The sequence below is a fragment of the Streptomyces sp. CB01201 genome (assembly GCF_002803085.1).
Taxonomy (GTDB): Bacteria; Actinomycetota; Actinomycetes; order Streptomycetales; family Streptomycetaceae; genus Streptomyces; species Streptomyces hundungensis.
In genome coordinates this window covers 110,968-167,135 of record NZ_NNBJ01000009.1, presented here as the reverse complement: position 1 = coordinate 167,135, position 56,168 = coordinate 110,968, and the positions used below count along the sequence as shown (strand labels likewise).

Annotated in this window: 50 protein-coding genes and 1 riboswitch (2 of these 51 only partly in view); of the genes, 23 read left to right on the top strand and 27 right to left on the bottom strand. The window is 70.3% G+C overall.

The window, feature by feature from the left end; all coding sequences use genetic code 11:
* A protein-coding gene (locus CG740_RS20000; RefSeq protein ID WP_159030355.1) for a MarR family winged helix-turn-helix transcriptional regulator crosses the window boundary here: on the bottom strand, positions 1–384 show its 5' portion. The gene continues 51 nt to the left of window position 1, outside the view; the window shows 384 of its 435 coding nt (coding positions 1–384); it begins with the start codon at positions 382–384; the stop codon falls past the left edge of the window.
* Between the two features lie 477 nt (positions 385–861).
* Between CG740_RS20000 and CG740_RS19995 the strand changes: the two genes are divergently transcribed.
* From CG740_RS19995 to CG740_RS19985, 3 genes are read left to right on the top strand one after another with little or no spacing between them, the layout of a single operon-like run.
* Positions 862–2,457, top strand: a complete 1,596-nt coding sequence (locus CG740_RS19995) for a PP2C family protein-serine/threonine phosphatase (protein WP_199846517.1) — start codon at positions 862–864, stop codon at positions 2,455–2,457.
* Entirely contained in the window at positions 2,454–3,548 is a 1,095-nt protein-coding gene (locus tag CG740_RS19990; protein WP_100576548.1) for a cobalamin B12-binding domain-containing protein, read from the top strand. The genes CG740_RS19995 and CG740_RS19990 overlap by 4 nt, the downstream gene beginning before the upstream one ends.
* Complete coding sequence (locus CG740_RS19985; RefSeq protein ID WP_100576547.1) at positions 3,545–3,976, top strand: STAS domain-containing protein; 432 nt, start codon at positions 3,545–3,547, stop codon at positions 3,974–3,976. Before CG740_RS19990 ends, CG740_RS19985 begins: the two co-directional genes overlap by 4 nt.
* Before the next feature lie 71 nt (positions 3,977–4,047).
* Here the strand turns inward: CG740_RS19985 and CG740_RS19980 are convergent, their stop codons facing one another.
* Positions 4,048–4,317, bottom strand: a complete 270-nt coding sequence (locus CG740_RS19980; protein ID WP_234376380.1) for an STAS domain-containing protein — start codon at positions 4,315–4,317, stop codon at positions 4,048–4,050.
* A 259-nt stretch (positions 4,318–4,576) separates the two neighbouring features.
* On the opposite strand from CG740_RS19980, the gene CG740_RS19975 reads away from it, so the two are divergent.
* Both CG740_RS19975 and CG740_RS19970 read left to right on the top strand, forming a co-directional pair.
* On the top strand, positions 4,577–4,963 hold the full coding sequence (locus tag CG740_RS19975; RefSeq protein WP_159030354.1) for a hypothetical protein: 387 nt from the start codon (positions 4,577–4,579) through the stop codon (positions 4,961–4,963).
* A gap of 249 nt (positions 4,964–5,212) precedes the next feature.
* Positions 5,213–5,839 carry a hypothetical protein gene (locus CG740_RS19970; RefSeq protein WP_234376379.1) on the top strand — a complete coding sequence of 209 codons (627 nt, stop codon included), beginning with the start codon at positions 5,213–5,215 and terminating at the stop codon, positions 5,837–5,839.
* Positions 5,840–5,855: 16 nt separating this feature from the next.
* Here CG740_RS19970 and CG740_RS19965 read toward each other — a convergent pair whose 3' ends face one another.
* A complete protein-coding gene (locus CG740_RS19965; RefSeq protein WP_100576545.1) occupies positions 5,856–6,422 on the bottom strand; it encodes a VOC family protein in 567 nt (188 codons plus the stop codon).
* 539 nt (positions 6,423–6,961) lie between these two features.
* Between CG740_RS19965 and CG740_RS19960 the strand changes: the two genes are divergently transcribed.
* The 4 genes from CG740_RS19960 to CG740_RS19950 all read left to right on the top strand — a co-directional run bounded on the left by CG740_RS19960 (position 6,962) and on the right by CG740_RS19950 (position 12,388).
* A complete protein-coding gene (locus CG740_RS19960) occupies positions 6,962–10,342 on the top strand; it encodes an RHS repeat-associated core domain-containing protein (RefSeq protein WP_100576666.1) in 3,381 nt (1,126 codons plus the stop codon).
* 16 nt (positions 10,343–10,358) lie between these two features.
* Complete coding sequence (locus CG740_RS41555) at positions 10,359–10,487, top strand: hypothetical protein (protein WP_267895415.1); 129 nt, start codon at positions 10,359–10,361, stop codon at positions 10,485–10,487.
* A gap of 76 nt (positions 10,488–10,563) precedes the next feature.
* Positions 10,564–10,755, top strand: a complete 192-nt coding sequence (locus tag CG740_RS19955) for a hypothetical protein (protein ID WP_100576544.1) — start codon at positions 10,564–10,566, stop codon at positions 10,753–10,755.
* A gap of 202 nt (positions 10,756–10,957) precedes the next feature.
* Positions 10,958–12,388 carry a carotenoid oxygenase family protein gene (locus CG740_RS19950; protein ID WP_100576543.1) on the top strand — a complete coding sequence of 477 codons (1,431 nt, stop codon included), beginning with the start codon at positions 10,958–10,960 and terminating at the stop codon, positions 12,386–12,388.
* 80 nt (positions 12,389–12,468) lie between these two features.
* Here CG740_RS19950 and CG740_RS19945 read toward each other — a convergent pair whose 3' ends face one another.
* Complete coding sequence (locus tag CG740_RS19945) at positions 12,469–13,101, bottom strand: hypothetical protein (protein ID WP_100576542.1); 633 nt, start codon at positions 13,099–13,101, stop codon at positions 12,469–12,471.
* 184 nt (positions 13,102–13,285) lie between these two features.
* Here CG740_RS19945 and CG740_RS19940 point away from each other — a divergent pair, with 184 nt between their 5' ends.
* The 3 genes from CG740_RS19940 (at position 13,286) to CG740_RS19930 (ending at position 16,985) form a co-directional block, all read left to right on the top strand.
* On the top strand, positions 13,286–13,912 hold the full coding sequence (locus CG740_RS19940; RefSeq protein WP_100576541.1) for a hypothetical protein: 627 nt from the start codon (positions 13,286–13,288) through the stop codon (positions 13,910–13,912).
* An 81-nt stretch (positions 13,913–13,993) separates the two neighbouring features.
* Positions 13,994–16,213 carry an FUSC family protein gene (locus tag CG740_RS19935; protein WP_100576540.1) on the top strand — a complete coding sequence of 740 codons (2,220 nt, stop codon included), beginning with the start codon at positions 13,994–13,996 and terminating at the stop codon, positions 16,211–16,213.
* 514 nt (positions 16,214–16,727) lie between these two features.
* Positions 16,728–16,985, top strand: a complete 258-nt coding sequence (locus CG740_RS19930; protein ID WP_159030353.1) for a peptidase inhibitor family I36 protein — start codon at positions 16,728–16,730, stop codon at positions 16,983–16,985.
* 88 nt (positions 16,986–17,073) lie between these two features.
* On the opposite strand, the gene CG740_RS41060 is transcribed toward CG740_RS19930, so the two are convergent.
* The 3 genes from CG740_RS41060 to CG740_RS39745 all read right to left on the bottom strand — a co-directional run bounded on the left by CG740_RS41060 (position 17,074) and on the right by CG740_RS39745 (position 19,513).
* The gene (locus CG740_RS41060) at positions 17,074–17,286 is read right to left on the bottom strand and encodes a hypothetical protein (protein WP_234376378.1); all 213 of its coding nucleotides are present in this window, start codon (positions 17,284–17,286) and stop codon (positions 17,074–17,076) included.
* A gap of 683 nt (positions 17,287–17,969) precedes the next feature.
* Positions 17,970–18,197: a hypothetical protein gene (locus tag CG740_RS39750; protein WP_159030352.1), complete on the bottom strand. Its 228-nt coding sequence runs from the start codon at positions 18,195–18,197 to the stop codon at positions 17,970–17,972.
* Between the two features lie 806 nt (positions 18,198–19,003).
* Entirely contained in the window at positions 19,004–19,513 is a 510-nt protein-coding gene (locus CG740_RS39745; protein ID WP_159030351.1) for an RICIN domain-containing protein, read from the bottom strand.
* Between the two features lie 747 nt (positions 19,514–20,260).
* Here CG740_RS39745 and CG740_RS19915 point away from each other — a divergent pair.
* The gene (locus CG740_RS19915; protein ID WP_100576537.1) at positions 20,261–20,821 is read left to right on the top strand and encodes an RDD family protein; all 561 of its coding nucleotides are present in this window, start codon (positions 20,261–20,263) and stop codon (positions 20,819–20,821) included.
* 749 nt (positions 20,822–21,570) lie between these two features.
* The gene (locus CG740_RS19910; RefSeq protein WP_100576536.1) at positions 21,571–22,479 is read left to right on the top strand and encodes an immunity 49 family protein; all 909 of its coding nucleotides are present in this window, start codon (positions 21,571–21,573) and stop codon (positions 22,477–22,479) included.
* Between the two features lie 429 nt (positions 22,480–22,908).
* Here CG740_RS19910 and CG740_RS19905 read toward each other — a convergent pair whose 3' ends face one another.
* The 8 genes from CG740_RS19905 to CG740_RS19870 all read right to left on the bottom strand — a co-directional run bounded on the left by CG740_RS19905 (position 22,909) and on the right by CG740_RS19870 (position 32,013).
* Positions 22,909–23,352 carry a MarR family transcriptional regulator gene (locus tag CG740_RS19905; RefSeq protein WP_100576535.1) on the bottom strand — a complete coding sequence of 148 codons (444 nt, stop codon included), beginning with the start codon at positions 23,350–23,352 and terminating at the stop codon, positions 22,909–22,911.
* A complete protein-coding gene (locus CG740_RS19900) occupies positions 23,349–23,843 on the bottom strand; it encodes a MarR family winged helix-turn-helix transcriptional regulator (protein WP_100576534.1) in 495 nt (164 codons plus the stop codon). Before CG740_RS19900 ends, CG740_RS19905 begins: the two co-directional genes overlap by 4 nt.
* A 152-nt stretch (positions 23,844–23,995) precedes the next feature.
* Positions 23,996–24,478 (bottom strand): DUF4430 domain-containing protein, encoded by a 483-nt coding sequence (locus CG740_RS19895; RefSeq protein WP_100576533.1) that lies wholly within the window; start codon positions 24,476–24,478, stop codon positions 23,996–23,998.
* A gap of 103 nt (positions 24,479–24,581) precedes the next feature.
* The gene (locus CG740_RS19890; protein WP_100576532.1) at positions 24,582–25,427 is read right to left on the bottom strand and encodes an ECF transporter S component; all 846 of its coding nucleotides are present in this window, start codon (positions 25,425–25,427) and stop codon (positions 24,582–24,584) included.
* The gene (locus CG740_RS19885; protein ID WP_100576531.1) at positions 25,424–27,103 is read right to left on the bottom strand and encodes an ABC transporter ATP-binding protein; all 1,680 of its coding nucleotides are present in this window, start codon (positions 27,101–27,103) and stop codon (positions 25,424–25,426) included. The genes CG740_RS19890 and CG740_RS19885 overlap by 4 nt, the downstream gene beginning before the upstream one ends.
* Positions 27,100–28,281, bottom strand: coding sequence for an energy-coupling factor transporter transmembrane component T (locus CG740_RS19880; RefSeq protein WP_100576530.1), 1,182 nt, complete (start codon positions 28,279–28,281; stop codon positions 27,100–27,102). The genes CG740_RS19885 and CG740_RS19880 overlap by 4 nt, the downstream gene beginning before the upstream one ends.
* Positions 28,282–28,300: 19 nt before the next feature.
* Complete coding sequence (locus CG740_RS19875) at positions 28,301–29,212, bottom strand: LPXTG cell wall anchor domain-containing protein (protein ID WP_100576529.1); 912 nt, start codon at positions 29,210–29,212, stop codon at positions 28,301–28,303.
* The gene (locus CG740_RS19870; RefSeq protein ID WP_100576528.1) at positions 29,209–32,013 is read right to left on the bottom strand and encodes a prenyltransferase/squalene oxidase repeat-containing protein; all 2,805 of its coding nucleotides are present in this window, start codon (positions 32,011–32,013) and stop codon (positions 29,209–29,211) included. The genes CG740_RS19875 and CG740_RS19870 overlap by 4 nt, the downstream gene beginning before the upstream one ends.
* A 264-nt stretch (positions 32,014–32,277) precedes the next feature.
* Positions 32,278–32,406: riboswitch (cobalamin riboswitch) on the top strand.
* A 118-nt stretch (positions 32,407–32,524) separates the two neighbouring features.
* Between CG740_RS19870 and CG740_RS19865 the strand changes: the two genes are divergently transcribed.
* On the top strand, positions 32,525–33,934 hold the full coding sequence (locus CG740_RS19865) for a terpene cyclase/mutase family protein (RefSeq protein WP_100576527.1): 1,410 nt from the start codon (positions 32,525–32,527) through the stop codon (positions 33,932–33,934).
* Between the two features lie 88 nt (positions 33,935–34,022).
* On the opposite strand, the gene CG740_RS19860 is transcribed toward CG740_RS19865, so the two are convergent.
* Positions 34,023–34,601, bottom strand: a complete 579-nt coding sequence (locus CG740_RS19860) for a TetR/AcrR family transcriptional regulator (protein WP_100576526.1) — start codon at positions 34,599–34,601, stop codon at positions 34,023–34,025.
* 325 nt (positions 34,602–34,926) lie between these two features.
* Here CG740_RS19860 and CG740_RS19855 point away from each other — a divergent pair, with 325 nt between their 5' ends.
* The 4 genes from CG740_RS19855 to CG740_RS19840 are packed head-to-tail and all read left to right on the top strand — an operon-like array spanning position 34,927 to position 39,788.
* The gene (locus tag CG740_RS19855) at positions 34,927–35,484 is read left to right on the top strand and encodes a (2Fe-2S)-binding protein (protein WP_100576525.1); all 558 of its coding nucleotides are present in this window, start codon (positions 34,927–34,929) and stop codon (positions 35,482–35,484) included.
* The gene (locus tag CG740_RS19850; protein ID WP_100576524.1) at positions 35,481–36,491 is read left to right on the top strand and encodes an FAD binding domain-containing protein; all 1,011 of its coding nucleotides are present in this window, start codon (positions 35,481–35,483) and stop codon (positions 36,489–36,491) included. Before CG740_RS19855 ends, CG740_RS19850 begins: the two co-directional genes overlap by 4 nt.
* Positions 36,488–38,662: a xanthine dehydrogenase family protein molybdopterin-binding subunit gene (locus CG740_RS19845; protein WP_100576523.1), complete on the top strand. Its 2,175-nt coding sequence runs from the start codon at positions 36,488–36,490 to the stop codon at positions 38,660–38,662. Before CG740_RS19850 ends, CG740_RS19845 begins: the two co-directional genes overlap by 4 nt.
* Positions 38,655–39,788, top strand: a complete 1,134-nt coding sequence (locus CG740_RS19840; RefSeq protein ID WP_100576522.1) for an XdhC family protein — start codon at positions 38,655–38,657, stop codon at positions 39,786–39,788. The genes CG740_RS19845 and CG740_RS19840 overlap by 8 nt, the downstream gene beginning before the upstream one ends.
* A 114-nt stretch (positions 39,789–39,902) precedes the next feature.
* On the opposite strand, the gene CG740_RS19835 is transcribed toward CG740_RS19840, so the two are convergent.
* The 3 genes from CG740_RS19835 to CG740_RS19825 all read right to left on the bottom strand — a co-directional run bounded on the left by CG740_RS19835 (position 39,903) and on the right by CG740_RS19825 (position 42,561).
* The gene (locus CG740_RS19835; RefSeq protein WP_100576521.1) at positions 39,903–40,784 is read right to left on the bottom strand and encodes an alpha/beta fold hydrolase; all 882 of its coding nucleotides are present in this window, start codon (positions 40,782–40,784) and stop codon (positions 39,903–39,905) included.
* A gap of 278 nt (positions 40,785–41,062) precedes the next feature.
* Complete coding sequence (locus CG740_RS19830) at positions 41,063–41,374, bottom strand: hypothetical protein (RefSeq protein WP_100576520.1); 312 nt, start codon at positions 41,372–41,374, stop codon at positions 41,063–41,065.
* A 263-nt stretch (positions 41,375–41,637) separates the two neighbouring features.
* Positions 41,638–42,561: an SDR family NAD(P)-dependent oxidoreductase gene (locus CG740_RS19825; RefSeq protein ID WP_234376377.1), complete on the bottom strand. Its 924-nt coding sequence runs from the start codon at positions 42,559–42,561 to the stop codon at positions 41,638–41,640.
* Between the two features lie 50 nt (positions 42,562–42,611).
* Here CG740_RS19825 and CG740_RS19820 point away from each other — a divergent pair, with 50 nt between their 5' ends.
* The gene (locus tag CG740_RS19820; protein WP_100576519.1) at positions 42,612–43,301 is read left to right on the top strand and encodes a TetR/AcrR family transcriptional regulator; all 690 of its coding nucleotides are present in this window, start codon (positions 42,612–42,614) and stop codon (positions 43,299–43,301) included.
* 95 nt (positions 43,302–43,396) lie between these two features.
* Here the strand turns inward: CG740_RS19820 and CG740_RS19815 are convergent, their stop codons facing one another.
* Both CG740_RS19815 and CG740_RS39740 read right to left on the bottom strand, forming a co-directional pair.
* Entirely contained in the window at positions 43,397–44,359 is a 963-nt protein-coding gene (locus tag CG740_RS19815) for a quinone oxidoreductase family protein (protein ID WP_100576518.1), read from the bottom strand.
* Positions 44,360–44,522: 163 nt separating this feature from the next.
* Positions 44,523–44,660 carry a hypothetical protein gene (locus CG740_RS39740; protein WP_159030350.1) on the bottom strand — a complete coding sequence of 46 codons (138 nt, stop codon included), beginning with the start codon at positions 44,658–44,660 and terminating at the stop codon, positions 44,523–44,525.
* 1,366 nt (positions 44,661–46,026) lie between these two features.
* On the opposite strand from CG740_RS39740, the gene CG740_RS41055 reads away from it, so the two are divergent.
* The gene (locus CG740_RS41055) at positions 46,027–47,082 is read left to right on the top strand and encodes a collagen-like protein (protein WP_159030349.1); all 1,056 of its coding nucleotides are present in this window, start codon (positions 46,027–46,029) and stop codon (positions 47,080–47,082) included.
* Between the two features lie 195 nt (positions 47,083–47,277).
* Here the strand turns inward: CG740_RS41055 and CG740_RS19805 are convergent, their stop codons facing one another.
* The 4 genes from CG740_RS19805 to CG740_RS19790 form a co-directional block, all read right to left on the bottom strand.
* Complete coding sequence (locus CG740_RS19805; RefSeq protein ID WP_100576516.1) at positions 47,278–47,913, bottom strand: TetR/AcrR family transcriptional regulator; 636 nt, start codon at positions 47,911–47,913, stop codon at positions 47,278–47,280.
* Positions 47,914–48,117: 204 nt separating this feature from the next.
* Complete coding sequence (locus CG740_RS19800) at positions 48,118–48,522, bottom strand: malectin domain-containing carbohydrate-binding protein (protein WP_267895414.1); 405 nt, start codon at positions 48,520–48,522, stop codon at positions 48,118–48,120.
* The gene (locus CG740_RS19795) at positions 48,519–49,730 is read right to left on the bottom strand and encodes a cation:proton antiporter (RefSeq protein ID WP_100576514.1); all 1,212 of its coding nucleotides are present in this window, start codon (positions 49,728–49,730) and stop codon (positions 48,519–48,521) included. Before CG740_RS19795 ends, CG740_RS19800 begins: the two co-directional genes overlap by 4 nt.
* 548 nt (positions 49,731–50,278) lie before the next feature.
* Positions 50,279–51,193: an NmrA family NAD(P)-binding protein gene (locus tag CG740_RS19790; RefSeq protein ID WP_100576513.1), complete on the bottom strand. Its 915-nt coding sequence runs from the start codon at positions 51,191–51,193 to the stop codon at positions 50,279–50,281.
* Between the two features lie 99 nt (positions 51,194–51,292).
* On the opposite strand from CG740_RS19790, the gene CG740_RS19785 reads away from it, so the two are divergent.
* Both CG740_RS19785 and CG740_RS19780 read left to right on the top strand, forming a co-directional pair.
* A complete protein-coding gene (locus tag CG740_RS19785) occupies positions 51,293–51,907 on the top strand; it encodes a TetR/AcrR family transcriptional regulator (protein ID WP_100576512.1) in 615 nt (204 codons plus the stop codon).
* Positions 51,908–52,366: 459 nt separating this feature from the next.
* The gene (locus tag CG740_RS19780; RefSeq protein ID WP_100576511.1) at positions 52,367–52,561 is read left to right on the top strand and encodes a hypothetical protein; all 195 of its coding nucleotides are present in this window, start codon (positions 52,367–52,369) and stop codon (positions 52,559–52,561) included.
* Between the two features lie 235 nt (positions 52,562–52,796).
* Here CG740_RS19780 and CG740_RS19770 read toward each other — a convergent pair whose 3' ends face one another.
* Complete coding sequence (locus CG740_RS19770; protein WP_100576510.1) at positions 52,797–54,101, bottom strand: lanthionine synthetase C family protein; 1,305 nt, start codon at positions 54,099–54,101, stop codon at positions 52,797–52,799.
* Positions 54,098–56,168, bottom strand: partial view of a lantibiotic dehydratase gene (locus CG740_RS19765; RefSeq protein WP_234376398.1) — the 3' portion only. The gene runs 1,091 nt beyond the window's last position; 2,071 of the gene's 3,162 nt are visible here — the last part of the coding sequence; its start codon lies beyond the right edge, outside the window; it ends in the stop codon at positions 54,098–54,100. The genes CG740_RS19770 and CG740_RS19765 overlap by 4 nt, the downstream gene beginning before the upstream one ends.

The following is a 56,168-nucleotide window of genomic DNA, read 5'->3' as shown; positions in this document are numbered from 1 at the left end:
AAGGCCCGCCAGGAGTGCCTCGCCCTGGTCTGCGGGCACCTCTCCAAGAACCCGGCCGATCGCGTCGATACGACGCTCGGACAACGTGTCCAGCATCCGCAGGCCGTGCGAAGTGAGCCTCAGTTCGATCGCCCGACGATTGGCCGAGGTACGACGGCGGTCGAGGAGGCCCGCCGCTTCCAGCCGGTCGCACAGTCTGCTGGCCGCGGGAGGCGTGGCACTGATCCGTTCGGCCAGGCCCGTGAGGTTGATACCGGGGGACCGGCGGACGATCAGCAGAGCTTCCAGCTGAAGGGTGGAGAGCCGCGGGACCGCGTCCTGTGCGACGGCGGTCCAGGTGACGATCAAAGCCTCGGCGGCCTCGGACACTTGGCGGGCGAGCACACGCGCAGAATCGTCACGCGAAGATCCCGCGCGGTCCATGTGGCCGCCTCTCCCACAGTGCTGGTGTACATCCCCTTCAGATCCCACCGTCTCGCCAGGGCCCGAACGGTCTCCACCTAATATGCCCCCGCTGGCGAATCTATGCCTGTCCATGCCATCTCGCGCCTACCGACGGGCCTGGAGACGCACCCTGACTGCCCCGTGGAGTTCCCAGGGGGATGGACACACGTCGAGTCAGACCGAGTCAGACCTCGGGGTGGGTACATCGCCTGCACATGTGTGCGGGTGGCGGGGAGAGGATGGAGCGGGTTGCCAGGAGGATGCCGGATGCGGGATCGTTGCCCGAAGACAATGATTCCTCTCGCGTTGGTGAGGTGAGGGATTCGCCCAGCGGGTCCTCGATATTTGGTCTCCACTGAAGCGCAGACCGCCACGGACACGGAGCCGGGCTTTCCATGGAGCCGTGCTCCCTATCCCGTGGTGGTCGCCGACCCGACGGGCGTCGTGGTGCAGCGCAACGACGCGGCGCAGGCCCTTCTCCCCGCAGCACGGCCCGGGGCACGTCTGGCTGACGCGGTTCCGCGTTGGCTGAGCGCCGCCCACCGGTCGATCCGTCTGCCGGGCCCGCGCGCGGCGAACGAGGCCGCGGACGAGTCGGGCGTACCGCTGTCCGGTGTGATCGCGGAACGCCGGTTCGAGGCTCACCCCAGCGTGCGGGACGACGGCACGGTGGCCTGGTGGCTGGTGGACGACACCGATCGTCAGCTCGCCCGTGAAGCCCTGCACATGGAGCGGGAGCGGACCGCGTTCCTCGCGAAGGCGTCCAGCATTCTGCTTTCCTCCCTCAACCTGGGGCGCTGCATGGACGTGACCGCGCAGATGGCCGCCGAGAACCTCGCGGACGCGGCCCTGGCCATCGCACCGGTCCGGGGCCGCCGACTGCCGGTGGTGACCTGTCTGCGCGGCGGCGCTCCCTCGGCGTCGCAGGAGGCAGTCGACCCCGACGAGGTCCCCGGTCTCGGAGAGGCTCTGCGCGGATTCCCGCCGGTGCCGTCCCGTTGGATCGATCCTTCGACGGCGCCCGAATGGATGATTCCCGAAGGCTTCGGCCCCATCGGGGCGATAGTGATCACTCCACTTCCCGGGCACGGCGTTCCGGCCGGTGCGCTGGTACTGCTCCGCAAGGAGGGCAGCGGCGCGTTCACCGAACAGGAAGAGATCTTCGCCCGGCTCTTCGCGGCCCGCTCCGGAGCGGCGATGTCGGCGGCTCGCCTGCACGCGGAGCAGACGGAGATCACCGAGGTGCTGATGCGGGAGCTGCTGCCGCCGGCGCTGCATCAGATCTCCGGGGTGGACTTCGCCGGCAGCTACCGGCCTTCGGCGGACCACGAACGGGTCGGCGGCGACTTCTACGACGTGCATCCCGCCACCGTCGAGGGCGAGCCGTCCCTGGTGACGCTGGGCGATGTGTGCGGAAAGGGCCTGGAGGCCGCCGTCCTCACGGGCAAGATCCGCAACACCCTGCACGCACTGCTGCCCCTGGCCGACGACCACCAGCGGATGCTGAGCCTTCTGAACACCGCCCTGCTGAGCTCTCACCACACCCGGTTCGCCACGCTGGTCCTGGCGTCCGCCGTCCGCGAGGGCAACGAGGTGCTCGTGCGGCTGACCAGTGCGGGCCATCCGACTCCGGTGATCATCCGCGCGAACGGCACCGTCGAGGCGGCCGACACCCACGGCACTCTGGTGGGAGCCTTGCCGGACGTCCGCTCCAGCACCGCGACCGTCACGCTCGCACCTGGAGAGTCCTGCGTCCTCTACACCGACGGAATCACCGAAGCCCGGGGCGGTCCACTGGGCGACAGCCAGTTCGGTGAGGAACGCCTCAAGCGGGCCCTGGCCGGATGCGTGGGGATGCCGGCCGAGGGCATCGTGGAGCACGTCCAGATGCTGGCCTCCCAGTGGCTCGCCGGGCGCCGTCACGACGACATGGCCGTCGTCGCGATCTCCGCCCCGCGCACCCACCACCTGAGCGCGGTGAACGGCCACACCCGGGGCAGGTACACCGCATGAGCACGAGCACTCCGCCCCGTCTGCCGGACGGGGCTCACCTGCCGGAACTGGCGGAGCGAGTGTGGAGCGCCGTGGCCGACGGAGACGAGTACTCGGCCACCGAGATCGTTCTGCACGCCCTCGACCGCGGCATCGACCCGGAGTCCGTTCTGCTGGACGTCATCGCCGCGGTCCAGGGCAGAGTCGGTGAGGAATGGGCCGCCAACCGCATCACCGTCGCGCAGGAACACGCCGCGACCTCCATCAACGAACGCGCCGTCGTAGCCCTCGCACTGCACCCGGCAGCGCGCACCGCCCCCAGCCGGGGACGCATCACGGTGGCGTGCGTGGACGGCGAATGGCATGCGCTGCCCGCCCGCCTGGTCGCCGAGGTACTGAAACTGCGGGGCTGGCAGGTCGACTATCTGGGAGCCCAGGTCCCCGCCCCGCACCTCATCGCACACCTGCACACCACGAAGGCCGACGCGGTGGCCCTCTCCAGCTCGATCGCGACCCGGCTGCCCACCGCACACGCGGCGATCACGGCTTGTCAGGCGGTCGGAGTTCCGGTCCTGGTCGGCGGAGCCGCGTTCGGCCCCGACGGCCAGTACGCCAGGCTGCTCGGCGCCCAGGCGTGGGCGCCCGACGCCCGCGGGGCTGCCGACCGGCTCGCCGAAGGACCGCTGCCGCGCCCTCGGGCCGACCACCAGCAGATGGACGACCTGCCGCACCTGGCCGACCAGGAATACACGATGGTCGCGCGCAACAGCGCCGGCCTTGTGAGAGCGGTGTTCGGTGCCCTGGCGGACGAGTTCCCCGCGATGCGCGCCTACGACGACATGCAGCGGGAGCGCACGGCGGAAGACCTCGCGCACATCGTCGAGTTCCTCGCCACTGCCCTCTACCTCGACGACGAAGCACTCTTCTCCTGGTTCATCACCTGGACGGCCCGCATCCTCACCGCGCGAGGAGTACCCGCCCAGTCCCTCCCGCCGGCCCTCAACCTCCTCGCCCGTGAACTCAGGGACTTCCCGCGGGCAGTTCGCATCCTTCAGCGGGGCGTCGACGCCCTCACCACCGACCACTCCACTGCCAACGGAACGCCCGCATGACAACCCTGCCTCCCGGCCTTCGCCTGGTCACCATCGACGCCGAGAACACGGTCCGCATAGAGATCATCGGAGATCTCGACTACCAGACGGCCGACGTCCTCCTCGACGAGGTAACCGCCCAACTGGGCGCCCGCCCGGACCTCAAGGACGTACACCTGCACTTCCAGGAGATCGGGACCGTGGACTCCATGGGTCTGTCCGTCCTCCTGATGATCCACCGGCACACCACGGCAGCCGGGACCCGCCTGCATCTGAACGACCGTCCCCCGAATCTGGACAGGCTTCTCGACATCACCGGGACGCTGGAATATTTCGAGTCCACACCTCCCGACGGCACTGCTTTCTTCCACTCGAACAGCACGACGGCCTCGTCGATCGCGGACACCGGGCAGTCGAGCCGCCCCGGAGGACGTGACACGACGACCTGAGCCTCCGCTCGGCTGCGGTGCGGGCAGGCCGCGCCGGCTCGTCGAGAGCGCCGCATCCCGTCCGCGGCGACTCAGTCTTCCGGCGTGACGTTGTGGAAGGTGAAGTAGCTGTGCGTGCCGGTGATGGTGAAGAGGCGTTCGAGGACGGGTTGCAACGGGCCGCGCAGGATGAGCGCGGTGTTGCGGTGGCGCAGGTGACGCTGGGCATTCATGAGCACGTGGAGGAGTGAGGAGTCGGCCCAGACCAGGTCGCGCAGATCCAGGGTCACGGTCGTGTGGTCGGCGCCATCGAGGAGCGCGCTGGTGAGAGGGCCGGTGGTGGTCCACTCGATCTCTCCCACGACCGTCAGCTCGGCCGAGCCGTCTTCGTGAACGCGTCGGTTGACGCATGGTGTTGGCGCCGCCCGCGACGGATGAGGAGGCTCCAACGGGATGTTGTGAGGTGTAGTCACCTGGTGTGCCTTCGTGCTGTCGTGCCTTCGGTTCGGCGATGCGGAGAGAGCTGGGTTCACTCGTTCGTGTGATGAGCGCTAGTGGGTGGCGTCGGAGGCCGTGGGCGGGGCAGCGGAAAAGTGTGAGCATCCCACCGGGGAGGGCGCCATGTCCGTGGTACGGACCGTGAACGGTTGGAGCGGTGTCCCGTCGAGTCCCCGGGAGGCCCGCGAGGGTGCCGCACGCCTGATGACGATCGAGGACTCCCGCTCTGTCATCAGCGCAGAAGTCTGGTGCGACGCACTGCTGTGCACCTCCGAACTCGTCGCGCACGCACAGCAGTTCAGCTCCGCGATCGCCGACTGCCGGGTCACCCTCGACCGAGGCGCACTCGATATGCAGATCGTCTGCCGCGACGCGCATGCGGGAGCGTTCGGATGGGGAATGTCGTCGGGCTGGGGCTGGATGATCGTCGAACGCATCGCCACATCGCTCACCGTCATACTTCTGCCGGACGGCCTCATCTGGGCCCGCCTGTTGATCCGGCTGCACTGACCCCTCCACAGGAGAAGGTGCCTCCACACCTCTGCCGCGTTCATGTCCCGCTGCTACCCGTTCTGACCGCGGCTAGCGTCCCTCGTTCGGGCGAAAGGGAGGATCAGCGCATTGTCGGAACCCGGCGCAGGGATCCGAAGAGCAACAGGCCGCCTGTGCAAGTGGACGTGGTTCGGTAAAAGGTGCGTAGGTGCGCGCAAAGCCGCAGCATGGTAAGAGCCTCTGCATCTCTGGCTCTGGGAGCACTCCATGGCCGATACGCGAGAACGCTCGGATACATCGGACAGGACACTGCCGTCCGCCCTGCGAGGCAGAGGTGTTGTCCTGAGCTTCGCGCCGTGGATCATCTTCGATGTCATCGCGGGACCCAGTACCTGGAAGCTCGGCGCGTTCGCCGCCTTCGTCGCGGCCGTCGTGTTCAGTCTTCCCGACTTCCAGCACCGGAAGGTCAAGCTGCTCGACGCGGCCGGCATTCTGTTCTTCGGCGTCATCGCCCTGCTCGGTTGCTTCCTGGACCGGCACGACCTCATCTGGCTGGAGACCTATTCCCAGGTACTGTCCAGCGGCGTTCTGGCCTTGATCGCACTGGTTTCCCTGGTGACGGTTCCGTTCACCGAGCAGTACGCGCGCGAGTCCGCTCCACGAGAGTTCTGGAACACACCGGGCTTCCGACGGGCCAACCGCATCATCACAGCGGTGTGGACCGCGGTGTTCGTGGCCACCGCGGTCCTGGGCCTCGTGGCCCTTCACACCGAGGGCATGGGGGACTGGTTCAACTGGGTCATACCCGTGATCCTGCTTGTCCTGGCCGTCAAATTCACGAAGTGGTACCCGGCTCATATCCGAGCTCAGGCGCACTCGGTCCGTCAGCGCTGAATTCCCGCTGGAACTGTCAGCGCCAGCGGTTGTTACTGGTGTGGTCACCGGCGAGCCAGCGAGCGAGGTCGGCGTGTGCGGTGACGCGCTGCTCGGCGTCGATCCTCGCCACGTCGGGGTGGTCAACGGCGAACTCCAGGATCAGCCCGTTGGGGTCCGTGATGTACAGCGAGACGCAGAAGCCGTGGTCGATCAGGTGGGGGTTCGCCTCCGGGAGGCCGGCCGCGTCGATGCGCTCGCGGATGGCTTGCTGGGTGTCGGCCTCGACCTTGAAGGCTATGTGGCGCAGGGGAGTTGTGTTGATGCCGGTCCTGAATTCCTCCTGGTCCCGGGGGTCGGCGAACTGGAAGAAGGCGAGCGCGCTGCCGTCGGCCAGGCCGTAGAGGGCGTGACTGTAGGCGCGCTCCACGCCTGCCATCTTCTCGCGCTCGGTCCACGTGGCCACCAGGGGAAGCCCGATCACGTCCTCGTAGAAGCGCCGGTTGGCTTCCTGGTCGTCGGTGATCCAGGCGTGGTGATGGAGCCGGAGGGGCAGGGCCTGGGCCTGCGCCTGGGGCCGGGTCTGCGTCTGTGTCTGCGTCATGTCGAGTCATCTCCGTTGTCCGGATGGGGTGTTGGGGCGATCGCCGGGGAGCCGGTTGGCGACGCCATGAACAGCATGCCGTCAGATTAGGTTGAACGTTAAATCATTTTGGGCCATGTTTGCGAGCGGTCGCCGGCGTCGGCGGATCGCATCGTCGGCCGGACAGGTTGAGGGTGTCGCGCATCCGGCTCGCTCGCCGCATTGGCTCGGCCCGCGCGCGGAGGCGGCTTGTCGGCCCTGGCGTTTTGCGTGCCGACCGGTAGGGATGCATTTCAGCCAACGTGACTGGCCTGGGTGGTGAAGGGCGGGGTGGAAGCGGTCGCGACCCGTGAGGAATTGGCGTCCGGTGTCCGTTTCTCTGACGGCGGTTCCCAGGAAGGGGAGGGGCCGATTCCTGAGCGAATGCGGATCCGCTTTCGGGGAAGCGGCCGCGTTCTTGTGTGGATCCTGTGGGAACGTGTGTGCCTCCGGTGGCCGTTGGGGCTGCTGGGCTTTGACTTCCTAACGGGGGGAAGACTGTGCGTTCGCGTACGTTCGGCATGCCCTATCGGCATGCGCGTCTCACGGCGAGAAACTCTCTGATCGCCTCTGTCGTGGTGCTGGGTCTGGGTGCGTCCGCTCTGCCAGCGTTCGCCGCGGGACCGGCTCCCGCGCAGGGCTCGGTATGGGGGCAGGGCAAGGCCCGGGCGGTGATGCCCGCGGTGAAGGTGGGCCAGAACAAGCCGCCCCGGAACCAGCGCAAGGTGGTACCGAGCGCGGAACGGCGCCAGTGGGAGGCCGGGCAGAAGTCCCGTCTCGCAGGCCGGAAGCCGGGTGCCGCTGTGGCGCCGTCGGTGAAGGTGTACGTGCCCAGAGGGCAGGGTGATGTGCCGTGGCACCAGATATCCGACTTCCGCATCACCGACTCTCTGGTGGGGCGGATCGACTACTCGACCGGCAACATGATGCTGGCCGCCACGGACTTCGACATCGTCGGTGTCGGCGACTCGCTCCAGCTCACCCGGACCTACAACTCCTTCGACGCTCCCTTCGGAGGCGTCTCCGCCCAGTGGTGGACCGGGTACGAGCGCAACCTGGACCTGATGTTCACCAACGAGGTGATCTGGTACGACTCCTCCGGGGCCACGGTCAGCTTCACGAAGAACGCCGACGGCACGCTCAAGACGCCGGACGGCTACGGCAAGGACCTCAAGAAGAACAGCGACGGCACCTACACCCTCACCGATCGCAAGTCCGGCTCCAAGGACACCTACAGCGCTCAAGGTGAGCTGACGAAGGTCACCGACCGCAACAACGGCACGATCTCGGTCACCGCGCACAAGGACGCCGACGGCTGGATGGCCGGCTACAAGCTCACCGAGGACCGCTCCGGGCGCACCGTCGATCTCGTCAAGTCGAGCGCCACGCTGTGGACCGCCACGGACAACAGCGGCCGGAGCGTGAAGTACGACATCGACTCCGCGGGTCATCTCGTGCGGTCCTGGGACACCGCGGGCAAGGCGACGTCGTACGGCTACGACGAGGACGGACGCCTGACGAAGGTGACGACGCCCGAGTCCCGCACGACGGAGTTCACCTACGACTCGGAAGACCGCGTCACCTCGATGCGCCGCTCCACCGAACTCGGGGGTTCGGGTACCGACGCCCCGACGTACACCTACTCCTACGACGCCGCGTACCCCTCGGACGCCGGTACCACCACGGTCACCGATCCGCTCCTGAACGCGACGAAGCACGAGCACAACGCGGATGGCGAGGTCACCAAGGTCACCGACGCGCTGGGCCACGGGCGCTCGAAGTCGTACAAGGCCCATCTGACGCAGACCGCGACCGATGCGATGGGAGTGGGCACCGGCAGCGGCAATGTGACCACCTACGGCTGGGACACCCGGGGCAATCCGACCTCCGCGAAGCTGCCCACGGGTGCCACCTCGTCGGTGGCGGGCTGGTCGACGAAGGCCGGCCGGGACGTGCCGGCCTCGGCCACTTCTGCCGACGGCGACAAGACGGACTACGGGTACGACACGGCGGGGAACACGGTCTCGGTGGCGCAGAGCGGCACCGGCGGCGGCTCGGCCACCATCGACTACAACCCGGCGACCGCTACCTGCGGCGGCTTTCAGGGTCAACGGTGCAAGGCCACAACGAAGTTGAGCGGCACGCAGAACTCGGTGACGTCGTTCCACTACGACACCCGGGGCAACCTGGACTCGGTGACACCGCCCACCCAGATCGGCAAGGTGACCTACCACTACGACGTGCTGGGACGGGTCACCGACTCCAAGGACGGCCGCGGCGTCACCACGCTCTACACCTACGACAACCGGGACCGGGTCACCAAGGTCGACACCGGCAGCTACGACTCCGTCGCGTACGTCTACGACGGTGACGGCAACCTGACCTCGCGCACGGACCGGACCGGCACCCAGACCTACCAGTTCGACCCGCTGTCCCGCGAGACGATCCGCACCCTCCAGGACGGTTCGCAGACGGTCCTGGCCTACACGGCCAACGGCAACGTCGACACCTACACCGACCCGTCGGGCGTGCTCGACTACACCTGGGACAAGGCCAACCGGCTGACCGAGCTGAAGGACCAGTCGGGCCGCAAAACCGTGTACGGGTACAACAACAACGACACCCGCACCAGCACCACCTACCCGGGCAACACGGTCCAGAGCGTGGACGTGGACAAATCCGGCCGCCCCACCACCATCAAGACCACCTCGCCCAAGGGCACCCTCACCAACCTCACCTACACCTACGGCTACGGGACCGGCGGCGCGAGCGACGGCACGAAGATCCGCACCGCCACGGATGTGCTGGCCGGGCTGAAGACGTCGTACACCTACGACGTCGCGGGCCGCTTCTCCTACGCCAAGGAGGAGAAGGGCAGCACCCTCAACTCCTCCTGGCAGTACTGCTACGACCTCGCCGGCAACCTCACCTCCCAGGGCGTCGACCCCGGCTGCCCCCGCGGCACCACCTACACGGTGAACGACGCGCAGCAGATCACCGGCAAGAACGGCTCCACCGCCAACTGGTCCTACGACAAGGCCGGCAACGAGACCGCCGGCGCCTCCACCCCCGAAGGCACCCGCACCGCCGAGAAGTGGTCCGACTACTCCCAGCTGACCTCCCTCGCCGTGGGCGGCACCACCTATGCCGGCCAGTACGCCTCGACCGACCAGTCCGAACGCACCAAGCTCGGCCAAACCACCTTCCACAACGGCCCGTTGGGCCTCTCCGCGGAAACCACCGCCGGTGTCGACACCGGATTCAACCGTGAGCCCGGGGGCACCCTGAACTCCATGACCACCGGGGGCAAGGCCTACTACTACCTGACCGACGCACTCGGTTCGGTGATCGGCCTCGCCGACGAGAGCGGCACCAAGGCCAACACCTACACCTACAGCCCCCGCGGTGTCGCCCGCACCACCACCCAGGCCGTCCCGCAGCCCTACCGGTTCGCCGGCGGCCACCAGGACCCCACCGGCCTCTACCACCTCGGCGCCCGCTACTACGACCCCAACACCGGCCGCTTCACCCAGCCCGACCCCTCCGGCCAGGAGAAGAACCCCTACCTCTACGCCGAGGGCGACCCCGTCAACCGCATCGACCCGCGCGGGCTGCTCTCCCTGGACCTCGGCATCGAGGCCTGCGACCTGCTGTGCCTGGGCGGCGGAGTCAGCATCAACGAGGACGGCAGTGTTCACCCCTACCTCTCGGTGGGCGGCGGAACGCCCGGCGTGAGCGCCGACGCCAGTCTCGCGTCGGGCAGTGCGGACACCGGCCTGACCGGCGAGGTGGCCTGCGGGTTCGGCCCCGCGGAGCTCTCCGTCGCCACGGACGGCTCGGAGGGCGTGGGCACCGGCGGCAGCAGCGGCAAGTGCTCGGCGAGCGCCAAGTACACGTTCTGAACAGGAGAGTGACACGATGAACGACTTGGTGACGCTGGCTCAGAACCGGCCGGACGGGCCGTCCTGGCTGCCCTACGCCTTCGTGGCGGTGGCGGTACTCGTCGGAATCTTCCTCGTCGTCCGTCTCATGAACAAACGCCGCTAGCCGTATGAGGGGCGGCCCCGACGCCGGGGCCGCCCCTCTCGCGCCCTCCCCGCCCCGACCATGGAACGGTGTGCCGATGCACATACTCGTAGGGATCGTCCTGCTGGCTTTCGGCCTCGCCTTCGCGGTGTTCGCCCCCGCCCTGTCCGCCTCCGGCGGCACCCGCGCGGGCCGCGCCTTCGCCCCGTCCAACACGGTCGCCTTCCGCGTGGTCGGCGGTCTTGTCGCACTGGCCGGACTGCTGTACGCGTGCGGGGTCATCGGCTGACGAGGCGAGGAGCCCCCCGGTATCTCAGTAGAGAAAAAGTCTCGTACTGGCCGACGCGTTCCTGTGGCGCTTTCAAAGGGCGGAGTTACGCTGAAAGCAGCTGCAAGGCCGGGGATTCCTCCGATCCGGCGTGAGCGCCCCAAGGGAGCGCACGGTCTCGCAGGACCCGGTGACGGCCCCTAAAAGCTCCTCGGGAGGGCCTGTGAGTCCTCAAGCGCAGTCCCGTTTCGATCCGACCCGCGTTCCGCATCTGCTCGGGTCGTTCGCGCCGGTCACGGAGGAGGTTGATGTCGTCGACCTTGCGGTCACCGGCGAAATACCCCCGTCACTGCGCGGTCTGTACGTACGCAACGGCCTCAACCCCCGGTTCACCCCGATCGGCTCCTACCTCTACCCCATCGACGGGGACGGCATGCTGCACGGCGTCTGGCTCTCCGAGGGGCGGGCCCGGTACCGCAACCGCTTCGTGCGCACTCCGGGGCTGATGGCCGAGGAACGCGCCGGCCGCGCCCTGTGGGGCGGTCTGGAATCGTTCATTCTCCCAGGCCCCGATGCCGTCGGGCCGGAACTCGCGAACGATTTCAAGGATCTCCCGGACATCAACGTGGTGAGCCATGCCGGCCGTCTCCTGGCGCTGGCGGAATCGGCGTGTCCGTTCCGGATGGACGATGGTCTGGAGACCGTCGGCCGAGAGGACTTCGGGGGAGCCCTCCCCGTGGGCATCACGGCGCATCCGAAGATCGATCCCGTCACCGGCGAGATGGTGGTGTTCTGCTACCTGCTGGAGGCGCCGTACCTGACGTGGTCGGTCATCGATCCCACCGGTGCAGTGGTCCGGAAGCCTACTCCCGTCGAGGGCGTGGACGAGCCGATGATGATCCACGACATGGCGCTGACCCGCCGCTTCGTGGTGCTGGTGCTCTCCCCGGTGTTCATCGATCTGGCCGCCGCGATGTCCGGGGGGTCCTTCATCTCCTGGCGTCCGGAGCGAGGTACGCGCGTCGCGCTGATCCCGCGCGACGGGGGCCGTGTGCGATGGGCATCGGACGAGGCGTTCTGGCTCTGGCACACGGTCAACGCCTACGACGACGGGCCAGAGGGGGATGGCGACGTCGTCCTGGAGTACGTTCAGTGGAGCCGTCTGACGGTGGGCGGCGACCCCGCGTCGTTCTCGGCGGATCCGGTGCGGTGCAATCTGGTGCGGGCCCGCATCGATCCGGTCGCGGGAAGCATGGTCCGTGCCGAACTGGACGACTGCCGGGTCGAGTTGCCCCGGGTGGACGACCGCCGCATCGGGCGGCGCCATCGATTCGTGGCGCTGGCGGCCGAAACCGGGGACGTGGACCTGCTGCCGGGTGAGTACAACGCCTTGCGCTGGTACGACACCCAGACCGATACGACGCGCTTCTGGTCCGCCGGAGATCTCTCCGTGGGTGAGCCCGTCTTCGCCCCCGAGCCCGGTGATCGCTCGGACGAACGCGGATATTGGCTGACCTTCGCCACGGACCGCACGGACGGCACGAGTTGGTTCCTGATCATCCCGGCCGAGGACCCCGAAGCCGGCCCTGTGGCACGGGTCCGCATACCGGTCCGTGTTCCCCTGGGCCTGCACGGCTCGTGGCTGCCGAGCTGAACGCACGTCGCTGTCCGTTGTGAATCCATCACCCCGGCGACCCGGGGCAGTTGGCCGGGCGCAGCACGGGCCGCCGCGCGTCAGCGGTGGTCGGCGTACGCGACGAGTCCGCCGATGTTCAGGCCGACTGCGCATCCGCTGCGGAATGCTTCGTGGCGCATGCCCGGGGTGTGCTGGGCGTTGGTCATCGCATACGGTGCGCGGATCCCCAGTTCCACGCCGCACAGGCACACGACGTATCCGTGGCGCCGGGCGGCGGCCGTCCACTCGGGGTCGTGCGGGACCCAGGTCCGGGAGTAGATCTCACCGTCGGGCGTGCGCAGTTCCAGCCGGGAGTAGGAGTACCCGAAGTGCTGCTCCAGTTTGGGCTGTTCATCGGGTATCTCGTGCAGCGTCCATCCGGGGATCCAGCGCAGTTGCGAGAGGTCGGGCGGCAGGCGCCTCATGCCGAACAGGATGGCGCCTTCGATCTGCGGTTCCTCGGGCACCTCGTCGGCCGAGGCTCCCCTCGGCGCGATGTACCCGAAGGAGCCCACGCCCACGGCCTGCCTGAACTCGAACAGGGCTGCGGGCATGTGACGTGCGTGACCGAGGGCGACCACGCCTTCCGCGGTCTCCCGATTCATCGGCACGCGCTCAAGCCGCAGTGCGGGGTCGTCACAGAACAGGATCCGTCCGAGGTCGTCGATCTGGTCGAACTGGTAACGGCTCATTTCCGTTGACCTTCCGGTTGGTTGCCGTCCGCGTCCACGTGGCGGATGCCTTGATGCCCAGTCAGCCTATTGAAGGATCGTTGAACAATCCATACCTTGGGGCGTGTGCACCACCAGGCCGACGGTTTCGTCGAAAGCAGGGGTGACAGTGAGCACGAAGAGCGCGGAACAAGAGCGGACAGGCGTGACTTGGCGGGTACCGGCGGCCGCCGCAAGCACCGGCGCAGCACTGGCGCTGTGGGCGGCCGAGCGCACGGCCGCCATGGCGCACGCCCCCTGGATCGACGAGCTGTGCGCCCTGGCGCTTGTCCTCGGCTGCGTGTTCCTGGGCATCTGCCAGCGCGTCCACATCAGGTGGCTGTTGTGTGCGGTGTGCCTCCTGGGCATGCTGTTCCTCCAGAACAAGGAGCTGGACCAGCAGGTACTGCATCAGCACGGGCGTACCGAACACGTCAGAGTCCGACAGATTCAGTGGTCCGCCGGCGACGGCATGGGCGACAGCGACCACCTCTACACGGTCACCGTCCTCGACGGCCCTCCGCTGAATCCGATCGAGGAGAGCGGGTTCATGGGCTGGAAGTGGGCGGTAGGCGGCACTTACACGGTGACCGTCGATCCGCAGGGCCGCGCCCCCCTCGGGCGGGGATTCAAGCCCGGACCTCCGGCGGTCCAGCGGTTGCTCCACATCCCGCTCGGCCTCGGCCTGGCCTTCGTCCTGTGGCGGCCCGCGGACCTGCTCCTGCGGCGGCTCTGCGCCGGGACGGCGAGGCGCACTCGCTCGACGGGCCCACAGCAGGCACGGTCGGCCTGAACGACGTCGACGTCGCGGTCGAGACGGCGGCGGGAGCGGCGACGACATGCCCGATGTCGCACGGCGGGGGATTCTGGAGGGATGAGGGGTTTCCCGGTCCTCCGGATGCCGGAGGACTACGCCGCCTCGGGGCGGCGGGCCGTACGCGTGACGCTGGCCGCCGCAGCCGGGTTCTACCTGTTCCGCTACGGCCTCGGCCAACCGGTCGCGGCGACCTACGCCCTGTTCTCCGCCGTGGCCGTGGGCGGTCTCTCGCACATTCCCGGCTCCGGGCGACAGCGCGCGGCCACAGTGACCCGAGCCCTGCCGGTGTGCTGGCTGCTCGTGGCCATCGGTACCTACCTGTCCGTACGGACCTGGTGCGCCGTGGTCGGCATGCTGCTGATCGGCTTCGCCCTGGCCTTCGCCGCCGTCGGTGGACCGCGCCCGGCCGGTGCGGCGCCGGGGCTGCAACTGCTCTACATTCTGCCGTCCTTCCCCCCTTACGACCCCGGTTCGCTGGCCGAGCGGCTGATCGGTACGACGACCGGGCTGATGCTGTTCGTCCTCGTCGAAACGCTGGTCCTGGGGGAACCATCGCCCCCGTCGTACCGGGAACGGGCCGCCGCTGCCGCCCTGACCGCCGCCGGCACGTCGGCTCGGCTCAGCACGCCCCCGTACGCCCTGACCGCCGACGACCTGCGAGCGGCCCAGCACAGTGGTGAGGAGCTGCGGCCGCTGACCGTGCCGGAGGCAGAACGCCCGGCGGGACCCGCAGTGCGCGACCGTGCACTCACCGACACCGGCCTCGCCATCCGCACCCTGCTCAACCGCCTGGCCCTGCTGCCCTCGCCGCCGCCATCACCTCCCGGCCCCGAGATCGTCTCGGTGCTGACAGCGGTGACGGGGCTGGCCGCGGACACCGCCGCCTGCCTGCGTGGCGGCCCGTCACCGACCACGTCGTACGCAGATCTCGCTGCGGCTCGTGCGCGTCTCTCGGCCCTGTCCGCGGACTCCACCGCGTCGGCGGACGGCGGCCACCCGGCTTCCACCGCCACCCGGGAATCCTCCGCCACACTGCTGCGCCGGCATGCCGCCGTACTGGAGATCGCCGACGCCGCCCTCACCATGGGACCGGCCGCGGCTCTGGCGGTGCACGGGCGGCGCGCGGCGGTGACGGCGGCGCCCGGTCGCTTCTGGTACGCGTCACTCCGGGGCCCGTCCCTGTGGTGGTACCGGATCCGCGGCCACGCCGGACAGGGATCGGTCTTCTTCCAGAACGCGGTTCGCCTGGCGCTGGCCCTCACTGCCGCCCGGCTGGTCGCAGGAGTGGACACGCTGCCGCACGGTTTCTGGGCGATGCTGGCCACGCTCACCCTCACCCGCACCACCGTCGACGAGACCTGGAGCACCATGCGCACCGCACTCACCGGCACGTTCGCCGGAGCCCTGGTGACTGCCGCGGTGTTGGTCCTCGTGGGTGCGGACACCGTCTGGTACGCGGTGGCGCTGCCGTTGTGGATGCTGTTCGCCTTCACCGTGGGGCCGGTCAAGGGAATCGGCTGGGCGCAAGGGCTGTTCACCGTGCTCGTGGCTCTGGTGTTCGCCCAACTCGCGCCACCCACCTGGCACTTGGCCGAGGTCAGGATGCTGGACGTGCTCATCGGCAGCGCCATCGGAGCAGTCCTCGGTCTGCTGGCGTGGCCGCGCGGAGCCCACGACGAACTGCGCCGTACCGTGGCCGACCTTCTGCGCAGGGCAGCGGAGATCGTGGTGGCCACCAGCGCCACCGTCGCCGGGGGACCGTCGGCCGACGACTCCGTGCCCTCACGCCCATCCGTGGTCCCGGGGCACCGTTCGCTCCAGCACGCCGTCGTCCTCGCGGAATCCGCCTACGCCCAGTACCAGAGCGAACCGACGCCGTTCGGGGGCAAGGGCCGCCGGGCGGCCCCGCGCCAGGTCGACTGGCAGGCGAGTCTGATCGCCGGGCACCATGCCCTGTGGGGTTCGGAGCGCCTGGCCGAGCCGCCACGCCACCGGATGGGACGGGTGGCGGCCGCGTCCGTCGATGCCTTGGGAGAGCGGGTGGCGGGGCGGATGCTGCTCGTCTCGGCCTCCCTGGATCCGGGCGACGACACCCCGACCGCCTCCCTGCGCCCCTTCGACCCGGCGCTCACCGAACTCGCCACGGAACCACCGGATGCGCCCCGCCTGTACTACGCCACCGTGTCCTGGCTGAACGCGCTGCTCCACGACCTCTCGCGCATCGCCCGCGTCGAAGGAGCCTCCGCCGATCCGGGCTCACACCCTCCGCGCGGCTGAGCGGTCCCTGTCTGCTTCCCTGCTAGGGAACTGAAGCGGCTTCTGAGGTCTGCCGCACCGGTGTCGGCCGGCGTGCGCTCGCAAGCCCGCGACATCGGCCAGCTCTTCACCGGCGAGGCCGGCGGGGGCCCAGCAGCACGTGGCATCCGCCGCGCAGAAGCTCCAACAGACCTGATCCGCTGGTGAGTTGAAGATCCGGTGTCGTGGGCTGAGGTTCGTGGCACACGCCGGCGCACTCGCACGCACAGTGGGTCGTGCCCGGATCCCTGCCAGGTGGAGACTCGCCGACACTCCAGTGTGGTCCGAAGTCGCGTATGGTGCGCCGGACTTCAGCCTCGACGACCGGGCTACCCGCACGGCTCACCATTGGGCAGACTGAGACCTGTCCCACGTACCGATGAAATGGGGAGAAACCGTGCGTTCAACTCTGAAAATCGGGGCCATCGCCGCCGTTCTCGGACTGTCGCTGACGAGCCAGGCTGCCGCCGCAGCGGAGAGTTCCACTTTCCGCCCCATGTCCCATTCGCAGTGTGACGCTGCGGTGAACGTGGTCTGCGGCTGGAGCGGAATCGGCTACTCCGACAACACCTACGCCTGGAAGTACTCCACCGGCAATACGGGCGCTCCCATCCGCTCCATCTGGAACAAGCGAGGCTCGTGGGTGGTCGTGTACTCCGGCACGGGCTACACCGGAGACCGGTACACCGTCAACGCGGGCGCTTCGGTGCCAGTGCTGCCCTTCCCCGCGCACTCGATCGCGACCAGCGGCTAATCAGTCGCCGTCGCAACTTGCCGCCGGTGCCACTCGGCGCCGGCGTGTGAGTGGGCGGGCTGGGAAAGAGGCTGAGGGCGGTTCGCCATCAGTGTGCCCAAGGCAGGCGAACCGCCTCGATTTCGGAGTCGCTCAGCAATGCGTTGATGAGGGTTGGTGAACCGACGACTTTGGTGGCCCACAGGTCGTAGTCGGTGCAAAGGACCCAAGAGCGGTCATCCGCCCAGACATTGGAGGGGCTGAAGTCTGCTTCGGACCGGTCGTAGAGGATCTCGGCGTCGCCGAGCCGGCCCGCACGCACGCACGTGGAGGTTGTCGAAGTCGGCGGCTCCAAGCAGCAGCGGGTTGTAGTAGGCAAGGCAGCGAGTGTCCGAGCCTGCGGGGCTGTACTGGGTGAGGGTGGCGATCAGCCGGTGCCAGGTCTCCCGGTCCAGGCTTCCTTCGGTCGGCGGGATCATGTTCAGTGGCCAGCTGCCCTCCTTCGTGGCTGAGGGGAAGCAGCGGTAGGAGGGCATCAGCCCGTCGGGCACCATCGGGTCGCCGGTCCGCCGGGCGAGCTCGGTCCATCGCAGCCGCCGCCAGCCGGGGCCGGGGTGCCGGGTACGGCCCATATCTCCCCCCGTGGCGATGCCCACGGCGTCGAGGTCGAGGCCGCCGACAACGTGGGGCCGGGTGCTCCCATCGGCAAGACGTGCCCGGTGGTACTCGTCGTATGACACTTCGACTGGTCCGTACGAGACGAACCACAAGCACCGACAGCCGACCGCCGCCAAACGATCTATAGCGCGTCACCTGTGCGGAGGCGTGACCGCCGCTGCTCACTGACGCCGAGAGCCTTTGCCGATCGACGCGGATGCCCGGCATGTCGCGGTCGCGATGGCGCGGTCCCGGGTGCTTCGCTACGAATGCCAGGCCCCGGGCCTCACTGAGTCTGCTGATGGGCCGTTGCTCAGCATGCGGTACCGCGCAGGAGCTGGCACTCCTTCACTCTTTGAACATCGGCCTTCGTTCGACTCTCGTGATGGTCACCTTGGGGTGTTGCGGCACGGGCTTTGCGTGATCCACGGCAGTGAGTTCTTCGGGCCAGGTGCCGCCGGGATATACGCCGACGACGTCGGTCCTGAGGTGCACAGTGGTGTCGAATCCGCCCGGGCCTTCCACACGGATGTCGACGGTGTACTGAACACGCTGGCTGGTTGTGTTCTTGATCATTACGGGGACAGTGAGCTTGGCCCCGATATGCACAGGGGTGTACACGGTGACGTCCCCCTTCGTGACAAGGACGGTCTGAAAGTCCTGGTCTTGCGCGCCGCCTGCCAGTTCGGAGGGGCTGGGCGACGCCTCTTTCGCAGACTTGGCGTCTCTCAGTGGCTGGTCCCTGTGGGACGGGGAGGGGGATGGGCCGGCGGACTGCGGGGGTGACTGCTTATTGCCGCAGCCGGTGAAAAGGGCGCACATGGACAGTGTCGTAAGCGTCAGTACCAGGGCGGGGCGGTGATTGTGTCTGCCGCCGCGCGGGGGCCGAGGACCGTTTGCAGAGAAGAGCATGATTTGCCTAGCTGTCAGAGGGTTTCTTTGCTCCGAACCAGCGTCAGCGGCCCTGCTGGAAGGCCCGCGAGGACGCGGAAAGGAAGGCTACAGGTTCACTCACTTGGGACCCTCTGGAGGCTCCGATGCTCCGTCAACTCCTTTATGGCGGAACCGTCTTGATTCTGTCGGCCACTCTGGCTTGCGTACCTGACCGGCGCATCCAGCGCTTTGGGGCGGGCCGTCGCACCACACCACTCTCGCTCGCCTCCTCCGAGCCGAGTCCGAACTCCGGGGAGCGGGCACAGGTCCGGGGTCCGGCTCCGGAGTCACCTTGGCGTGGCTGCAGTGCAGGTGACGGAGTCGGCGAGGATGGTGCGGATGTCGCGGCGCCGCGGGGCCGCGGGGCGCGTCGCGCGGGGCCACCGTTCCGGTCGCCTCGACGCGCACGGCAGCGTCTTCGGGGACATGCTCTACGTGCTCTACGTGCTCTACGTGGCGAACCATTTCTGGTTGTCGCCGTAGTTGGCGCTCCACACCTGCAGACGTCCATTCGAGTTCATGTCCAGGACCAGGCTTGTGTTGCCGCCATTGACGAGTTCGTACCTGCCGTTGCCTTCCGGCCACGCGTACCAGGTGTAGTCACCGCCGGTCACCTGGCCACACGGACCTGAGACGACGACCGGAGACCCGACCTTTGTCCAGTTGGGTACCAGGCACCCCCAGTTGGGCTCCCACTCCAGGACGTACCAGGCCCCGCCACGCGAGTCGTAATTGCCCTGACGGACGAGGGCCCAGTTGCCCTGTCCGCACGGCACCGCCCGGACGACTGCCCCCCATGAGTTCGACTCCGGAGCGAAGCACGGCGATCCAGCCGCGACGACGCGCAGGTTCTGGGACATCCCTTGTGTGAAGTCGGCGTGAGCCGGTACCGCTTGCGCCACGAATGCAGCCGCGGCGGCACCAGCCACCGTCAGCATCCGCCGCCACCGTTTTGCCATGAAGACCCCCTGCTTTCATCGCCTGGCGCAGCCGATCGCCACGGGACAGTTCCCGTCCAAGCGTTCTGCGCGCCTGCGACCGTACAGACACCGCTCCTTCATCCGTCCTGGGTTTGTCCTGGACTCGTCCTAGGCGGTGTCTTGAACTGATCCTGTGTGATGGATCGTAGTCGTGCGATACGAGGTCGCGAACTGCCGCATTCTGAGCGGGAGTCCATCCGTCGTTCGCTGTCGGCCGAGTAGTTGCGGAGGCGGGACGGGGTAGGACGGCGGCGGGGCGCCACCAGGCTCGGTGGAGGTTCCGCACCGGTTCTGCTTGGCCAAGTCCAAGGCGGTGAATGGGGGGCGTACTCCGCCGCAGCGGTTCTAGGTCGCGGTCGCGCGGCGCGGTCGCGCGGCGCCGTCGCGGGGCGCACGGGTCGGCTCCCTGTGCTTCCGCCAGGGTTCGGCGCACTGGGGGCCCGGGTGCACCAGGTTGAGTGGACCGAACTCGTGCATCCAGAAGCCGACTTCAGATTCGTCGTCCTCGTGTGGTAACTCATCGTCGGCGAACGCGTATTGGTGCTCGACTTGGCATGTTCTCGCCGCGCAGTCCGGATCGCGGGAGGTTTTCCAAGGAGGTGTACGAAACGGTGTGAGCGCGGGTCGTTAGGGTGAGGCAGTCGGGCGGCGATCGGCAAGCCGTGCCTGACGCGGCACTCCCATCCAGCCGACCCGGCTTCCGTACTATCGATCCTAGGAACACGCATGAGCGACATCAAGACGGCGGCGCATCCGGTGGCCCTTGATCTGCCGTGCTCCATCGGCAACCATCTTCGCCGGGATCTGGCGGTGTTCCTGGACATGCTCTGGGCCCTGCTGTGCGGACTCATAGCCATGGTGTTCTGCGTGGTCGTACAGAAAGGCCTGGCGACGCTGCACGGTTCGGACGTCTCGTGGAAGCGAATCGCCTTAATTGGCTTGGCAGTTGGGCTGGTCGTGATGGTGACCGGGTCCTTTGCCAACCAGGTTCTGCTGACCGTGTGGACGCGGGCCAGTTTGGGAAAGCATGTCGCGTCGCTGCGCGTCGTGCGCGTGGACAACGTTACGCGGCCGCGTTTCTGGCAGGCCGTACGCCGATGGTTGTACGGGCTGGTCTTCGTCATCGTCGCACTTCCCTTTGCTGCCTTGCAGTTGACCGACATCGGTGGACCCGAGGGACCACGTCATGACGCGATGGGCCTGCGCATTGTCCGCAGCGCCTGCCTGAAACTGCGGGGGCAGTGTCCCGACTGCGCGTCGAACCACACGCCTCGCCGGCGCGCCTGAGAGCACGACGTTCCTGTCACCCAGCCCTTGCCACCAAACGGCCGCCTGCTCTTCTCATCCGCCACCCACTCTTCAGGTGGGCCTCGCCCCCATGCTTGTCAACGTCCTGCATCGGGCGATATTCGTGATGACGGGCCCCGAGGCGGCGAGAGTCATCGTTTGCCGACGCGGTGGTCCCGGGCCAACGATCAGCTCGCCGGGACCGTCGCCTCGCGGCCCGGCCGCTTCCGGGCGTGCGCGGTGAGCCCCGACCCGGCCGGCGATCACAGCGGCGGCCGGAGTGGAGCGCACCGTATGCGAAGCGGGCTTCAACAGCGCCATGTTGTACGGCTGTACGGTCAGGAAGCCACCGAAACGGGTGGCTGTCAGCTGCGGTCTTTCCGCCGGCCCGGCTTGAGCGGCCGGCCACTCCGGGAACAACCACGACAGCCAAACAGCGCACGTTCGACTCACTCTGACGGCCCATCATCTACTTCCCGCACCCACGTCCCACGCCCACTCCTTACATCCATTCCTTACTTCCCCTCCTCCCATCCCACCGAGCTGACATTCCGAAGCCGGACAATACGCTTGGCCCTACTGAAGGCGCGGCCCACGTCCATGCACGAGGCGCACCTTTCATCTTTGAGGTGTCGGGCCCGGGGGCCCTGCACGAGCGGCATCCGTGTCAGAGAGGATGAGCTGTTGTAGATCATTGGCGTGCGGCGGCGGGACCCCTGCCGTCCGCGGTGACGGGGAGGACGGCAGCTATGTGGGAAGTGAAGCGCCATGAGGTCGGCGAGGTCCGAATCGGTCAGGCCCTGGAGGACATCAGGGGGCGGACCTTCGGCCGGTGGCATGGACTGCGCCACGACAGCCTGTCCATCAAGGGCCTTCAGGCGATGAGGGACGAGCTTCTCGACCACGTCGGCGCCGTCACCCTTCAGGATCCGGCGCTGGAGTCCGCGCCGGGCCGCCTGGCTCTGCGGACGGCAGCGGAGTGCTCGCTCGGTGTTCTGGCACTCGGTACCTTCCCCAGCGGTGACTTCGAGGTCCTCTTCCCGCTCGTCGAGAAGGAGCTCAGCAGTGAGGACTTCGACTTCGGTGACGCGGTGGATCAGGCTCCCACCGCCGGTATCTGGGTGGAGACCTTCGCTCTGAGCTTGATCACCGGACTGCTCTGGGAACAGGATCGGATGATCGGCCCTACGCTGAAGGACGACTACGCTCCCGAGCTCCACTCCGGACTGCCCTGCTCGCCCCTGAGCCCTGTCGCGAACCCGGCCGAACTCGCGGCGATGGACGCGCTCTGCTGCTATCTCCACCTGGAGGAGACGTCCCAGTCGCCCTGGGGGGCGCCGGGGGTGCCGCCCGTGCGCAAGCCCGAGGCCGAGGAACGTGCCGCCGCCGCGGCGCGGCTCGACGAGGCCGGGACGTTGACCCCCGACCAGCGGCTGCTGCGCATCCTCCTCGACGACGACCAGCCGGCATTTGAGACAGCCCTGGCCCACCGCCTCCTGGCACATCACGACGGGGCCGGAACAGATGCCGCCCCGAGGTCGCTGCTGCCGGTCGAAACCATCGCTTTGGCCGCCCTTGCCGTGAACGCGCACGGATGGGAGCTGAGTGTCCGCTCCGGATACCTGCCGGCGGCAGCGGTGCGTGCCACGGCCCCGTAGGAATCGCCGTCCTGGCGGGCGCTTCGGCTCGGGCTCGGATGGTGGCAAGACGGGTCGAAGTGCATGCCTGTGCCGACGATGGCGCCGAGGGTGCGGCGGTCGATGACGGCCGCGCACAGCGGGGAGTGGCACCGCCGGGTCAGGTGGTGGGGCAACCGTGCCGGCCGCTCGACGGGACGACGAACGCATCCAACAGCCGGTTCAGTGCCGCCGGGTCCTCCGCGCTGTGTGCTCCCGAAGTGGCGTGCGGGGCGGGGGCGTTGGCGGGTACGAGCTTGAAGTAGGCGGTGCCCAGGGCGCCTTTGTACGCCTCCGACCGATTGAAGGAGACCGTCAGCCGGGCGGCCTCGGGAAGGTCGACGACGCCGGCGCAGGTGCCTGCCGCCTCGGCGACGGGCCGCTAACCGGACGAAGGCTCCATCGGCTCGGTCAATCGGCCAGCGCCGCGAGCTCCGCGTTGGCACGCTCGGTGACCAGGGCGAGGACGCGGCCGGCGGCGGCCAGGTCTTCGGCGGATATCCCGCCCCAGACTCGGGCAGTGACGGGGGCGGTCGACGCACCGACGGCAGCGATCAGCTCGCGCCCCGCCTCCGTGGCGCGAAGGTGCTCGCCGTCCACGGCGATCAGTCGGTCGGCCAGCAGCTCGTCGAGGGTGGTGCGGATGTCGGCCGGGTCGGCCTTGAGGGAGGACCGGACCTGGGCGACGAGATCGTCCGGCGTGAGCGGGGCGTCGGCGGTGACGGCCGCGCGCAGGGTGACCTGCTGCTGGAACGTGACGCCGTGCCGGGCCAGGACGTGCTCCAGGACGCCGCGGGCTGCGTAGTGGGCCAGACCGAGGGCGCGGGCGTCGGCGACGAGCGCGGTGGTGGTCATGGTGGTGTCCCCTTAGTGCTCTCGTTGTTCGGTAGGGGTGGAGTGAGAGGTGTGTCGAGCAGGGCCGTCAGCTCGTCGGTGAAGGCGTGCGTGCGTGGGGCGTCGAGCCCGCCGAGCGGCTCCAGCAACTGCTGATGGAGTTCCTGGACCATCGCGATGGCCCGCCGTGTGATGGCCTGCCCCTGCGCCGTGAGGGCGAGCTGTACGGCGCGTGGGTCGCGTGGGTCGCGGGTGCGCTCGATCAGCTCGGCCGACTCCAGGGCGCGCGCCAGCTTCGACACGTACAGCGCTTCCAGGCCGGTGTGGTCGGCGAGTTGCCGCTGGCTGGGCCGCTCACCGGCCCGCTGCATGCCGTACAGCGACGCCACCAGCGAGTACTGCGCATGCGTGAGCCCCAGCGGAGCCACCGCCCGATCGACGGCGACGCGCCACTTGTTGGCGAGCCGCCACACCAGGAAGCCGGGCGTTGGGCCCGGTGAAACCTTGCTCATGTCGAATAGAGTACATGGATATTATGTCCATGGCTACTATTTTCTGGTGCGGCGGTGCCGGCACGCCCGGCCCGGCACCGCCGCACCGGGCGGACGGAACCTCCGGGGGAGACCGCCTCCGCCCGTCACATGATCAGGACGAGATACAGGCTTTAGAAGCTGGTCCAGGTGAAGGCGACTCTGTCACCCGACTTGAGGGCGAGCTGGCAGCCGCCGACCGGGGTGGGGGTGCCGTTGACGGAGATGTTCCAGTAGGCCGACGTGCCGCCGCTCACGTTCTTGACGGTGTCGACGGAGAAGTCGTCGAACGAGGCGTACCAGGTGCCGTCCCAGGCGAAGCCGCGCTGGTGGGCGGCGTCGTCGAGGGCCGCCGTGGGGGTGGGAACCGGCGCGGGGTTCTTTGCTCCGTTGGTGCCGTCGCACTTGTGGGTGCCGCCGGTCGTGGTGGTCACGTCATGACCCTTGGTTCTGACCAGGCCGTTGAAGAGCGTGCTGTTCGGCCCCTTGACCGTGACCGTCACGAAGACCGGTGCGTTCGGATTCGGCGTGGGGCAGGCGAGGGCCGGGGTCGCCGTTAGGGCGAGACCCATGGCGGTGGTGGACAGGATGGCGCGGCGCAGGGCTGTCTGACGCATGGTGGGGCCTTTCTGGTGTGGGACGGACCGCAGGGCGTCGCTACGCCGTGCGGGGTGTGGGGTGGTGGGGTGGTGGGGTGGTCTCGCGCCCTGGCCCTGGCGGTTAGGGGTCGAGAGGGGGCGCTCCCGCGTCGGGCCCTCGTCGTGGCGCGAAGCCGAAGGGGGCCTGGAAGCGGGCTTTACGGGCCGCGCGCCGGAAGACGGTGAGGACGGCCGGGCCCGCGAGGACGATGCAGATGAAATTGGTGACGGCGCGGCCGGTGTCCCAGCCGAGTGAGGTGGCCAGGTCGAAGGCGAGGTAGCGGTGCCATTGCTCGGTGAACGGCAGCCCGGGCAGGTAGGCGATGGAGCTGTTGGGGTCGAGGGAGAACGGCCAGAACGACAGGTTGAGCAGGAATCCGAAGAGGTAGCCGGACAGCGAGCCGTAGAGCGCGAGCAGCAGGATCTCCGGGCGGCCGGAGGCGCGGGGGAGGAAACCGGCCAGCATGCCCACGAAGGCGCAGCCGAACATCTGATAGGGCATCCAGGGTCCGACTCCGCCCGTGATGAGGGCGGAGGCGAACAGGGAGGTGCAGCCGAGGGTGAAGCCGAAGCCCGGACCGTAGACCCGTCCGGCGAGGACGAGGATGAAGAAGACCGTCTCGATGCCCGCGGTCCCCGCGCCGAGCGGGCGGATCGCCGCGTTGACGGCGGAGAGCACCCCGAGCATGGCGAGCGCCTTGGAGTTGATGCCGCCCTCGGCGATCTCGGAGATCACGACGCAGAGGACGAGAACCAGCAGCACACCGAAGATCAGGGGTGGGGTGTAGCTGGAGCCGAACTTGCCGGGTGCGACCACGAACGGCCAGAAGAAGGCGACCACACCGACGAAGGCCGCCATCGCGATGATGGCGCCGGCCCGCGGGGTGATGCGTATGGCCGTGGTGCGCGGTCGCGCGGAGCCGCTCATGGGCGTCCGCCGTCGCCTGCGCCCGCATCCGCGACCGTGACTTGGTCCACGGTCAGGTAGGGGAGCGGAGAGAGCACCTTGGCGACTTGCGGTGCGAACACGGGGGAGGAGACGACGACGTCGGCCGCGGGTCCGTCGGCGACGATCTCCCCCTCGGCCATGACCACGACCCGGTCCGCGGTGCGGGCGACGAACTCCACGTCGTGCGTCGACACCACCACCGCACGGCCTTGCGCCGCCAACGCATCGAGAATCCGCGTCAGTTGAGCCTTGGCTCGGTAGTCGAGTCCGCGCGTCGGTTCGTCCAGGAGGACGACACCCGGCGCGGCGGAGAGCTGGATGGCCAGGACCAAGGCCAGCTTCTGGCCCTCGGACAGGTCCCGGGGATGCGCCGCGTCGTCGATGCCGGGTGCCAGGCTGTCCAGGATCGAGCGGGCTGACAGTCCCGCGCCGACGCCGGACTCGGTGTTCGCCTGGTCGAGTTCCTGCTGGACGCTCTCCAGGTAGAGCAGATCGGTCGGAGTCTGCGGGACCAGCCCGACGAGCTGCCGCGCCTGTGTCGCCGACACAGAGCCGGGGTCGCGGGACGTGCCCGGCACGGGGTGGTTCGAGGGCGACCATCGGCTCACGCGTACGGTCCCGTCAGAGCGTTGTCCCGAGCCTTGGAGTGCCCAGAGCAGTGAGGACTTGCCGGAGCCGTTGCGCCCCATGAGGGCGACCGTCTCCCCGCCGTGCAACTCCAGGTCGACCCCGCGCACCGCGGGAAGCGCTTGGCCCCGGTAGCGCACGCTCAGCCCGCGGGCATCCAGCATGCGGGGGTGCCGCGCGCCGGTGATCGCCGGCCGGGCGGGCGGCACCGTGCGGCCGGTCAGGCGCGTGCGCAGGGGCGCGGCCGCCCGGCGTGCGTCGCGTACGGAGAGCGGCAGCGGGGTCCAGTCGGCGTGCCGGCCGAGCTCGACGACGGGCGGCGCGATGGCCGTCGTGCGGAACACCTCGGCAGGCGCGCCCGAAACGACACGGCCGTTGCCCGGCAGATAGAGCACCCGGTCCGCGTACTGGACGACGCGTTCCAGACGGTGCTCGGCGAGCAGCACGGTGACGCCGAGGTCGTGCACGAGGCGAGTGATCGCCGCGAGGACCTCTTCCGCGGCGGTCGGGTCCAGCGCGGAGGTCGGTTCGTCGAAGACAAGGACGCGTGGGTGGGCGGTGAGCACGGAGCCGATGGCCACGCGCTGCTGTTGACCGCCCGAGAGTTCGTACAGGGGCCGGTGGCGCAGTTCGGCGAGGCCGAGCAGGTCGAGGGTCTCCTCGACGCGTTTGCGCATGGTCTCCGGCGGGATCGCCAATTGCTCCATGGCGTAGGCGAGTTCTTCCTCGACGGTGTCGGTGACGAAGCCGTCGAGCGGGTCCTGGCCCACGACGCCGACGACATCGGCGAGTTCGCGGGGCGGATGCTGCGCGGTGTCGCGGCCGTCCACCGTCACGGAGCCGAACAGGGTGCCTCCGGTGAAGTGCGGCACCAGGCCGTTGACCGTGCCGAGGAGGGTCGACTTCCCGGCCCCGGTGTGGCCGACGACGAGGCAGAGTTCGCCCTCCTCGACGGTGAGGTCGACGTCGCGCAGCACCGGTTCGGCCGTCTCGTCGTACTGGACGGTGACCTGGTCGAAGGTGATCATGCGGTGGTGGCTTTCTCGGAGTGCTGCGCCGGGACGCTCGGTGTCGCCCGCACGGCCTGGGTGGGCAGTGGCGGCGGGGCGAGGAAACCTGCGGCACCCGCGAGCAGGATGGCGGCGGTAGGGACCAGCGGGAGGGTGGGCCAACTCAGCGGATAGATGGACGGGTTGAGCTCGGCCGCGTTGAACCCGACATCGGCGAAGAGCAGGACGGCGGACAGGACGCCGCAGCCGGCCACGGCCCACTCCTCGAAGCGCCAGGGATCGGGGCGGTAGGAGGTGCGGGTGACGCGCCGCCCCCCGAGGCGCAGTCCGGCCACGCACAGAAGCGCCCCGGCCGCCATGGAAGGCAGGCCGAGCGGCTTGGGCGCGGTGGCGTCGAGGAGCCCGTATGCCCCCGAGCACAGGCCGCACATGCCGAGCAGGAGCAGCGCGCCGGTCAGTCGGCGCGAGCGCTTCGTGGCGTGCCCGGCCCGGCCGTATCCGCGGGAGTCCATGGCGGCGGCGAGGCGCAGCGAGCGCTCCAGGGCGTCTTCGAGGACGGGGACGACGATGCCGCGCAGGGCGCGGAGCCCCTTGGTGCGGCCGGCGCGAAGCCGTCGTGCGCGGTGCACGCGCTGGACGCTCTGCACCAGTTGGGGTGCCACGCTGATCGACACGGTGACCGCGACGCCGAGTTCGTAGAGGGCGCCGGGCAGGACGCGCAGCGCGCGTTTGGGGTTGGCCAGGGTGTTGGCGGCGCCGATGCAGCACAGCATGCAGGCCAGGCGCAGTCCGTCCACGGCCGCCGAAAGAAGGGCCTCCAGTGAGACGGGGCCGCCGAGTTGGATACCCGCGTACCAGGAGGGGGTGGGGATGTGAGGGAGGGAGAAGAGGAAGTGGTCGTGCGGAGTGACGCCGGTGGCGAACAGGGCGCGGAAGACCACGCGGATCGCGACGACCGATACCGCGAGGTACAGGTAGTACTTGAAGCCGCGGGCCCAGGGGGCCTCGGTGCGCCGCATGGTGATCACGTAACCGAGCACGACGAGGACGAGGATCAGCAGCAGCGGGTTGTTGGTGCGGCTGACCGCGGTGGCCAGGGCGAGGGCCCACACCCACCAGGCCATGGGGTGAAGGGTGCGGGGCAGCCGGCGTTCGTCCGAGCCCGGGCGGGCGACGGGCGCGGACGGGCGCGGCATGGCGGCAGGGGGCACGCGGCTACTCCGAGCGCCTGCGGCGCATGGCCGCGTACCCGCCCGCGCCGCCGATCAGGACGACCAGTCCCGCGGTGACGGCGATGGGTGTCATGGATCCCGTGTCGTGGGCCGCGTCGGCCGCCGGCGCCGCGTTGACCACCTTCGGGCTCGTGCCGGGGGGAGGCGCGGTACTCGGGGAGGTGGCTGCCGAAGCTGACGGCGAGGGGGACGCGGACGGTGAAGGGGAAGCCGTCGGTGAGGTGCCCGATGGTGACGGCGACGGGGATGCCGGGTGTTCGGGTGCGGGGCCGGTGTCCGTGCGCGGAGGGAGCGGGTCGGCCTTCTTCGTCGCGTCGGAGCCCTGCGGTGCGCTGCCGCCGGTGGGCTGGGCGTTGTGGGCGCGCAGTTGGTCGGGGCTGAGCGTCGGGCGTCCTTCGGTGCCCTGGACGTTGGTGCCGCCGAAGATCCACAGGTCGACGCTGCCCGGCTTCGGCTTGTAGAGCATCGCGCTGAGCTGGCTGTACTCCCAGGTGTTCGCCCCGGGGTCGGCGTGCCAGTACGACCAGTAGGCGGAGGCGGGCGGGGTGAGGACGCAGTCGTCCTGTGCGGGGGGCGGGAACTGCTTGCCGCCCTGGTAACCGCTGTAGCCGATGCGGCAGATGAACGCCGGGCCGTCGTGGCCGGTGCCTGTGGTGCGCCAGCCGCCCTGGTTGAGCAGTTCGTACCCCGTGGTGGGGGTCGTTCCGCAGGAGCGGTAGACGGGGCCGCCCCACCTGCTGAAGTCGACCGCGAGCACGGCCCCCGCCGAGGTGGTGCACTGACCCATGGGCTGGGGTGAGGCGGCGGCCGGTCCGGCGGCCACGGTCAGGGCGCCGACCGTGAGCGACAGCGTGCCCGCGGCGCGGGCGAGGGCCCGTAGCGTGCGGGTGGTCATGGCCGGCCTCCCTCGGCGGCACGGCGGCGGGTGATGACCACAGTGCGCCAACCCACGAGGCACAGCAGCACGGCGGCGAGCGCAAGTCCGGTTGCCTGTACGCCGGTTGACGCCAGCGTGCCACTGCCACCGGAGGCAGCCGGGCCGTCCCCGCCCGGCGTGACGATGTCCGGCGTCGAAGTGTTCGCGGACTTGCCCGGTGGCCGTGCCGTGGTGCCGCTCAGGTCCCGCGTCAGCGTGCCGAAAGAAGTTCCGACGGCACCGCCGAGCGCCTGGGTGGAGGCGCGCACGTCCGAGCCCCGCTGGCCGTCGGCCGCCACGTTGAAACCGCCGTCACTGTTCTGCTGGCCGGCGAGGAACGTGCGTGCCTTCTTGATCTGGGCCCCGTACTTCGACGCGTCCAGCGAGAGACCTTGGATCGCGAGCGCCGCGGAGTTCACCGAGTCGCCCGAGGCGCCCCGGAAGCCGCCGTCCGGCAGTTGTTTGCTCGCGATCCACGCGAGCGCCTTGCTGACGGCGCCCTTCGACCGGTCGTCCCGGACGAGATCGAGGGCCATGGCGGCCATCGCGGTCGAGTCGACCTCGGAGTCGCCGGTCGACGGAATCAGGCTCGGCCAGGCGCCCGTGTCGGTGTGCTGAAGGCTCTCCAGATACGCGACGGGCCCTGCCGCCAGTGACTTCTCACCCGCGCGCAGCTGGGCGATGACGCCGAGGGACTGGGCGAACACCGACGGGGCGTAGCGGTACGCGCCCTTGTCCGGGCAGCTTCTGTCGGGCCCCTTGCCGGGAGCGGTGCAGACCGCCTGGCCGAGCGCCGCGATGAGGTCGTGTCCCGCGAAGTTCCTGGGGTCGCGTCCGACGGACTGCGCGAGGACGGCGACCTTCCCGAGGGAGCCGCCCGCCGCGTGTGAAGTGCCCACACCGGTCCACTCGTTGATGGTCCGTGCGGGTGTGGCGCCGTCCTGGCCCTTGGTGTCGAGGAAGTCCACGATGCCGCGCAGCGCGGCGTTGTCGCTGCCGGTCGCCGCGAGCGCGTAGGCCCCGTCGATGGTCAGACCGAAGTCGGCGAACCCGGTGCCGGCGATGTTCTCGTAGAAGTGGCCCCCCTTCAGCCGGGAGCTGTCGGTGAGGTACGCGGCTCCCTTGGCGAGGTCGGGGCCCTCGCCCTTGGCCCACGGAGGCATTGAACCGGTGGGGGAGGGGCCGGTGGGCTTCGTGCTCGGATCCGTGGACGGCGGGGCCGTGGGGTCCTTGGTGGGCGGAGTGGTGGGTGGGGTGGTCCGCTTGGTGGTCAGGGTCGCCAGGTCGCTTCGCGCGCCGGCGATGACGGCGCCCCAGGTCGGGTAGATCTCCGGGTCGGTGGCGCCTTCGTCGAAGCCGAAGCCGCCGGCCTTCGTCTGCTGGCGGGCGATCCAGGAGACGGCGGCGTCGGCGCGGGTGGTGTCGCCGAGCAGCCGCAGCGCCTGCGCGGATTCGCCGGTCGCGGTCACGTCGCCGGCGGTGACACCCGGGTAGGCGCCGAAGGCGCCGGTGGCGAGCTGGGCCGCGCGCAGGTTCGTGCGCGCCTTGGCCACGGCATCGTCGTGGCCGCCCGCGCGCCGGAGGACGATCGTGGCGTACGGGGTGGTGGCGGGGTCGCCCGACGAGCAGGCTTCACCCGCACGCAGGAGGGTGGGGCTGAAACCGCCGTCCTTGCACTGGTGGGCCGCAACCCGCGCGAGGGCCTCGGCCGGGATCGGCCCGCCCGCCCGCTGGAGTGCGAGGACCGCGAGCGCCTGGGTCGTCACGTCGCCGACCGCCGGGAAGTCGCCCCTGCCGACGCAGTCGGGCAGGGCTTCGGCGGTGCACATGCTCTTGGTGAGGTCGCCGAGCAGGTCGTGGCCGCCGAAGGCGTGCGGGTTGCCCTCGGTGCTCTCGGCGAGCAGTGACAGCAGCGCCGCTCCGGTGGGGCTGGGGGCCCGGTCGACGCCGTTCGGATAGGCGAACTCGACGGTGTGCGCGGCCAGATAGGCCGTCATGCGGGTGAGTGTGTCGCTCTTGCCGCCTGCGGCGGCGAGGGCGAGCGCCGTGCGCGCTGTCTGGTACAGGTTGGGCGCGGAGCTGCCTTCGTCGTAGATGTGGTCGCCGTCGTGGAGCAGGCCCTTCAGCCAGCCGGCCGCGGCCGTGAGGTCGACCTCGGCGGGCTCGACGACGGGCGGATGGTCGCCGGGGTCGGTCTGGCCCTGGGCACGTACCTGGGCGGGGGTGAAGCTGGGGCCGCCGCTGCTCCCGTCGGGGCCGGTGGGACCGAACACCCAGGCTTCGACGGAGCCGTCCTTGGGGTGCTGGCTCATGGCGCCGAGCGGGCTGTAGCTCCAGTAGTCCTGGCCGGGCGGTGCGATCCAGTAGGACCAGTAGGCCGCGGCCGGAGGTGTGAGCTTGCAGGCGTCCTGATCCGGCGTGGGGTACTGCGTGCCCGTGTGGAACCGGTCGTTGCCGAGGCGGCAGATGAACGCGGGGCCGTCGTGCTCGGTACCCGTCGTCGTGAATCCCGCCTCGTGCAGCAGGTCGTAGCCGGTGGTCGGGGTGGCGTCGCAGCCGCGTACGATGCCGCCGCCCCAGTGCCCGAAGTCGACGGCGACGACGGCCCCTCGGGTCGCCGTGCAGTCGCCCAGCGGGTCGGCCGCCGCGGGTGCCGCTCCGGCGAGGAGGAACGCTCCGCCGCCGGCCGTCAGGGCGACGGCGCACAGCACGGAGAGCAATCGCGCGCGTATGCCTCGGCCTGGTCTGTCTGTCGTCCCCACCGGTACCCCCTGCGTCATCCGCGACGGAGATGTGCAGGGCAGGAGGGTCCCAGACGGCCGCTGGGACAAGGGCCTTCCGCGCCACACCGTAGTCCGCGACGGCGTCTGTAGCTTGGATCAGCCCAGGTAATCCGGCTTGTCCGGTGGGTACTTGAGGTACCACCGAATCCACGGTTGCGGGTCAGCGCCGGATTTCGACCGGCTTCCCCTGGGAACTGACAAGAGAATCGGGCGGATTGGAACACGGCTGCGGCCGGCGCGTCAAGTGGTGGGCAGGCGCGACGGGTTCGGGTACCGTCCGGTGTTGCCGCATGGGGGAATCTGGTGCGAATCCAGAGCTGACGCGCAACGGTGTGGACCGGCCGGAGAGCCGGGGCGAGCCCGAAAACCCACACGGCGTTTACGTCAAGGAAGTCGAACCACGCGCTTGGGCGACGGCCTGCTGCTGCCGTGCGCCCAGCGTTCCCGTCCCGGGGACGGACGCCACGGCGCCTCCGGTCGGCGTCCCCTTCTCCCGGGAGTACCCGACATGACCTCCACCCGTGCCTCTCGCCATGCCCTGCTGACGGCTGCCTGCACACTGAGCGCCCTCGCTCTGACCGCGGTTCCCGCCTCCGCCACCTCGTCGCCGGCGCAGCTGGCCACCGCCAGGACGAACGGCGTGAGCTACCTCAGATCACTCCAGGCGGCCGACGGCTCCTACGCCGGGGCCGGGCTCTCCAACGAGTGGGCCTTCTCCGCCTTCGCGGCGGCCGGCACCGCCGCCGTCGACGTCGCTCCCGGCGGCGACACCACGAAGAACGCCCGTACCGTCTACCGCAACCTCCTCGCCACACCGGCCTGGCCCAGCACCTCGCCGGTCGTGACGGACTACGAACGCGGGATCATCAACGCCTACTCGGCCGGCATAGACCCGGCCCGCGTCTCCGCCAGCCGCAACCTCATCGCGGACACCTACGCGTACTGGCAGAACTCCGCCCCCGGCTACTGGGGTGCGCCGAGCAACTTCAACGGGACCGTGTTCGCGCTGCTCTCGCTCGGCGGCGCCAGGACGCAGGCCGGCGTCCAGCGCATCCCGCAGACGCTCCTCGACACGTCCGTCACCACCGTGCGGGCCAACCAACACAACGACGGCGGCTGGAACTTCAGCAAGGCCGAGGGCGACCCGACCGCACTCGCCGCGGCCAGCGACATCGACATGACCGGCGCCGCCATGGCCTCCCTGTGCGTCTCCGGCGTCCCGGCCACCGACCCGGCCATCACCAAGGCCAGGGGCTTCCTCAAGTCGAAGCTCATCAACACCTCCGGCGCCTTCGACGCCATGTTCGGCGTCAACACCGACTCCAACGGCTGGGCCGTCTCCGGCCTGAACGCCTGCGGCATCAACCCCCAGACCGGTGACTTCCTCACCAAGGCCGGGAAGACCCCCGTGGACTTCCTGATCGCCCAGCAGTTCAAGCCCGGCGGCGGCTTCAAGTACCAGCCCAGCGACACCTCGCCGTCCGGCTACGCCTCGATCGACGGCCTGCGTGCCGTGGCAGGCGGCGGCTTCATGGCGACGCCGCCGGTGCCCGCCACGACGGGCGCCCCGCAGTGGGTGTCCACGACCGGCTTCACCACGGGCACCACGTCCAAGCTGGCCCTGACCGTGGACACCGGCAGCGCGCTCAAGGTCTGCTCGGTGGCCGTCACCCCCACCGCCTCCACCCTCACCCTGGGCGCGGTCCTGGACACGGCGACCAGTGCAGCCATCCCCGCGGGATGCGTCACCTCCGTCGCCCCCGGTAGTGGAAGCGGCATCATCACCTCGGTCAACGGGCTTGCGAACAGCGGCGGTTCGACGTGGAAGGCGAGCGTCGACGGTGCTGCGGCCGCGTCCGCCAACCGTGACACCGTGATCAACCTGGGCGACACCCTCTCGCTGCGCTACGGCAGCTGAGCACGGCACGGCGGCGTGCCCGGCAGCCGAGTCCGGCACGCCGCCCTCCGGTGAACGAGCGCGGGTGCGCTGCTCGGTGCGCGCTCGTTCATGACCCCGGCGCGCCCGTCCGCAGCCCGTCCATGACGAGGTCGAGCAGACGCGTCGAGCGGGTCTGCCAGTCGCTGTGCGGGTCGATCTGGAGCAGCCCGGCGATGGCGAGGAGGAAGTCGTCGGGCGTGACTCCGGGACGGATCGTGCCCGCCTTCTCGTTCGCCCGCAGCAGCATCGACACCGCCGCGACCATGGGGGCGTGGCCCAGTGCGCCCAGGGTGCGGTAGGCCGTGCTGCCGCCGCGCAGGGCTGCCGCCAGACCGACCTTCGCCATCACGTACTGGGCCATGCGGTCCATCCACTCCCGCAACGCCTGGTCCGGCGGCCGGGTTTGGACGAGGTGCGCCGCCGCGTCCGAGAGCTGCTGGACCTCGTGGCGGTAGACCTCCAGGACGAGGGCCTCGCGGTCGGGGAAGTTGCGGTAGAACGTGCCCTGCCCGACACCGGCCTTCTTGGCGATCGTGCTCAACGGCGTATCGGCCGAGCAGGTCAGCTCCTCCAGGGCCACTTCCAGGATGCGTTCGCGGTTGCGCAGGGCGTCCGAGCGCAGGGGTGCGTCCTTCTCGTGCCGCATGGGTCCTCCTCCTGACGCCCGGTGCTCCGGCGGTGCCAGTACTCCTGCTCGAAGTACTCTTGCTAAGCGGACAGCTGTCCGTTACGTTCGAGATCAACGGACAGCTGTCCGCTTGACTGGACCATAGTGGCATGCGGAACCCGTGCGGTCGGGCGGGGAGCCGCGCGATCGGACAGCGTTCCGCCGCACACGCCGGCTGTCCCGGCACCCGTTCCCTCTCCGTACCGCTTCGCTTCGCGCACACGCCTCAGGCGCACGTGACAGGGGCCCTGCGGCCCCCGGCCTCGCCCGCCGTCGACACCACGCACGTGAAAGAAGGCTGTTCATGGCCCAGTTGACGTCCAGCGTCATCACTCTCAACATCAACGGCGAGAAGCACACGCTGCCGGTCGACCACCGCACCACGCTGCTGGACGCCCTGCGCGAGCGACTCGATCTGACCGGCACCAAAAAGGGCTGCGACCAGGGCCAGTGCGGGGCGTGCACGGTCCTGGTCGACGGGCGCCGGGCGGTGTCCTGCCTCCAACTCGCGGTCGCCGCCGAGGGCCGCGTCATCACCACCATCGAAGGGGTCGCGGACGGCGATCGGCTGCACCCGGTGCAGCAGGCCTTCCTCGACCTCGACGGCTTCCAGTGCGGCTACTGCACGCCGGGGCAGATCTGTTCGGCCCTCGGGGTGATCGAGGAGCACGCTGCCGGCTGGCCCAGCGCCGTCAGCGCCGACGTCAGTCCCGAAGCGGAAGCACCACCGCTCAGTGCCGAGGAGATCCGGGAGCGGATGAGCGGCAACCTGTGCCGCTGCGGGGCCTACGTGGCGATCGTGGCGGCGGTCGCCCGGGCGGCCGGGGACGCGACGGGCACCGCCAAGGAGGCGCTGGCATGAGGGAGTTCGGCTATCAGCGGGTGCACGACGTCCCCGGCGCGGTCGCGCTGCGCGGCGAGGAGCCCGCGGCGCGCTACCTGGGCGGTGGCACCAACCTCGTCGACCTGATGAAGGCCGGTGTGGAGCGGCCTGCGCTGCTGATCGACATACGGGAACTGCCGCTCGACCGGATCGAGGCGACGGCGTCCGGCGGTCTCCATATCGGCGCGACCGTCACCAACAGTGATCTCGCCGCCCACCCGCGGGTGCGATTCGGCTATCCGGCGTTGACGCAGGCCGTGCTCGCCGGCGCCTCCGGTCAGCTGCGCAACATGGCCACCGTGGGCGGAAACCTGCTCCAGCGCACCCGTTGCGGATACTTCACCGACACCGCGCTGCCGTGCAACAAGCGTTCTCCGGGCAGCGGTTGTCCCGCGGTGGCGGGCGAGCACCACAATCACGCCATCCTCGGCGCCACCGAGCACTGTGTCGCCGTGCACCCCTCCGACATGGGAGTCGCGCTCGCCGCCCTCGACGCGGTCGTGTCGTACGAGACGGCCGACGGGCCGGGCGAGCTGGCGTTCACGGACTTCTACCTGCCGGTGGGGGACACCCCGCACCGGGAGACCGCGCTGCCGGGCGGAGCGCTGATCACCGGGATCACCCTGCCGCCCGCCCCGGTCGCGGCCAACTCCCGGTACCGGAAGGTCCGCGAGCGCGCCTCGTACGCGTTCGCGATCGGCTCGGTCGCCGCCGCCCTGGAGGTGAGGGACGGAGTGGTGCGTGACGCGCGCCTGGCCCTGGGGGCCGTGGCGTCCCGGCCGTGGCGGGCGCGTACCGCGGAACGGGCGCTGATCGGCGGACCGGCGAGCGCCGAGGCGTTCGAGGCAGCCGCCGACGCCGAACTGGCCGCCGCCGAGCCGCTGCCCCACAACCGCTACAAGGTGGCCCTGATGCGCAACCTCGTCGTGGCGGTGCTGACCGAACTCGCCGAGCAGGCCGACCCCGCCGAGGAGACCGTCCGATGACCACCACGACCGGAACCCCCGTCACCACAGGCGCGGTCGGGACCGCGCACAGCCGGGTCGAGGGCCGGGACAAGGTCACCGGAGCGGCTCGTTACGCCGGCGAGATCCCCTTCGCCGACCTCGCGCACGGCTGGATGGTCGCCTCCACCGTCGCCCGCGGCCGGATCCTGGCGGTGGAGGACGCCCCCGTCCTCGCCATGCCCGGCGTCCTCGCCGTCCTGCACCACGGCAACGCCCCGCGTGTCGACGCGGAGTTCATCGGCCAGCTCGGGCAGCCCGACCCCGTCATGGCGGCGTTCCAGCACGACCGCGTGCCGTTCGTCGGCTGGCCGGTCGCCCTGGTCGTCGCCGAGACCTCCGAACAGGCCCGGGAGGCGGCCGAGGCGCTCGTGGTGCGCTACGACACCGAGCCGCACGATGTCGCCTTCTACCCGGACCGCCCCGGCACGTACCTGCCGGAGAACACTCCGATGCTGACGGCCGAGACCGCGAAGGGCGACCTGGAGGCCGAACTCGCCGCGTCCGCCGTCGTCGTGGACGCCCGCTACACCACGCCGGAGGAGCACCACAGCTCGATGGAGCCGCATGCGGCCACCGCCCGGTGGGAGGGCGGCCGCCTGGAGGTTCACGACTCCAACCAGGGGAGCAAGTGGGTGGCGGACGAACTCGCCGCACTGTTCTCCCTCGACCCGGCCTCGGTCCGTGTGCGCTCCGAGCACGTCGGCGGGGCCTTCGGATCCAAGGGCGTCCGCCCCCACCAAGTACTCGCCGTGATGGCGGCGACCGTCCTGGACCGCCCGGTCCGGGTCGTGCTGACCCGTCATCAGATGTTCTCGGTCGTCGGCTACCGCAGCCCCACCGTGCAGCGGGTCCGACTCGGCGCCGATGCGGACGGCCGGCTGCGCGGCCTCGACCACCAGTCGCAGAGCGTCACCTCGACCGTCTTCGAGTTCGTCGAGCAGAGCGCCTCCATCGCCCGGATCCTGTACGGCGCCGACGCGCACCACACCGTGAACCGCGTCGTCCCGCTGGACGTCCCCACGCCCACCTGGATGCGGGCACCCGGCGAGGCACCCGGGTCCTTCGCCCTGGAGTCCGCCATGGACGAGCTCGCCGAGAAGTGCGGCATGGACCCGATCGCGCTGCGGGCACGCAACGAGCCGGGCGCGGGACCCGTCTCCGGACTGCCCTTCAGCAGCCGCAACCTGAATGCGTGCTTCCAGGAGGGCGCGCGCCGCTTCGGCTGGGCCGACCGCGACCCGCGTCCCGGGCTGCGCAGCGAGGGGCGCTGGCTGCTCGGCACCGGAACGGCGGCGGCCACCTACCCCTCGGGCGTCGCTCCGTCCACGGCGGCCGTGACGGCCGAGGCCGACGGCACCTACACCGTGCGCATCACCGCGGCGGACGTCGGGACCGGGGCCAGGACGGCGCTGACCCAGATCGCCGCCGACGCACTCTCGGTGGCGGCGGAGCGCGTCCGCGTACGCATCGCGGACAGCGACTTCGGGCCGGCGATGGTCGCCGGCGGTTCGACCGGCACGCGCTCCTGGGCCTGGGCCGTGATGGCCGCCGCCGGGGAACTGCGGGAGCAACTGGCCCTGGGCGGAGACGTTCCTCCGCAGGGGATCACCGCCCGCTCCAACACCGCCGAACTCGTCGGCTCGCTCCCGCCGAAGGAGCGGCACTCCTTCGGGGCGCAGTTCGCCGAGGTCGCGGTCGACGTCTCCAGCGGCGAGGTCCGTGTCCGCCGGCTCCTGGGCATCTTCGCGGCGGGCCGGATCGTCAACCCCTTGACCGCGCGCAGCCAGTTGGTGGGAGGCATGACCTGGGGCCTGTCCATGGCCCTGCACGAAGAGGCGATCAGGGACCAGATGTCCGGCGGGCACATCGGCGCCGACCTAGCGGGTTACCACTTCGCGGCCAACGCCGACGTGCCCCTCATCGAGGCGGACTGGGTGGACGACCCGGTGCCCGACGACCCGGTCGGCGGAATCAAGGGCATCGGGGAGATCGGGATCGTGGGCGTCGCGGCGGCCATCGCCAACGCGGTCTGGCATGCGACCGGCGTACGCCACCGCGACTTGCCGATCCGCCCCGCCCGCGTCCTGCTGGCCGCGAGCGCACGGCCGTCGGACGAGCAAGCGGCTTCCGAGGACGGCTCTCTTGCTTGACCTGGCGCGGGAGTTGCGGCGCTGGCTCGCGGAGGGGCGCGACTTCGCGGTGGCCACCGTGGTGTCCGTCGGCGGCAGCGCGCCCCGCCGGCCCGGCGCGGCACTCGCCGTGGACGGCGCGGGCACGGCGATCGGATCGGTGTCCGGCGGGTGCGTCGAGGGTGCGGTGTACGAGCTGTGCGGGCAGGCGTTACAGGACGGCCGTGCCGTACGCGCACGATTCGGCTACAGCGACGAAGACGCCTTCGCGGTGGGGCTGACCTGCGGCGGAGTGATCGAGGTCCTGGTGACACCGGTGACTGCGGCCGCGCCGGACCGGGAGGTGCTGTCGGCGGCGCTGTTCGCCGCGGCGGAGGGTGGGAGGGCTGCCCTCGCCCGGATCGTGGACGGCCCGTCCGACCTGCTGGGCAGGGCGCTCCTCGTCCGGTCGGACGCCTCCTACGGGGGCACGCTCGGCGGGCGCCCGGAGTCGGCCCGCACGGCGGCTGACCTGGCCCATGCCTTCCTGGAGGCAGGCCGCACCGGCACGTTCGCCCTGGAGTGCACGGACGGGGATGCCGGCGATGGCCCGCTGACCTTCTTCGTCGAATCGCTCGTGCCCCCGCCTCGCATGATCGTTTTCGGTGCGATCGACTTCGCCTCGGCACTGGTACGCACCGGCAAGTTCCTCGGCTACCACGTGACCCTGTGCGACGCACGGCCCGTCTTCGCCACCCGGGCCCGCTTCCCCGAGGCCGACGAAGTGGTGGTCGACTGGCCGCACCGCTATCTGCGGCGCACCGAAACGGACCGGCGCACCGTGCTGTGCGTACTCACCCACGACGCCAAGTTCGACGTACCCCTCTTGAAGGAGGCGCTGCGGCTGCCGGTGGCGTACGTCGGAGCGATGGGGTCGCGGCGCACCCACGAGGACCGGGAGCGCAGACTACGTGAAGTGGGCGTCACGGAGCGGGAGTTGGCGCGGCTGCGCTCCCCGATCGGCCTCGACCTCGGCGCCCGTACGCCCGAGGAGACCGCCCTGTCCATCGCAGCCGAGATCATCGCGACGCGGGAGGGCGGCACGGGAGTCCCGCTGACCGGTGCACGCACGCCGATCCATCGTGACAGGAGGCCGGCGGCCGCGTGAGCTTGCCCTGTCCGGAGATCCGGGGTGTTGCCGGTGTCGCCTGCCAGCCGTTGCGGGGCTGGACGGCGGCGCCGTCGCGAGCGAGGCGGCAGAGGACGGCGCCCGCGCATCCGGTCAGTCGGTGTGTGCGGCCACCGCGTCGAGGAGTGCGGGCCAGAGTTCGCGCGGGCGGTCGTGGCCCATGTCCGGAATCAGCAGGAGTACGGCCCCGGGCACCAGTTCAGCCGTGCGCCGTCCGCCGCTGGGGTCGATGAGTGTGTCGTCCAGGCCGTGGATCACCAGCGTCGGCACCCGGAGTTCGCGGAGGGCGTCCGCGCGTGAGCCGCTGAGGATCATCGCCCCCAGCTGTCGGCCGATCCCCACCGGGTAGTAGGCGCGGTCGTAGGCGGCGGCTGCCAGCTCACGCAGCGCGGCGGCGTCGCCGTATCGCTGGGAGGCCCAGACCAGTTCCCGCTCCGCCGCCGCGACATATCCGTCGCGGTCCGTTGGCCTGGGACTGAAGAGGACCGCTTGGGCCTCCGGGCTGGACCGGCCGTACTCGCTCTCACCGGTTGAGGACATCATGGAGGTCAGGGTCAGCACCCGCTCCGGAGAGCGAATGGCCATCGCCTGGGCGATCATGCCTCCCATCGAGGCACCGACCAGGTGGGCGCGTTCGATGCCGAGCGCGGTGAGCAGACCAAGGCCGTCGTCGGCCATGTCGTCGAGCCGGTAGGGAACCATCGCGAGGGCGGTGGCGATGTCGCCCGAGCCGACGGCGGCGATGAACTCGCCCATGTCCACGGGGTGATCGTCGAACTTGGTGGACAGCCCGCAGTCCCGGTTGTCGTAGCGGATCACGTAGCGGCCCCGGTCCGCCAGCGCCCGGCAGAAGTCCTCGTGCCAGCCGAGCATCTGCGTCCCGAAGCCCATCACCAGCAGGACAGCGGGATCTCCGGGGTCGCCGAAACTCTCGTACGAGAGGGACAGCCCGGGAGACACATCGACGTTCGGCACAGCCGGAGGATTTCATGTCCGGCGGCCATGCGCATCGCAGTATCCGCGCCCGGCCCCGGTACGGCCGGACCGTCCGTGCAGTTCAGGCAGTTCAGGCAGTCCAGGCAGTCCAGGAGGAGGGGATCAGTCTCGGCGCTGCTCAGCGCTCGATCGCGCAACGTGTACCGGAGGCCGCCCGCTCGGCTCGGCGAGGCCGCCGGTCTGCGGCTCGCGCGCGTCGGAGCAGCAGCACCGCACGGGTGGGGGCGGAGGATGTCCGGCGCGCGCCGGCACGCGCGTCATTCGTCGAGTGCGGTCAGCCCGTCCTGCCAGCGACGGCGCCGCTGGGAGGCGCTCTGTTCCCACCAGGGAGTGCCGCGTTCCCCGAGTGCCACCTTCGCAAGCTGCACGCGCTCGCGAGCGGCCCGTAGCGCTGCCTCGTCCTCGTCGGCGAGAGCCGAGCGCACCGCACGTCGGGCCGCCATGAGGTGTTTGCGCAGCCGGGATGCGATGGCTTCCGGGAGCAGGGGGTCGGTCGCCCGCCACCTCCGCCCCTCGATGACGACGAAGTGCCCGTCAGGGGTGTGGTCGGGTCGTCGGCCGGAAGACATACGGCCGATTCTGCCCGGCCGGTTCGAGTCCCACCAGATCAACTGGGCCGGAGCGGCCGGAGCGGCCGGAGCGGCCGGAGCGGCCGGGCGAGTGGGCGAGTGGGCAGGCGAGCGGCGCGGCTGCCCGCCGAGTGCGTCGGCCGCGCTGCCACGGCCACGACTAACCGTAGGTCCGCGGCGCGGAGAACTCGCCCGTGGCCCCGGCGCCGTCGGCGCTGACCACCGCGCCGGCGATGCCCGGCAGGGTGCCGGGGCCAGCGAGGTCAACGCGCGAGACGTGTGTCCTCGGGGAACTCGACGGGATAGGGCTCGGCGAAGTCCGCGGAACGGCTGATCGCGCTCCACTTCTCGTCCTGCGCGAGCAGCCGTCGGCCCTGGTCGACGGACCCCTCCGATGCCATCACGCCGAGCGCGAGATTCGTGGGAATGTCGCTGCGCCGGGCCATCCGTACCAGGATCTCCGCGGCACGGGCCGGATCCCCGGCCGGGCCCTCCGTGCTCTGCCGGATGCGTCGGTTGATGGCACCGACTGTGTCCTCGTACCCCTCGGGTACGTCGTGCACGGTCATCGACGATCCGGCCCAGTCGGTGCGGAACCCGCTCGGTTCGACGACCAGAACCCTGACCCCGAACGGTGCGGTCTCCGCGCGCAGCACCCGGCTGAAGCCGTCGATCGCGAACTTCGCCGCCTGGTACGAGGCGATGCCGGGGGAGCCGCCGACGCGGCCGCCCATGGAGGAGAACTGGACGACCAGCCCGCCGCCCTGCTCGCGCAGCAGGGGGATCGCCGCTTTGGTGACGTTGTAGACGCCCCAGAAGTTCGTCTCGAACTGGGCACGGAAGTCGTCGTCGTCCACGGTCTCGATGGCTGAGACGTTCGCGTATCCGGCGTTGTTGACGAGTACGTCGATCCGTCCGAAGCGGCACTTGGCCTCCTCCAGCGCGGACCTCGCGGCCTCCGGGTCGGTCACGTCGAGCGCGATGGGGGCGATGCGGTCACCGAACTCGGCGACCAAGTCGTCGAGTTGCCCGGGGCGACGAGCCGTTGCCGCCACGGCGTCGCCGGCTTCCAGGGCTGCGCGGACAAGAGCGCGGCCGAAACCGCGTGAGGAGCCGGTGACGAACCACGTCAGAGGTGTGTGCTCGCTGGTGTTCTCAAGCGTCGTCATGTCGGTGTTCTGAGCCATGCCCTTAGTGAAACTCCGTTTCGTTAATAAAGCAACCCTGTTGCGCTAACATGACTGCCGTGGACACCACCGACTTCCGGCGCGCCCGGTCCCCGCAGGCCAAGCAGCAGCGAGAGGCCGCCATCCTGGAGGCCGCGCGGGCGCTGGGAGCCGAGCGGGGCATCCGGCAGATCACCCTCACCGACATCGCCGCGGCCGTGGGCATGCACAAATCCGCGTTGCTGCGCTACTTCGAAACGCGGGAGGAGATCTTCCTGCGCCTCACCGCGGCGGACTGGCAGGAGTGGCAGCCGGTCCTGTGCGCCGAGCTCGGCCGGCTCGCCGACGGGGACGCGGCGGGCGTGGCCGATGCCTTCGCCCGTACTCTCGCGGCCCGAGGCATGTTCTGCGATCTGCTCGCCCAGGCCCCGATGAACCTGGAGCGCAACGTCTCGGTCGACGCGGTACGCGCGTTCAAGCTGGTGACCCTGAGCGCGGTGGAGGCGATCGTGGCCGCGGTTCGCGCACGGCTCCCGGACCTGACCGAGGGCGACGGCGTGGATCTCATGGCCGCCGCGACGTCGATGGCCGGTTCGTTCTGGAACATCGCGACACCCGGGCCGGAGGTGGCAGCGCTGTATCGCGCCGACCCGCGACTGGCGCACGCGATCGTGGAGGTGGAGCCCCGGCTGGCCCGGATCCTGGCAGCCTTCCTGGAAGGGACCGTCGCGCGGCGCCAGGCGGAGGCGGCGAAGCGCTGACCGCCGTCGTCCCGGCTCTGTCGCGCCCTTCCGTGCGACGCACGACGTGCGACGCACGACGACGGACAAGGGTTGACGGGACGGGACAGGACTGGTCAGGGCAGAAGCAGAAGTTTCCCGGTGGTGCGGCGCGATTCGAGATCCGCGTGCGCCCGGGCGGCGTCGGCCAGCGGGTAGCGGCGCTCGATCCTGGGAGTGAGCCGTCCGTCCAGGACCAGGGCGAACACCTCGCTCGTCCGCCGCACGAGTGCCTGGCGGGTGGCGACGTGATGATGAACCACGGGATAGGTCAGCAGGATGCTGTTGGGGAGGTCGGTCGGGCGCAGGGTCGGGACGCCCATGAACGGGCCGTAGTAGGCGTGCACCCCGTGCGGACGCAGGGCGAGCTGCGAGGAGCGGAAGGTGTCGGCGCCGCCCCCGTCGTAGACGACGTCCACGCCCCGCCCGCCGGTGAGCTCCCGGATGCGGTCCTCGAAACCGCCCCCTGTGTGGACCAGCACGTGCTCGGCCCCCGCTTCCCGCGCGACAGGGGTTTTCTCCTCGCGAGAGACCAGACCGATCACGCTGCCGCCGCGCGCCTTGACCATCTGGGTGAGGAGTTGGCCGACACCCCCCGCCGCGGCATGGATCAGCGCCGTGTCCCCCGGGCCGATCGGATAGGTCTCCGTGGAGAGGTGGCTCGCGGTCAGGCCCTGCATCATCACGGCGGCGGCCGTCTCGTCGTCGATGCCGTCGGGCACCTTGACCAGTGAGTGCGCCGGTGCCGCGAGCAACTCGGCGTAACTGCCCGGTTGGTAGAACCAGGCCACCCGGTCGCCGACCGCGAGATCCGATACGCCCTCGCCGACGGCGGTGACGTAACCCATCCCTTCGACGCCGAGCACCGCCGGAGCCGCCCACCCCGGACCGCCCTCGGCGCGGGCGCCGACATCCATGTAGTTCACACCCGCGGCGCGTACGCGCACGAGCGCTTCGCCGGATCCCGGGCTGGGTTCGGGCATCTCGATCCAGCGCATGACCTCGGGTCCGCCGTGCTTCTCGATCCGGATCGCATGCATGACAGCACCTCTCTGCTCTGTACGGTCCCGTAGGGCCCGGCGTACGTCTTCGTCGGGGGAACGTCATCTTCGGGGGAGGTGAAGGACGTTAGGACGGTAAAAATGGACCAGCAAGTCCAAAGCTGGCCCGGGTAGTTGAGCGCGTCCCGCGCGCCCGGTCCGCTCATCCCGCGGGCTCGAAGTCGGCTGCGGGGCAGCCGAGTTGACCGCCCGGAGCGAAGTCGGGGCGGCCGGCATCGACGAGGGCCCGGAGGTTGTTGGCGGGTGTGCGCCGACCTTGCATCATGGAAGGTCGCGTCATGCGAAGAGAGTTCGCGGTGAAGGGTCGCCTCCCTCAAGCGGCGGCTCGTTGTGGCCGGAGCCGCCACCGCCGGATTCGGCCCGTGTGAGCACGAAGCGTCCTTCGTCCAGGGCCCGGCGCCCCGTCGTGCCGGTCGGGAAGGGCGCGAACAGCAGCTGCTGGTCGGGCGCTGGGGAACCCCGACAAGGCTGGGGATGGTCATCGAGCGGGTCGACCCGCCGCGTCGGGGGAGTGGCGGCGACTGTCCGGGTGGAGGCTTCCGAGTTGCCGGGCGTGGCGTCTTGTCGTAAGAGCTGGTTACCGCCTAGATCATCCCAAGCTTTCCGGATCAATGGAAAAGGGACGTTCTGTGTCGACATCGTTGTACGGAGACGAGAGAGCCGGCAGTCGGCTGGGCTCGAAAGCGGTCGCGCTCGGTGTGGCTGTGGTGATCGCCTCCTGCGGCAGTGCTTGGGCGGCTCCGACCGCCGGCTCGGACGGTCAAGTCATCTCGCGCATCGGGCAGTTCGTCCGCTCAGAACCGCGTACGTCCGCGAAAAAGCTCGGCGAGTACCCGAGCAGGGCGCACGTCCGCATCAAGTGCAAGGTCCGGGCGCAGAGCGTCGACGGCAACGACATCTGGTACCGCCTCCAGGACCGGGAGGGGTGGATGTCGGCGCGGTACGTCATCAACCGTCAGGCCGTGCGGTGGTGCGCCGACATCACCGACGGCAACGGGAAGCCGGGCCCCAAGGGTGACAAGGGCGATCCTGGCGAGCCGGGCCCCAAGGGTGACGCTGGCGAGAAGGGCGAGCGGGGGGATGCGGGTGAGCCCGGGCCCGCCGGGCCGCAGGGGGAGCCCGGGGCCAAGGGCGAAGCGGGTCCTGCGGGTCCTGCGGGTCCGGTGGGTCCTGCGGGTCCTGCGGGACCGCAAGGCGTGCCGGGTGGCATCGGCCCGAAGGGCGACCGCGGCGAGCCGGGCCGACCCGGTAGCGATGGACGTGACGGCCGCGAGGGCGCCCGGGGTCCGGTGGGTCCTGCGGGTCCAGTAGGAGCGGCCGGTGGGGACGGCCGTCCAGGTGTCAAGGGCGACCCCGGACCGGCAGGGCCGGCGGGGCCGCGGGGCGAGCAGGGTGCTGACGGCGCGCCAGGAGCACGCGGTGATGCCGGGCCCGCGGGCCCGGCCGGCGCCAAGGGTGCCCAGGGCGTGCCCGGCCCCAAGGGCGACCAGGGGGACCCCGGGGCGCCCGGTGCCGATGGACGCGACGGACGCGACGGCGGAACCGGTCCCGCCGGTCCCGTCGGCCCTGCGGGAGGTACGGGCCCCAAGGGCGATCCGGGCATCGCCGGGCCGAAGGGTGACAAGGGTGATGCGGGAGCGACTGGGGTGGCAGGTCAACCGGGCCGTGACGGTGACCGTGGTCCGATCGGCCCCACCGGTCCCGCCGGAGCCAAGGGGGAGACCGGAGCGGCCGGCGCGAAGGGCGAGCCGGGCGTGGACGGCACCCATGGGCGCGACGGGCGTGATGGCCCCCAGGGCCCCGTAGGACCGGCCGGTCCGCAAGGCCCGACCGGGGCCACCGGGCCCAAGGGTGAGCAGGGGGACGCCGGGACCGCCGGTCCCGCGGGCCCCAAGGGTGACAAGGGAGACCCGGGCGCGGCGGGCCGCGACGGTCGGCCCGGTGCCGACGGGGCCTCGGGTGCGAAGGGCGACACCGGCGAGATCGGACCGGTCGGTCCCGCGGGGCCCCGGGGCGAGAAGGGTGACACGGGCGTCGACGGACGCCCCGGTCAGGACGGGGCCCAAGGTGCAGCCGGACCTGCGGGACCGGTCGGCCCGAAGGGCGGCACCGGGCAGACGGGCCCCGCCGGACCGGCCGGAGCCAAGGGCGACTCCGGGGCCACCGGCGAAACCGGCCGCGACGGCCAGCCCGGTCCCACCGGTCCTGTGGGCCCCGTTGGAGCCAAGGGGGACGCGGGCGATCCGGGCATCGCAGGACCCAAGGGCGACCAGGGAAACGCTGGAGCGCCAGGCCGCGACGGCCGTGACGGCGCCCAGGGCGCGTCCGGGGCCAAGGGCGAGAAGGGTGAGAAGGGAGACAAGGGGGACAGGGGTGAGGGCGGAGCCAAGGGTGACAAGGGAGACAAGGGGGACAAGGGGGAGACCGGACCGGCGGGGCCGAACCGCGATCCGATCACCCTGGTGTCCGGGAACCAGGCACTTGGCCGAGGTGTGTCCATGAACTTCAACGGCCCCACCTGCCCGGCCGGATCCAAGGTCATCGGCGGTGGCTTTTACCAGAACAACACCCCTTCGGACGCGCTGCTGCTGGCGTCCAACCCGGACACCTCCGGGAACCGCTGGCAGATCTGGCTCAAGAACCCGGCCACCGCCTCCGACAACACCGTCAAGGTCTACACCATCTGTCAGCCCACGGGCTGATGCCCAACTTGATTCACACAGAACAGATTTGACGAGGCGTCAGCTCGTTACGTGCCCTCTTGCGTCCTCCATCATGGTCGGACGTAAGAGGGCGACGGGTCATCCGGCACCGCTTGTCCGGTCATGTGACGGCGCGCGGTGACAGCACCCGTGACCGACGCTCCGGTCCACCTGTGCGGTTGGTCGCCGACCGGCTCAGCCCGACTCGACCGCAGCGGGAGCGCCCTCTCGGTGCCGGCCTCGGCCGGTTGCCCGGAGGTGGGCTATGCCGACATCGAGTGCCGCTTCCAGAGCCGTGCTGCGTCCGGTAGTGAGGAGGATCAGCACGCCGCCCTGAACGCCGGCGAGCAGGGCGACGGCTTCGCGGTCGGGGTCCAGTCCCGCGCCGATCTCACCGCTTGACTGCATGAGGCGAATGCCCGCGGCGAGCTGTTCCTGCCACCGGTCGAGCAACTCCTGGGCCACGGCCCGCGTTGCCTCGGTGGCTCCGCCCACCTGGGAGAGTGCTGTGTGCAAGGGGCAGTCGCTGCCTTGCGCGCGGTACCGTGCGACGACCTTGTCGCGCCACTTCTGCCAGGCCGCCCAGGACGTGAGGGAACTCAGCTCCGGCTGCTGGTCGTCGATCACCCGGGACGCCTCGTACCGGGCCACGGCGAGGAGCAGTTCGTCCTTGCCCCCGGGGAAGTAGTGGAAGAGCTGGCTCTTGCTCGTCGCGGTGCGGACCATGACGTCCTCCAGCCGCAGTGTGAAGACGCCTTGGTCGCGGATCTGCGACGCGGCGCCTTCGACGATGCGTCGCCGGGTTGCCATGCCCTTGGGCGTGAGGGGCACTTCTCCTCCTGGTGCTGTCCGTTCGTCTCATGAAAGCGCGTCGGTCCCCCTCGCGGAAATCATCGTCGCCCGGTACGGCCTGCCCTGGGGGCCGGTCATGTCGTCCTCATCCTCGGTACGGATCCGCACGGTCCGGCGAGCGGCGAGCCTTCCGAACTCGGCGGGAGCGGCGTCGGCCCACGCCGGGGTACGGACTCGGCGCCGTCACCGGGTCTGCGCCCTCGGGAGTCCGGGGCGCCGCGGTTCGTGGCCGAGGTGACCGGTGGCAGGACCTCGGCGAACGGCCGGCGCCATGGCCAGGGCGTTCACCTGGGGCTGGTTGGCCGCACAGCGAACGAAGCCGACCGTGGGCGTGCCGTTGTCCGCAACGGTCACCGGGATGTCCTTCTCGACGCCGAAGGCCTCGCTGCTGTCAGCTCCATGCGCCACGGCCGTCCCGATCATGTCGAAGTCCTTGAGGACGGTCGAGCCGCCCACCACCACGTCGAACACGCGCTGACCCGGGCGGGAGAAGTACCAGTTCGAGGGCCGCGGGAATGGGATGAGCCACCGCCGCGGCGAGTTGGACAGGCTCGGGGCGTCGGCCGGACGAGGAGCGACGCGCTTCACCAGGCTTCCGGGACGGGGTCCGCGGTGTCGGACGGGCGATCTCGGTGTGCTGCGAGGGCTTTGAGGGCCAGGAGGGGAAGGACCAGGACGGAAATCATGGCCGCGCCGACAAGAGCAGCGGCTTCGCCTCTCTCCAGTACACCGTCGTCGGTGCCGATGGTGGTGATGGCGACGACCAGAGGCAGACAGGTGGCGCAGTAGAGCGTCAGCGACGTGCGTTGGTGGCGGGAAAGGTCACGCGGAGCGAGCAGCCAGGCGGGCGCGCCGCGCACCAGGAGGAACAGAAGCAGGAAGACGGGCAGCAGGAGGAGGGGACGGCCGCCGTCGAGCAGGGCCTGGAGGTCGAAGTTGATGCCGGTGACGATGAAGAAGACCGGTACCAGGAAGCCGAAACCCATCGCCTCGATCTTTCCCAGGACTTCGGCGCTGCTTTCGGGGGCCGCTCCGTTCAGGACGAGGCGAGTGAGCAGGCCGGCCGCGAAGGCGCCGAGGAGGGTGTCGAGGCCGAAGGCGACGGACAGTCCGAGCATGGCGGCGAGCAGCAGCATGACCAGGCGGACGGCGAACTGGCCGCTGGTGTGCAAGGTGGTGGCGATGAGGCGGGCGAACCACGGCGGGCGCGGGCGCATCGCCCAGAAGACGGCGCCGGCGGTCACGGCGGCGAACGCGGCGAGGACGGCGGTGGCGGCGCCCGGAGCCCGGCCGCTGAGCAGCAGCGCCATCGCGATGATGGGGCCGAATTCACCGACCGCGCCGAAGGCCATCACCACGGTTCCGAACCGGCTGTGGAGCACGCCCGCGTCGCGCAGCATCGGGAGGACGGCGCCCAGCGCGGTACTGGTGAGCGCGGTGCCGATGACGAAGCTCTTGGTGGCTTGCGCGCCGGTCAGGGCGAACGCGATGCCCAACCCAACCGCGAGCGTGCACACCCAGGCGCCGACGGCCCGGCGCAGCGTGTCCCCGCGCACGGCGGCGAACTCGATCTCGTAACCGGCCAGGAAGATCAGCATGGAGAGGCCCAGGCTGGACAGGGTGTCGATGAACGTGTCGGAGTGGGCCCAGCCCAGAACGTCCGGTCCCAGGACGATGCCCAGGCCGATCTCGAAGATCGCTACGGGAACAGCCAACCGACGCCTCGTCGCATAGGCGAGAAGCGGGGCGAGCACCGCGATGGCCATGATCAGGATGAGCGTCCCAGGATGCGACATGCCTACTGATTAGCACAATTCGTACTGAAAAGGACGATCGATGCATGTCGCCGCAGGCTGAGGCCCGGCACGGGAGGGGGCTCGGTGAGGAGCTCGGCGCGGGACGGTTGGTGCGCCGTCGCCCGTAACGAGCCCAGCTGTACGGCGATGCACGGCAGCGCCTCGATCCCTGTACCGAGCAGCGCGAGAGCGAGGACGGTGTCGGCGCTGTCGACGTCGACGGTGGCGTCGTGGGCGTCAGAAGCGGCGATGGCGTGGACGCTGCCGAGCCGGGCGACAGGGCGGCCGGCTCAACCAGGGAGAGGAGCATGGCAGTCCAGCGGAACGCCGCAGGAAGGACCCGGCCGCAGGAAGGACCCGAAGGAGGGTGTGGGCCGCCCAGGATGTGACGGCGTCCGTGGCGGGCAGTCGCGAAACAGCGGATTGTCGCGGGCCTCGAAGCCTTCCACACCTGGCGGTTGAGTGAGCGGGTTGTCAGTCAGGCCACGTCAACTTCCTGGTCCGGCCTCTCTCGCCGAAGGCTGCCGACGATCACGAGCTGAACATCGCTAGCGGGAAAGCGGTGTCAACTGCTCGTCCGCCCACTCGGCGAAGGTGGTGAGCGGGATGCCCAACTTCCGGGCGAAGGCGGGCCGGGCGGGCTGGAGGACCGCGTTGTTCCATTCGTGCCCGGCTCCCCACTCGGGCATCCCCGCAGCGAGGGCCTCTTCGAGGTTCATGACGGGCGCAGTCACGGGCACGCCCCAGACTGCGGACAGGGTCTGGGCGATCTGCTCCATGGTGCGCAGTTCACCGGCGAGTTCCAGTTCGACTTCGTGGAACCGGTCGCTGTCCCGCAGGGCGTGTGCCGCGGCGGCGCCGATGTCCCGCACCGCAACCAGGGCGAGTTCGGTGTCCGGTTTCAGTATCGTCAGCAGTCCGCCCCGGGGCCCGTTGGGTGCCAGGAGTGGAAGATTCTCCATGAAGAAGGCGGGTTTGATCACCGTCCAGCGGGCGAAGCCGGCACTACGCACCGCGTCCATGATTGCCTGCTTGGTGTTGAAGTAGTCCGTCATGTGCGCCCAGCGGCCCTCGGCCCAGCCGGCGACGCGGGTGTGTGCACCTACTCCGCTGGTCGAGGACTGCACGAACTGCCGCACTCCCGCGCCCTTGGCCGCGTCGATGAGGTGCATGGCTTGGGCGAGTTCGCCTGCGAAGTCGACACTGTTCCGGGTCATGGGCGGCATCTGCACCGAGAACACCGCGCGAGCCCCCTCGACCGCTGGGCCGAGCGAGGCCCGGTCGGAGAGATCCGCCCGCACTAGCTCGGCGCCCAGAGCCTCGATCGCCCGGGCGGGCTTCGATCGCGGATCGCGTACGAGCGCGCGCACGGGTACTCCGGCGGCCAGAAGTGCGCGAGCCGTGGCGCCGCCTTGCTGGCCGGTGGCGCCCGTGACCAGGACGGTATCGCTGCTGCCGGGCATGGTTGGTTCTCCTCGCAGATCGAAGTAAAACGGCGGGGCCCGCCGTTTCTGCTGTCGTTTACGATATGGCGGGGCCCGCCACTTAGCAATGGGGAGATCATGACCAGTCAGCGCTCGGACGCCCGACGCAACTATCAGCGCATCCTTGCCGTCGCCGAGGCTGAGGTCGCCGCGCACGGCGCCGAGGCATCCCAGGAGCAGATCGCCCGCACCGCCGGCGTCGGTTCGGCAACGGTGCGCCGACACTTCCCCACCCGGCGCGCCCTCCTCGAAGCTGTCTTCCAGCAGCGCGTCGAGGGGCTGTGCGAGCGTGCCCATCAACTGAGCGCGACCGAGGACGGCCGCACCGCACTCCTGGACTGGCTCCACGCCCTCGTGCGTTACGCCGTATCGGCCCGCGGATTCGCCCACGTCCTCAGCTACGAGCCCCCCACCGAAGAGTCCTCCCCGAGCAGCTGTGCCGGCAAATTCGAAGCTGCCGCTTCTCCCTTGATCCGGCGGGCAGTTCGGGACAAGGCGATTGCACCGCACGTCACGTTTCACGACCTGCTGACCCTCTGCGTGGGCATCGCTCTGGCCACCGAGCACCACACGGACCCCGAGGCCCAGGCCGACCGTCTCCTATGCCTCGCTGTGGCAGGGATCAGCCCCGAGCAGGGCACCGCTTGGGCGGCGGGAGACTCCGGCCCTTGTGGCAGGAAGCCTGCCGAGTGAGTAGGCGAGAGAACCGGAGTTCATCGCGAACCGAGCCGCCTTGGCCACTCCTTCGCGCGTCGCCGCGTCCGGCGAACCGGTCGCTCCGCACCGGGCGCCATGGGTCTCGCACGTGGATGACCAGTGGCGACGTCCGTCACCGCCGCTAGACATCTCCGTGCGCCGGGCTCTCGCCCGGTAGATCGCACACGATCCCAGCGCCCCGGACGTCAGATGGAACGGGCCACCCAGGCAACGCATGACGAGACCCGCTGGGCCACCGCCCGCCGTTTGCTCCACGACAACACCCTCGACCGGTTGATGCGGCGGTCGCAGGGGTGGGCACTTCGCTTTGAGGCCGCGCAGCGGACTCGCGCCTCGCGGAGGGCGGTGAGTGACTCACGCCGCCCAGGAGCCGAGTCCGGAGGCGGCCGGGGTCAAGGAACGTAACCCCTTGCAGCCTGCGGGAGTTGACCGGTCATGGACGACATCGCTGCCCCTGGAACTGGTACGTACTCCGACGCCCCGCGCGAACCGTTGATCACGCTGGTTGAGGCGCGGGACGTTGTGCGGCTGCTGCGCCACTTCGCCGAGACCCACGGGCGCGGCTCCGACGAAGAGCTCGACGCGCATGCCCTGGCCACCGAGCTGGCGGGCCGGCTCCCGTTGGAGTGATCCGGACGCGCCTCACTGGCCGGAGGAGCCTGCCCGCGCGATGGTACGTACGCGGGACGGCAGAATCCGCCTGGCCGGCACATTGGCGTACCCAGCCGACGGCTACTCGGCCAAGACGCCACCGCCTGCACTACCGCTACGAGTGCCGGGCCGAGCACTTCCTCGCCCGCACCGGTATCGCCGCCGCCCTCATCTGCTACCGCTGACTCGCCGGTCCAGGGCGGCCCCGTGAGCGTCAGCACAACAACAGGGCCGCCTGCCAGGGCAGTGCACCGTGCGGCGCGTGCGGAGTGGTCACGGAGTGCAGGGCGAGCGCCGCGCCCGCAGCCCCGTCGAGGAAGCCCGGCCGGTGCACTACGCCGGAGCCCCCGGGCTCGGCCGCTGCCCAGAGGAACGGCCGGGACGGATCGGCCAGCGCTGCCAGGCTCTCCGCCAACTCCGTTACGTAGAGCGCCAGTTCGGAACCTCCGGGCTCGCGGGCCATCAGGGACACGATCGTGGCGAACCCCGCCAGGCCGTGACACAGCGTGGGATCACCGAAGGCGGGGGCGGTACCCGAGCGGCAGACCGCGGCGACCGCGTCGATCGCCTGGCGGTTCCATTCGGGCTCCTTCAGCGCGAGCGCCGCGAGCTGGAGGGCGCGGGCCACCCCGGGCGTGCCGTAGCACCAGCCCGTCCGGGCCTCCGTCAGCTCGGGCCGGCCGCCGGCGGCGGCCGCCGACTCGGCCTCCATCGGCACCACGTTGGGCCAGCCCGCCCCGTCCGGGCTGCGCCGGGCCAGTAGCCACTCGGCGACGGTGCGGATCGCCTGCTCCTGGCCCGGTACCCGCACGCCCGCGGTCAGGGCGAGGGACAACAGGGCGAGCGGACCCGGTATGCCGTGGGCGAGGCCGACGTTGAAGTGCCCGCCGGGGATTCCGTCCGGCTCGCTGTACAGGATCGGATCACCGGTCCACCAGCCGGGCACCTGCGCGCCGTCCGGGGCGGTCACCGGCCGGGTGAGTGCGACGAGGTGACCCAGGACCAGTTCGGTGGTGTCCCGCTGTTCGGGACCCGCCGCGAGGAGCAGGCGGCCGAGGCCGGAGAGCCCCGCCACCACGTCGTACCCGGCCATCGAGGCCCCCGCCGTCCGCGCCGCGACCCGGGGCGCGTCCTCCTCGACGAGTCTGCGCGCCAACAGGGCGGCCTGGGCGTCGAGTTGGGACAGCAGGCCGGCGTACTCGCCGGGACGTCCGACGGCCGTCCGGGCCGCGAAGGCGACGGCGGGCAGCCCCGCGTACAGCCCCTCCCGCAGCGGCCTGCGTACCCCGGCTACCGCTGCCGACAGATGGGCGTGCGCGATCTTGGCGTACGCAGGCTCGCCGTGGGCCAGCGCCGCGAAGAGCAGCCCCACTCCGGCATGGCCGTCCGCGAGGGACTGCGCGTGCCACAGGGAGTGGGTCCTGGCCAGCTCGGGGGTTTCGGTGGCGGCCATCTGTGCGGCCAGTGCTGCCGGGTCTGCCAGTCGTCCGGCCAGCTCCACCACGAGGTCGTCGGTCATGCGCGGGCCCTTTCCCGGTCGAGGTGGGCCTGGACCGCGCCACGGGCCACGGCCAGTGTCTGCGCCTCGGCGGTACGGTCCGTGCCCAGGCGTCGGTTGCAGTGCATGTGGACGAGCGAAGCCAGCACGCCGTCGGGGGATGCGGTCAGCGCGCCCCGCTCCTCCTGCGCGCGCACCAGCCGCCCGAAGCGCTCCGGCGCCGCGAGGTGGGGCCGCCCCACCGGATCCGGCAGGCCATCTTGGGTGATCGTGGCGAGTGCCGCCCGCCTGCGGGTGGCGAACGCCTTGTGGTGCTCCTCCCGTTTGGGGTAGGTGCCGGTGAGCCAACTTCGCCAGTCGCCGCCGTAACCGCGGTGGAACGCCCGCACCAGTTCGCTCACGTCGTGGGCGGTGGACAGGATCCGGTCGTCCGCCGGAGCCCTGAGCCGCTCCAGCACGAGCCGGCTGTCCGCGTGGAAGACCTCCTCGGCGGCCTCCAGCAGCGCAGGGCCGCCGTAGCGCTCGGTCTCGGGTGCGTAGCTGTCCAGGCGCAGCCCGCGGGCGAGGCCCTCGGCGGCCAACTGACGTGCCAAGTCGTGCAGTTGGGGCAGGACGACGGCGTTGAGCCGAGCCGGGTCGCCGTGCAGCCGAAGCCGCAGGTGTGGGTCGGGATCCGCGTACCGCAGGAAGAACCAGCGGTCGACGCCCTCCGGTCCGCCCGGCCCGGAGGCCGGCCCGGTGTCCGGCCCGGTCAGGAAGCGGAGAAGGGGCCCGGTGAGGAGCTCGTCCTGGCGTTCGGCCGAGGTGTAGAGCGTCGCGTAGAGCCAGGGGCCGCCGGGCGGGATCTCGCCGGTGCCGCGGCGCACGGTGGTGCGTGTGGTGCGCACGGGGGCCGCGGTCGGCTCCGGCCGCCGGGGCATCAGCGTCACCACCGCCTCCACCTCGTGGGCGCCGCCGGGCCCGTGCAGCCAGCCTCCGTCCGCGGGGTGGCCAAGCGGCAGCTCATGGACGACGGCCGAACCCGTCCGCTCACTCTGACGGAGAAGGATCTCCCGGTGCGCCGCGACGGCGAGGTTGATCGGGATGCGGTGGTCGCCCACGGAGAGCTGGACGTGGTCGGGCACCTGCCAGAGCGCGCGCCACGCGTCGAGCGGAAGACCGTCGGCGTCCAGCCGCCAGCGGGCCGGGCTCAGGACGGTGCGTCCTATGCGTACGGCAGGAAGGAACGGCAGGTCCTCCGCGGCGCCCCACTCCCACAGCCGCCACTGCTCGCGGCCGAACGCGGCGGCTTCGATGAGGAAGCGCACCGCGTTGGGTGCGGTCAGCTCCCGGTTGAGCACGTGGAGCGTCGACGGAGTCAGCTCCCGCCCCAGCTCCGTGGACACGATCCGGAACCCTTCGGAGTCGGCGCTGACGGCGATGGAGTCGAGCGCCAGGTCGGTGACGCCGGGGGCGGCGGGACCGGGGTGTGCTCCGACGACGAGCCGTGTGTCCAGCCAGGTCGGTACCTGGGCGACGTTGGCGTGCCGGTGGTGCGACGCCTGGTGGTGGATCTGCACGGGCAGCCGCCCGGTGGACTCGCGCGCGGCACGCACCGTCCCTCGGATCGCCTCGGCCTGTTCGGGCGGGAAGAGATGGGCGAACCGTCCCATCAGGCCGCCGGACGCGGTGGCCGCGCCGACGAGCACCAGGGTGAAGTCGCCCCGGTCCATCGCACCGGCCGACTCCGCGGCCACCGTAACGACGAGTTCCAGTGACGGCGGCCGTACGGTGCGGGCTGTCCCGTCCCGGTCGGCCGACTCGAACCGGCGCAGCCGTTCCTCGTCCAGGACGACCTCGCGCGCCCCGCGGGCCTGCGCCTCGGCCGCGAGCCCCAGCAACAACCGCTGCCGCTCGGGCCCCAGAGATGCGGGGCCCGCGTCCGGGCGGTGACTCGGCGGCAGCCGGTAGCCCGCCGGAGCGCCGAGGCCGATGTCGGGGTCGAGGACCTCCTTGACGGGCACGAGCCGGCCGAGCCCGTACCGCTCCACGAAGTCCTGGTGGTACGCCGTCAACCGGCCCGGCCCCGGGGGCGACAGGCGCCACAGG

What these genes read in the sequence shown, in the direction of transcription:
- CG740_RS19990 (WP_100576548.1), top strand. Translation starts at nt 2,454, where the DNA reads ATGAGCACGAGCACTCCGCCCCGTCTGCCGGACGGGGCTCACCTGCCG.
- CG740_RS19985 (WP_100576547.1), top strand. Translation starts at nt 3,545, where the DNA reads ATGACAACCCTGCCTCCCGGCCTTCGCCTGGTCACCATCGACGCCGAG.
- CG740_RS19975 (WP_159030354.1), top strand. Translation starts at nt 4,577, where the DNA reads ATGTCCGTGGTACGGACCGTGAACGGTTGGAGCGGTGTCCCGTCGAGT.
- CG740_RS19970 (WP_234376379.1), top strand. Translation starts at nt 5,213, where the DNA reads ATGGCCGATACGCGAGAACGCTCGGATACATCGGACAGGACACTGCCG.
- CG740_RS19965 (WP_100576545.1), bottom strand. Translation starts at nt 6,422, where the DNA reads ATGACGCAGACACAGACGCAGACCCGGCCCCAGGCGCAGGCCCAGGCC.
- CG740_RS19960 (WP_100576666.1), top strand. Translation starts at nt 6,962, where the DNA reads ATGCCCTATCGGCATGCGCGTCTCACGGCGAGAAACTCTCTGATCGCC.
- CG740_RS41555 (WP_267895415.1), top strand. Translation starts at nt 10,359, where the DNA reads ATGAACGACTTGGTGACGCTGGCTCAGAACCGGCCGGACGGGCCGTCC.
- CG740_RS19955 (WP_100576544.1), top strand. Translation starts at nt 10,564, where the DNA reads ATGCACATACTCGTAGGGATCGTCCTGCTGGCTTTCGGCCTCGCCTTC.
- CG740_RS19945 (WP_100576542.1), bottom strand. Translation starts at nt 13,101, where the DNA reads ATGAGCCGTTACCAGTTCGACCAGATCGACGACCTCGGACGGATCCTG.
- CG740_RS19935 (WP_100576540.1), top strand. Translation starts at nt 13,994, where the DNA reads ATGAGGGGTTTCCCGGTCCTCCGGATGCCGGAGGACTACGCCGCCTCG.
- CG740_RS19930 (WP_159030353.1), top strand. Translation starts at nt 16,728, where the DNA reads ATGTCCCATTCGCAGTGTGACGCTGCGGTGAACGTGGTCTGCGGCTGG.
- CG740_RS39750 (WP_159030352.1), bottom strand. Translation starts at nt 18,197, where the DNA reads ATGATCAAGAACACAACCAGCCAGCGTGTTCAGTACACCGTCGACATC.
- CG740_RS39745 (WP_159030351.1), bottom strand. Translation starts at nt 19,513, where the DNA reads ATGGCAAAACGGTGGCGGCGGATGCTGACGGTGGCTGGTGCCGCCGCG.
- CG740_RS19915 (WP_100576537.1), top strand. Translation starts at nt 20,261, where the DNA reads ATGAGCGACATCAAGACGGCGGCGCATCCGGTGGCCCTTGATCTGCCG.
- CG740_RS19910 (WP_100576536.1), top strand. Translation starts at nt 21,571, where the DNA reads ATGTGGGAAGTGAAGCGCCATGAGGTCGGCGAGGTCCGAATCGGTCAG.
- CG740_RS19905 (WP_100576535.1), bottom strand. Translation starts at nt 23,352, where the DNA reads ATGACCACCACCGCGCTCGTCGCCGACGCCCGCGCCCTCGGTCTGGCC.
- CG740_RS19900 (WP_100576534.1), bottom strand. Translation starts at nt 23,843, where the DNA reads ATGAGCAAGGTTTCACCGGGCCCAACGCCCGGCTTCCTGGTGTGGCGG.
- CG740_RS19895 (WP_100576533.1), bottom strand. Translation starts at nt 24,478, where the DNA reads ATGCGTCAGACAGCCCTGCGCCGCGCCATCCTGTCCACCACCGCCATG.
- CG740_RS19890 (WP_100576532.1), bottom strand. Translation starts at nt 25,427, where the DNA reads ATGAGCGGCTCCGCGCGACCGCGCACCACGGCCATACGCATCACCCCG.
- CG740_RS19885 (WP_100576531.1), bottom strand. Translation starts at nt 27,103, where the DNA reads ATGATCACCTTCGACCAGGTCACCGTCCAGTACGACGAGACGGCCGAA.
- CG740_RS19880 (WP_100576530.1), bottom strand. Translation starts at nt 28,281, where the DNA reads ATGCCGCGCCCGTCCGCGCCCGTCGCCCGCCCGGGCTCGGACGAACGC.
- CG740_RS19875 (WP_100576529.1), bottom strand. Translation starts at nt 29,212, where the DNA reads ATGACCACCCGCACGCTACGGGCCCTCGCCCGCGCCGCGGGCACGCTG.
- CG740_RS19870 (WP_100576528.1), bottom strand. Translation starts at nt 32,013, where the DNA reads ATGACGCAGGGGGTACCGGTGGGGACGACAGACAGACCAGGCCGAGGC.
- CG740_RS19865 (WP_100576527.1), top strand. Translation starts at nt 32,525, where the DNA reads ATGACCTCCACCCGTGCCTCTCGCCATGCCCTGCTGACGGCTGCCTGC.
- CG740_RS19860 (WP_100576526.1), bottom strand. Translation starts at nt 34,601, where the DNA reads ATGCGGCACGAGAAGGACGCACCCCTGCGCTCGGACGCCCTGCGCAAC.
- CG740_RS19855 (WP_100576525.1), top strand. Translation starts at nt 34,927, where the DNA reads ATGGCCCAGTTGACGTCCAGCGTCATCACTCTCAACATCAACGGCGAG.
- CG740_RS19850 (WP_100576524.1), top strand. Translation starts at nt 35,481, where the DNA reads ATGAGGGAGTTCGGCTATCAGCGGGTGCACGACGTCCCCGGCGCGGTC.
- CG740_RS19845 (WP_100576523.1), top strand. Translation starts at nt 36,488, where the DNA reads ATGACCACCACGACCGGAACCCCCGTCACCACAGGCGCGGTCGGGACC.
- CG740_RS19830 (WP_100576520.1), bottom strand. Translation starts at nt 41,374, where the DNA reads ATGTCTTCCGGCCGACGACCCGACCACACCCCTGACGGGCACTTCGTC.
- CG740_RS19825 (WP_234376377.1), bottom strand. Translation starts at nt 42,561, where the DNA reads ATGGCTCAGAACACCGACATGACGACGCTTGAGAACACCAGCGAGCAC.
- CG740_RS19820 (WP_100576519.1), top strand. Translation starts at nt 42,612, where the DNA reads ATGACTGCCGTGGACACCACCGACTTCCGGCGCGCCCGGTCCCCGCAG.
- CG740_RS19815 (WP_100576518.1), bottom strand. Translation starts at nt 44,359, where the DNA reads ATGCATGCGATCCGGATCGAGAAGCACGGCGGACCCGAGGTCATGCGC.
- CG740_RS39740 (WP_159030350.1), bottom strand. Translation starts at nt 44,660, where the DNA reads ATGACGCGACCTTCCATGATGCAAGGTCGGCGCACACCCGCCAACAAC.
- CG740_RS19795 (WP_100576514.1), bottom strand. Translation starts at nt 49,730, where the DNA reads ATGTCGCATCCTGGGACGCTCATCCTGATCATGGCCATCGCGGTGCTC.
- CG740_RS19790 (WP_100576513.1), bottom strand. Translation starts at nt 51,193, where the DNA reads ATGCCCGGCAGCAGCGATACCGTCCTGGTCACGGGCGCCACCGGCCAG.
- CG740_RS19785 (WP_100576512.1), top strand. Translation starts at nt 51,293, where the DNA reads ATGACCAGTCAGCGCTCGGACGCCCGACGCAACTATCAGCGCATCCTT.
- CG740_RS19780 (WP_100576511.1), top strand. Translation starts at nt 52,367, where the DNA reads ATGGACGACATCGCTGCCCCTGGAACTGGTACGTACTCCGACGCCCCG.
- CG740_RS19770 (WP_100576510.1), bottom strand. Translation starts at nt 54,101, where the DNA reads ATGACCGACGACCTCGTGGTGGAGCTGGCCGGACGACTGGCAGACCCG.